The following is a 57671-nucleotide window of genomic DNA, read 5'->3' as shown; positions in this document are numbered from 1 at the left end:
TTTAAAAATAGAACCTCAAAATGCTGGTAAATTAACTGAACTAGCTATGAAACTTAGAGATATAATAAATGAAAAAATAGAAATACAACATCCAACTTTAGCTCATATAAAAACTGTAGATTTAGTTGAAATATATGATGAGCCAACTCATCCAGAAGCTACTTACAAAAACGTAGTTATATTTGGTCAAGGTCAAGTTGACAGATCTCCATGTGGAACTGGAACAAGTGCTAAATTAGCTACTTTACATGCTAAAGGTGAATTAAAAGTAGGAGAAAAATTCGTATATGAAAGTATATTAGGAACTTTATTCAAAGGTGAAATAGTTGAAGAAACTAAAGTTGCAGATTTCAATGCTGTAGTACCTAAGATAAGTGGTTCTGCTTATATAACTGGATTTAATCATTTTGTAATAGATGAAGAAGATCCACTTAAACATGGATTTATTCTTAAATAGAAACAAATAAATTGGGAAATTAAAATAGAATAGTAACCTCTTGTTGGTTACTATTCTATAGATTTTAGGCTATAAGATTCAGAATATATAAAAAAATAAAAAAATAGGAGGATGGATTATGGTAGCAATCTTAAAGGCATTATACGTAGTATTCGCAGCAATCTTTGCAGTTGTATTTGGTAAAGACGTAGCTAAAGCAAACAAAGAGGGGAAACTAGAAGAACAAAGTACTCCAAAAGTTGCTGTAACAGGATTTATAACAGATTTCTTTGATACATTAGGAATAGGCTCATTTGCTCCAACAATAGCAATGTCAAAAGCTTTAAAATTAAACATACCAGATAAGAAAATGCCTGGTACGTTAAACGTAGCACATACTATCCCAGTTGTTACTGAAGCATTTATATTCACATCAATCATACCAGTTGATGGTGTAACTCTAGTATCTATGGTTGTAGCAGCAGCAGTTGGTTCATACATAGGTGCAGGAATAATAGCTAAAATGGACGAAAGAAAGATACAAATGGTTATGGGTGTGACTCTAGCATTAACAGCAATATTAATGTTATTAGGTCATCCTTGGGTTAATGTATTACCAGGTGGAGGAAATGAATTAGGTCTTACTGGTGTTAAATTAGTAATAGGTGTATTAGGTAACTTTATATTAGGTGCTTTAATGACAGCTGGTATAGGTCTATATGCTCCAGGTATGGCAATGGTTTACTTCTTAGGAATGTCTGCAAAAGTTGCGTTCCCAATAGTTATGGGTTCTTGTGCATTATTAATGCCAGTTGCAAGTATGAAGTTCATAAAAGAAGATGCATATACTAAAAAAGCATCAGTTATAATAGCTATCTGTGGTTTAATAGGAGTTTTCGTAGCGGCATATATAGTAAAAACTTTACCAATGGATATATTAAAAGCATTAGTAATAATAGTTATAGCTTACACTTCTGCTACAATGATAATGGCTGCAAATAAAAATAAAAAGACTGCTTAGTATTTATTAAATATTACAGCTAACAATAAAAATTATAAACTGCTTTGGAACGTTAATATTAATGTTCTAAGGCAGTTTTTTATTTATTAGATATAATTATATAAAGCAACTAGTGTGCCAATTATGCAATATATATATAAATTTAGTATAAATGTAGCTATATTTTCTAAAGTTAGGCTGTAAACTGAAATTAAATATTTAAATTTAATGCTAGATGAAATAAAAAAGTTAATATATTGATGTATATTAGCAAAAATATTAGTATAATAAGTCGAATATAACTTATAACTGAAGAAAATTGAGTTTATAATGACTTGATAATTATCTGAATCGTTTGAATTAATTTAAAATATTGATATTGCTTATGTGTATAAATTAGTGTTGAGTTATATATGACTTAAAAAGTGGATAAGAAGCAATTTAATAATCAATTTTGGTTAAAACAAATAATATATTATATAAATAATAGGACAATTTTATAGGCTTAAATCAAAAGATTAAATGAAATTTATAAATAAATAAAAAGTTTTAAACAGCAATCAAAGATTTGTAATAAAATACATCACTCACAAATATATTTATTATATAAGCTGATACCAGAAATATAAGAATTAACAATTGTGGAGGGATAAAATATGATAGCTGTTAAAGATGAGAATAACGTAGTAAACTTAAGAGGGGAGTTAGACAATAAGCTAGAATTTAGCCATGAGATATTTGGAGAGAAATTTTATAACGTGAAAATAAAGATAAACAGATTAAGTGATTCCTTTGATACACTTCCTATGACTGTGTCAGAAAGACTTCTTCAAGATATTGATATTAATAAACAAAATTTAGTCAATGTTGTAGGTCAATTGAGATCATATAATAAAACCTTAAATAATAAAAATAGATTAGTGCTTACAGTATTTGTTAGAGAAATAAAGGCTATAGAGGAGGAAAATAAGGACCCAAACAGCATATTTCTAGATGGGTATGTATGTAAAGAACCTGTGTATAGGAAAACTCCTTTAGGAAGGGAAATAACTGATTTATTAGTGGCTATAAACAGACCTTATAATAAATCTGATTATATACCATCAATAGTTTGGGGAAGAAATGCAAAGTTTGCAAAAAACTTAAAAGTTGGTGATAGAATACAGCTTTGGGGTAGAGTTCAAAGTAGAGAGTATGAGAAAAAAATAGATGAGGATAACGTAGTGAAAAAAATGGCATATGAAGTATCTATATCAAAAATAAAAAAATTAGATGAAAATAATAATGACTAAATATTAAAAATATATTGTTTTTTCATCAAAAAAACTAATAAATTTGCTATAATAATACATTAAAAATAAATAAAGATTGTTTAAAAAAATACTAATGAAATATCTCTTGAATAGTTGCTCGCCATTTATTATAATGTAATCTGTACATAATTTATAATTGAGAAAATGAAGAGGTGAAGCATTGTGAAAAGCATATTATATCAGATAAATAAACAGCCAGTTAAAGCTAAATATACATCTGATGAATTAGAATGTTTTTTAGATACAATTGAGTATAATGTAGGGGATAAAATATTGCTTGTTGGTCATATAGGAAACCTAGGCAAGAGACTGAGAGGTCTTGGTACTTCTGTAACGATATTAGAGAATAGTAACTATGAAGATGTATGTTATTCTTTAGTATATAATGAAAATTGCAATGTAGTTAAAGGTAAGTTAGAGTTTTTGCCATTTGATGATAATCAGTTCAACAAGATAATAATAGTAGACCAATTTAATGTTATTACAGATTGTGAAAAAGCTTCATCTGAAATACAAAGAGTTTTAAAAGGTAATGGAGAGGTTATATTAGAAGATTTAAACTTAAAAAATTTAAAAGTTAAACTAAACTATCTTAAGCATAAATTTTGTGGTTCTGTAGCAAAGATTCACTATCCACATGAAGTATTTAATATATTTTCAAGATTAAATTTTGATGGTATGATTAAAGAGTCAAATAAATTAAAATATATTTATGTGGGAAAAAGAAGATAAATGAGTTAAAATATAAATATGGATATAATATAAAAGACTAGGTTAAGCCTAGTCTTTTGTTATAAGGAGATGTAGATATGGAAATAAATTATGAGTTAATAATAATTGTTATGCTCTTTGTAATCCTAATGTCAATTCAATTTACTTTAAATAAGATATATTTAATCCTTAAGGAAATAAGACAAATACTCATGTTAAGAAAAAATAAGGAATGATAACTATGATAGATTTAGAATATATAAAATCTGATATTCAGAACATAGCTGAAGCTATAGTTTCAGTGCTCAATATAGATGTAACTATAGTAAATAGAAACTTATTTAGGATTGCAGGGACAGGTATATATGTGGACAAAATAGGTGAAAAAGTAGATAAATATACAGCTTTTAAAAAGTCACTTACAGAACAAATTACAATACTAATTGATGACCCAAAGAGCAGTGATATATGTAGAGAATGTTATAAAAATAATGTCTGTGTGGAGTTTGCAGAAGTATGTTGCCCAATTATATGTGATGGAGAGTCTTATGGTGTTATAGGTCTTATAGCCTTTACAAAAGAACAAGCACAGATTATAGAAAATAACAAAAGTGGACTTATAAACTTTTTATGTAAGATGGCAGACTTGATATCCAATAAACTAAAAGCTCAAATTAAAACGTACGAGTTAGAGTTAGAAAAGAAAAAATTAGAGACTTTATTAAACAATATGGATAAAGCTGTTGTGTCCATTGATGTAGATGGTAAGATTGATAAATATAATTCAAAGTTTAAAGAGCTTTTTAATCTAAAGGACAATATAACTGGGAAAGATATATTCACTGAGCTAGATTTTATAAAGAAACCTTCTATAAATAACTTTAAGAAGGACAAATCATGTAGCTTTTTTTATAGAAGATACGGATATGATTCAAAGGGGATATATAACATAAATAAAATAGTATTAAAAAATGAACTAAAAGGATATGTTATTGACTTTATAGATAAAAGAGATGCTATAAAAAACTACAATAAGATGAACAAAGATTATAAGATAAAACTGGAAAATATAATTGGAGAGAGTATAGCTATAAGAAATTCAAAAAAAGAAGCCCTAATGGCTTCTAAATCCACTTCAACAGTACTTATTACTGGTGAAAGTGGAACAGGTAAAGAGCTATTTGCAAGAGCTATACACAACCATAGTAATAGGGTAGATAATCCTTTTATAGCTGTAAACTGTGCAGCAATACCGGATAATTTATTAGAGAGTGAATTATTTGGATATGAAGAAGGTGCTTTTACAGGGGCTAAAAAAGGTGGAAAACTTGGTATGTTTGAAATAGCCCATAAAGGAAGCATATTTTTGGATGAAATAGGAGATATGAGCTTGCATTTACAGTCAAAGTTGTTGAGGGTATTACAAGAAAAAGAGCTCAATAAGATTGGAAGTAAATCAAATGTTCTGATAGATGTAAGAATTATTGCTGCGACAAATAAAGATTTAGAAAAAATGGTTCAAAATGAAACTTTTAGAGAAGATTTATATTATAGATTAAATGTTATACCAATAAAGCTCCCAAGTTTAAGAGAAAGAAAAGATGATATACCACTTATAATAAAGCATATGATTAAGGAATACTCAAAAAAACTAGATAAAAATGTTATTGATATAGACACTAGGGTTGTTGATGCTATGATTGAATATAAGTGGCCAGGCAATATAAGAGAATTGCAGAATATTATTGAATACAGTGTAAATATGTCTTCATCTCCAATAATTACGATGAATGTAATTCCTCAAAAGATTAAAAATACATCTATAGAAGAATTAGAAGTTAGAAGTGATAAGATAATTCCACTAGATGAACTTGAGAAAATTGAGATAATAAAAGCTTTAAATAAATACAAAGATTATAAAAGAGATAAAGAATTAACAGCTAAGGCACTTGGAATATCAAGAGCTACATTATATAGAAAAATTGAAAAATACAATATAATTTCTTAGTGATATAAAGTGATATAAGAATATAATAAAAAGTGATATAAAATTTAAATATAAACAAAAAGTAGTAGTATATAAAAGGTAGTAGTATATAAAAAGTAGTGGTTGTTTAAGCCTTCAGAATCTAAAAAATAGTAATTATTAAAATAGTAATCGTCTCAAAATGATATAGAATCTCATTTTGAGATTTTTTTTTGTCTTTTTGCGAAATTGTCATCCATTTACCAAGTGAAAAAAATATAAAACCTTCATATAAATAAAAAAAATATATAATTAAAGCTAGTTATTTCAATGTATACACAATATTGAAATGAAAAAATGGACTAAAATAAAAAATATGGCATGTATTTTGCTATAAATATAGATAAGAAATTATTTAAGTACTAAAATTAAACTTAATTGGGAGGTTTATATATAATGAGAGATATAAGAAAAGAATTAGTGGAAATGTTAAAAGCAGAGGTTAAACCAGCAGTAGGATGTACTGAACCAGTAGCTTTAGCTCTAGCATGTGCAAAGGCAAAAGAATTACTAGGAGAAGAAATAGTAGAAAATCATATGTTAGTTAGCCCTAGTATCTATAAAAATGGTATGTGTGTAGGTATACCAGGAACTGAAAGATTAGGATTAAAAATAGCAGCAGCTCTAGGGATAATAGGAGGACATTCTGAAAACGGATTAAGTGTATTAGAAACTTTAACAAAGGAAGAAGTTAAAATAGCAGAAGATTATATGGATAATACTCCTTTATCAATAACACCTGCTGATACGAAAGAGAAAGTTTTTATAGAAGTTGCATTAAAAGGAGCAAATCATAATGCTAAAGTTAGAATAAGAACTAAACATGATAACTTTACATTCTTAGAAAAAGATGGAGAAGTATTATTGGATAATGAACCAAAAGTATCAGTTTCAAATGCTTCAGCAGAAAAAGTTGAGAGCTTGATGGATACTGTAACTATACAAGAATTAATAAAGAATGTAGAAGGTATTGATTTTAAAGATATAGAGTTTTTACTAGATGGAGTAAAAATGAATGAAGAAATGGCTGAATATGGATTGAAACAAAAGACTGGAATTGGTGTTGGATACGGAATTAAAAAGTCTATGGAAGAAGGTCTTTTAGGTAATGATGTTATAAACTATGCAATGATGTTAACTGCTGGAGCTTCAGATGCAAGAATGGCAGGAGTAAAAATGCCTGTTATGAGTTCAAATGGTAGTGGAAATCATGGATTAACAGCAATTCTTCCAATAGTTGCTTACAATAAAAAATTCCCACAATCTGATGAAAGACTAGCAAAAGCTTTGGCTATATCTCATTTAGTAACTGGTTATATTAAGAATTATACAGGTAGATTATCTGCTGTATGTGGATGTGGAGTTGCAGCATCTACTGGAGCAACTGCTGGTATATCTTGGCTTATGGATGGAAGCGAAAAACAAATAGAAGGTGCAATAGAAAATATGATAGCTGACTTAAGTGGAATGATATGTGATGGAGCAAAAGCTGGCTGTGCATTAAAATTATCATCTGCTGCATCTGCTGCAATACAAAGTGCTATAATAGCTAAGCAAGACTGTTTTGTACCACCATTAAATGGTATAGTTGGTTCAAGTGTTGAGCAAAGTATACAAAACTTAGGAAGAGTAAGTGATAAAGGTATGTCTATAACAGATGAGATAATATTAAATGTAATGAATGATATGAATAAAGTTGATTAATATATTACAATATTTCTTATATTGCAATATATAGTGAAGGTGATATAAATAAATTTAATTAGTACCCTCTAATAAATTATGATTATATATAAATGGGAAAAACTTGCTAGTGCAAGTTTTTTCTTTTTTGTCTAAAATATATAGTATATGATTTAGTAGGGATATATGATTTACTTAAAATAGATAATATCTTGTTAATAATTGTTGAATATGCTTAAAAACTCAATAATATTGGCTAATATTGAATAAGAGTATTGAAAAAGTGAGCAATCTCTTATAAAATTAAGAAGGATTATTACAATTGGAGGTCTTTTTATGGATATAGAAACAAAAAAATGGGAAGTATTGTATTCAGAAGAAAAAATTAATGATAAATTAAAAGAATTAGGAGCGATTATAGAGAAGGACTACAAAGATAAAAATCTTATGATTGTGTCTCTATTAAAAGGAAGTTTTATATTCTGTGCAGATTTAGTTAGAAATATAAATTTACCTCTTAGAGTTAACTTTATGACTACTTCTAGTTATGGAAACAGTGAAGAGAGTACTGGAACGGTTAAAGTTGTTTCAGATGTAAGTACTGATATAAAAGGATATGATGTATTGGTTGTAGATGATATTACTGACTCTGCATTGACTATGGATTTTGTTTTAAAGCATCTAAAAGCTAAGAATCCTGCTAGTTTAAAATGTTGTGTACTTTTAGACAAGCCAAGCAGAAGAAAGATTGATTTAGTACCAGATTATTGTGGGTTTGAGATAGAAGACAAATTCGTAGTAGGATATGGATTTGACTTTGAAGATTACTATAGAAATGTTCCTTATATATTTAATGTAACTGATGAAGATAGATAAGCAATTTTTTAATTTTATAGATACCTCAATATAATTTTGATAAATTATATTGAGGTATCTTTTTATTTTGGGGTTTGATTTGGAGTTATCTTGTATTCGTATCAAGCTATAAGTTCAACATAGTAAAATTGTTTTGATAGTTTTATCCAAGCTTTGATTCTGTGTTTAGAAATATAAAAAAATTTTTAAAATTTGATAGGAAATACGATTTTTAATTGTATTAGTAGTTGTAGAAGCTTTTACAAAGGAGGAATTAACTTGGAGGATAAATTGATAATTAAAAACATAATAAAGAAAAAAGAAAAGGGTATGGAAATGCTTATAGATGAGTATGGGAATTTTATAGCATCTATAGTTAGAAGGACTCTTATGGATGCTAGAATTTATGAGGAAGAATGTGTTGATGATGTGCTTTTGTCAATCTGGAATAACATAGAAAAATTTGATAATGAAAAAAACTCTTTTAAAAACTGGATAGGTTCTATTTCTAAATACAGAGCAATTAATTATAGGAAAAAGTATATAAATAGTAATACTTATTTAAATATAGAACATGAAGAAATACCATATATAGATAAAGAGTTGGATATGAGAGAAATTGAAGAGGAAATAAATGACCTTATAAGCACATTAAATGATAAAGATGCAGAAATTTTTAGAAGGTATTATTTAGAAGATATATCACTAAAGGATATAGCTATACAAAATGAAACCACTGTTGAAAACTTACATAATAGATTATCAAGAGGAAGAAAGAAGTTGAGACTGCATTTAAATAAAAAGAAAGCTTAGAGATAATAGATAAGATAATTAAGGATTTAAATATAGAAAATATAGAATAAAAGGAGAGTTTTTATGAAAGATAAATTTGATTTATTTAATGAAACAAATATAGATATAGAAAAATACGATGATATTGTATTAAGTAATGAAGAAAAGGATGAAATGAAGAAGAGAATGAAATCTAAGATTCAATATAGTAAAAAGAATAATTTTAAGAGATATGCTTTAGTAGGAGGATTATCAGTAGTTATTTTAGGTTCAACTGCATTTACTAATGAAACTACCTTGGCATATATGCAACATCTTGGAAAGCAGATAGAATATTTCTTTAATAAGGATACTGAAGAACTTAAACCTTATAAAAATATTGTAGATGATGTTGCTACAGATAAAGGAATAGATATAAAGTTAAATGAGATTATGCTTGGTGATGGAGAATTATTTTTAAATATAAGTGTTGATGATAGCAAACTTGATAAAGATGCTTTGGGATTAAAGAAACAAGGAGGATTCTTAGGAATTGATGATATCAAAATAAAGGTTGGAGATATGAGCTTTGTTTCAATAACAGGGCCTTCTACATCAGAAAAAAATAAAGATGGTACTACTAATATGGTTATGACTTGTAAGCTTGATAATCTAGATAAAGATGGAGATGGAAAAGGGGATGTCGAAAATTTTGATTTACTAAAAAATGTGGATTTAAATAAAGACTATGATATAAATATAAGTATAAATAAAGTTGAATATGAGTTAAATAAGGATATAAAAACATCAAAAGAGATAGAGGTAGGAAATATGGGAGGAGTAGAGGGTGAACACCTAAATGGATATCTTAGTGGACAATGGGAATTTAATACAAGTATAAATGGTTCAAATATAGTTAAAGATACAAAAATTTATAATGTAGATAAAAATGTAAAATTAAAAAATAAAAATATTGATGTTGATTTAGTATTAAAAGAAGTAAGGGTTTCTCCTACCAAAATCAGAGTGATTTACGGATTTAAAACTAACAAATATAATTTCAATAAAGGTGATGATATACCAAAGATACTTGAGTTTGCACTTAAAGATGGAAGAGGAAAAGATTTAGAATTACTTAGTGGTGCAGGAGGTTATGACTTAAGTTACTCTAAAGGTAATTATATTGAATCTTCTTTAGAGTATGAAATTAAGAAAGATGTTAAAAAACTAAAAATAACTCCAATAATAGAAGATTGGAGTAAAGAAATTAATAATATAACAGAATTTAAAAAACAAGGTATAGATGTTGATATAAGTAAATAGATGTATTATCACATAATAAATTGTCTATTCATATAATTATATAGAGCAATATTAGATACTTGTCTAATATTGCTCTAATTTTAAAATAGGGAGAATTTATTATATGGATGATTACAAAGATAATTCAGGTCCAAGTTTATATCAAGATGTAGGACCAATAGGTCCGACAGGTCCTAAAGGAGCAACAGGGGCAACAGGAGCCAATGGAATAACAGGTCCAACAGGAAACACAGGAGCAACAGGAGCAAACGGAATAACAGGTCCAACAGGAAATACAGGAGCAACAGGAGCAAATGGAGCAACTGGAGAAACAGGGCCTAGAGGGGCAACAGGGGCAACAGGAGCCAATGGAATAACAGGTCCAACAGGAAATACAGGAGCAACAGGAGCCAATGGAATAACAGGTCCAACAGGGAACAAAGGAGCAACCGGAGCAAATGGAGTAACAGGAGCAACTGGTCCAGCAGGAGCAACCGGAGCGACAGGGACAACAGGAATAACAGGAGCAACAGGAGCAACAGGGGCAAATGGAATAACGGGCCCAACAGGGGTAACAGGAGCAACAGGAGCAACAGGGGCAAATGGAATAACAGGTCCAACAGGAAATACAGGAGCAACAGGAGCCAATGGAGTAACAGGAGCAACAGGAGCAGATGGAGCAACAGGAGTAACAGGCCCAACAGGAAATACAGGAGCAACAGGAGCAGATGGAGTAACAGGAGCAACAGGGGCAATAGGGGCAACAGGTCCAACAGGAGCAGATGGAGAGGCAGGTCCAACAGGAGCAGTAGGAGCAACAGGTCCAGATGGAGAGGTAGGCCCAACAGGAGCAGATGGAGTAACAGGCCCAACAGGAGCAGATGGAGCAGTAGGTTCAACAGGAAATACAGGAGCAACAGGAGCAGATGGAGCAGTAGGTCCAACAGGAAATACAGGAGCAACAGGAGCAGATGGAGCAGTAGGTCCAACAGGAGCAGTAGGAGCAACAGGTCCAACAGGAGCAGATGGAGAGGTAGGTCCAACAGGAAATACAGGAGCAACAGGAGCAGATGGAGCAGTAGGCCCAACAGGAGCGACAGGAGCGACAGGACAGACAGGAGCAACAGGAGCAGTGGGAGCAACAGGCCCAACAGGAGCAGATGGAGTAGCTGGAGCAACAGGGGCAACAGGGGCAACTGGAGTAGGTGGAGCAGTAGGTCCAACAGGGGCAGTAGGAGCGACAGGTCCAACAGGAGCAGCAGGTTCAATAGGTCCAACAGGAGCAACTGGAGCCAATGGAGCAACAGGTCCAACAGGGAATACAGGAGCAACTGGAGCCAATGGAGCAACAGGTCCAACAGGAAATACAGGAGCAACTGGAGTATTGGCATCGAACAATGCACAATTTATAGTTTCATCTCCAAGTTTAACAAATAACTCACTAGTGACGTTTAACTCATCATTTATAAATGGAACAAATATAACTTTACCAACAAGTAGCACTATAAACCTTGCAGTTGGAGGTATATATAATGTATCCTTTGGTATACGTGCTACACTTTCACTTGCAGGATTTATGGCAATTACTACTAATTTTAATGGCGCAGCTCAAAATAATTTTATTGCAAAAGCAGTAAATACTCTTACTTCATCAGATGTAAGTGTAGGATTGGATTTTTTAGTTGATGCTAGAGCAGCAGCTGTTACTTTAAGTTTTACATTTAATTCAGGCACAACAGGAACTTCACCATTTGGATTTGTTTCAGTCTATAGAATACAATAATTAGTTTTATAGGTGAAGAAAAAAGATAAATAAAATCTCAATCTATTAGATATTCAAATTGATAAATCTGAATATCTAAGTAGATTGAGATTCATTATGTATAAAAACTATCCTAATATATCTGACATTTTATAAAGCCCAGACTTTCTACCAACTAAAAATTTAGCTGCAACAATAGAACCATCTGCAAAGACTTCATCAGATTGAGAATGGTGACTTAATGTAAGAACTTCATTATCTCCTGCAAATATAACATCATGGTCACTGATTATATTTCCACCTCTTATAGAATGGATTCCAATTTCATTTGCTTTTCTTTTGCAATCTCTACCATATCTTCCATATTTATTTTCACTTTCAGGTAAGACCTCTTTAATTGCATTGGCTATCATAGTAGCAGTACCACTAGGAGCATCTTCTTTTCTATTATGATGCTTTTCTATGATTTCTATATCAAAACCTTCTAACATTTTTGATGCATCTTTAACTAATTTTATTAAAATATTTACACCTAGAGATGTATTTGAGGATAATAATATAGGAATATTTTTTGATGCTTTTTCTATTTTATTTAATTCATCCTCATCATATCCAGTAGTAGCTAATACTACAGGTGTATTGTTTTTTAGTGCATATGACAAGATTGGGTCTAAAGTTTCATGATGTGAGAAATCTATTATAACATCAGCTTTTTCAGTTACATCAGTCATTGTTTTATAAAGCTTCGTATCTCCATGATAAGCATTTTCATCAGCAGACCTAGCTACACCACAAACTAACTCTAATTCACTATCTTTTTTTACACATTCTGCTAACACTCTTCCCATTGTTCCATTATAACCACTAATTATAACTTTTAACATAAAATCCTCCTATGAAATTAATAAAAATTTGTTATATTTCTATAGGTTTATTTTATCACTAATATAATTTATATAAAATAATATTAGTGATAATAAACTTATAATTTATTGGATATTAAAAAAATTGTATTTAGATTTAATATGTATTAAATATAATTTCATATATCATAAAATTTACTTAAAAATCAATACTAATATATTAAAATTACTAAAGATGTGTCTTTAAAAATATATAAATCTAGAGTATTAATTTTAAACTCAACAATTTGAGCATTAAAAGTGATATTATTAAATTAGAAGTATCTTAACTTAATATAATAAGATGGGAGAGATGGCTATGTTAAAGGAAGAAAAAACTTATCAAGAAAAGGATGCTAAAGCATTTAATGGAGTAGTAGCTTTGATAATGATTATCTTATTTTTAGTAGTTTCGATAGGTGTTATGGTTTTTGGAATAATAAAACTTGACAATGGATTCACTGGAATAGGTTCATTTATGTTAGTTTTAAGTATTTTATTTATTGTGATAGATTTTATACTGTGTTTTGGACTAAAAATGATTAATCCAAAAGAGGCTATTGTTCTAGTTTTATTTGGGAACTACTATGGAACTATAAAAAAAGAAGGATACTATTGGGTAAATCCATTTTGTTCAGCAGTAAATCCAACATCATCAGGAATTAATGTATCAAAATCTTCATCTACTGAAAAAGTAGATATATCCTCTAATCCAAGAGGAAAGAAAGTATCTTTAAAAACAATGACTCTTAATAATGAAAAACAAAAAGTTAATGATTTATTAGGAAATCCTATTATAATAGGTGTTGTTGTAATTTGGAAAGTTATAGATGCAACTAAAGCTGTATTTAATGTTGATAATTATAATACTTTTTTATCAATTCAATGTGATTCAACTATTCGTAATGTTTCAAGACTTTACCCATATGATGTGTCTGAAGATGGTGATGAAAAATCTCTTCGTGGTAGTAGTCAAGAAATAGCAGATAAATTACAAAAAGAGTTACAATCTAGAGTAGATATTGCAGGAATTGAAGTATGTGAAGTAAGAATTACTCACCTTTCTTATGCACCAGAGATTGCAGCAGCTATGTTACAACGTCAACAAGCAGAAGCTATAATAGCAGCACGTAAAAAGATTGTTGAAGGGGCTGTAAGTATGGTAGAGATGGCATTAACTAATTTAAGTGAGAATAATGTTGTGACTTTAGATGAGGAACATAAAGCTGCTATGGTAAGCAATTTATTGGTTGTTCTTTGTGGTAATAAAGATGCACAACCAGTAGTAAACAGTGGTTCAATTTATTAGTATAGAAGTAAATACCAATTAAGAGCATTTAACTATTGTGTAAGTAAATCAAGAGTGTTTAACTTGTATATATGTAAATCAGTAAATTAAGGATATTATAATTAGTTTGTAAGGAAACCAATAAATTAAGGATATTTAAATTGCATGCAAGTAAACTAGTAAATTAAGGGTATTTAACAAAGATAAATTAAAAGGCTATAAAAAGAGGAGGGTGTCTCAAAATGAACTTTTTAGTTCATGAGGCACTCTTTTTTGTATGAAATCAAATATATTTTCATCATTTCAACAATGAAAAAGAGGCTTATCTCTCTATTTTGAGACAGCCCCTTTTAATTAATAATGTTATTTCTAATTAGTCTAAATTTCTAAGGTCTTCCATAAGTTTAGTCTTGTCAGCCGTTTTTTCGTCTTTCATTTTTATAACTTTAGCAGGAGAACCAGCAACAACAGCACCAGCTTCTACGTCAGTAGTTACAACAGCACCAGCTGCAACAACAGCACCTTTACCGATTCTAACACCTTCAAGAACAACTGCATTAGCTCCTATTAAAACATCATCTTCAACTATAACAGGAGTAGCAGAAGGTGGCTCTAAAACACCAGCAACAACAGCACCAGCACCTAAATGAACATTTTTACCAAGAGTACCTCTAGCACCAATAACAGCGTTCATATCTACCATAGAACCTTCACCAACAACAGCTCCTATATTTATAACAGCTCCCATCATTACAACAGCATTTTTTTCTATAGTAACCATGTCTCTTATTATTGCACCTGGTTCGATTCTTGCATGTTCACTTAAAGTATTTTTTAGAGGGATAGCAGAATTTCTTCTATCATATTCTACATGAGTATCTATTATATCATTACCATGTTTATCTAATACTTCCATTATATCTTCATAGTCACCTACAAATACATAAGAACCATTGTTTCCAAATACTTTAAATTTATCAGTTGATTGGAAATGTAAAGAGTTAGTATTTACATATACTTTAACAGGTGTTTTCTTTTTAACTTCTTTTATATATCTTGCTATTTCATAAGCATCGTTTAAATTTACCATTTGTTAATTCTCCTTGTATCTCATTATATTTCTTTTATTATATACTCATATATACTAATTTATCAACTTTAGTATATACTTACTATTATTTATTTTTTAATAGCATTATTATTTTAGCATAATATTGAGTAAATTTATTTATTATATCATATATCTTTTACTTGTGTATATTTTTTATTTGTGATATAGATTTTTACTATCCTAACATACTATCCATGTTATAAAATCCTGGTTTTTGTTTAACTAAGTATTTAGCAGCAGCTATAGAACCACTTGCAAAAATACCACGAGATTGAGCTTGATGACTTATTGTAAGGACTTCGTTATCTCCAGCAAATAGAGCATCATGTTCACCAACAATATTTCCACCTCTTATAGCATGGATACCAACCTCATTTGGTTGTCTTTTTGCACTACGCCCATACCTACCATAATTATTTTCAACGTTTGGTAAAACCTCTTTTATAGCGTTAGCAATCATAACAGCTGTGCCACTTGGGGCATCTACTTTTCTGTTGTGATGTTTTTCTATTATTTCTATATCGAATCCTTCTAATAATTTAGCTGCATCTTTAACCAATTTCACTAATACATTTACACCAAGAGACATATTATATGATTGGAATACAGGAATAACTTTAGCCGCTTCATGTATTCTATTAATTTCTTCATCATTATATCCAGTAGTAGCAATTACTAAAGGAGTTTTAGTTTTTAAAACATAAGATAAAATATTATCTAGATTAGAGTGATGAGAAAAATCTATAACTACATCAGCTTCTTCAACTATAGTATTCATATCTTCATAAATTTTAAGATTGCCTTCACAGCTATCCATACCTCTAGCTGCAACACAAACTAATTCTAGTTCACTATCATCTCTTATAGTATCGGCTAAAATCTTGCCCATTTTTCCATCATAACCAGTTGCTATAACTTTTAACATAATTTCCTCCTATGATTAAGGGCTAACTTTTGACCAAACTTAGTTTTTTATCATGCATTAATTTGTACTATGCATTAACTTTTAGTCCAAAGTTAACTAATTCTTTCTTTAATACCTCTAAGTTTACTGGGTCCATTTCTGCTAGAGGAAGTCTTAAATCTCCAACATTGAATCCTAATAAATTCATTGCAGTCTTAACTGGTATAGGATTTACCTCTATAAATAAAGCTGCGATTAGAGCATCCATACCAAGTTGTAATTTTCTAGAACCTTCTATATCGCCTTCAAAGAATTTAGCCACTAAATCGTGTGTTTCTTGAGGGCAAACATTAGCAAGTACTGATATAACTCCTTGACCTCCTAAAGACAATAAAGGAAGTATAGTATCATCATTACCAGAGTAGATAGCAAAGTCATCTGGAACTAAGCTAGCTATCTCTGCAACTTGTCCTAAGTCCCCACTAGCTTCTTTCACAGCAACTATATTATCTATCTTAGCAAGTTCAACTATAAGACTAGGGCTTATATTAACACAAGTTCTTCCAGGTACATTGTAAAGTATAATTGGAAGTTTAACACTATTAGCGATTGTTTCAAAATGACGTTTAAGTCCAGCTTTATTGGCTTTATTGTAATAAGGAGTTATTATTAATAGAGCATCTACTCCTAGTTTTTCAGCTTCTTGACTTAAATTAACTGAGTGCATAGTATCATTAGAACCACTTCCTGCTATAACAGGAACTCTTTTATTAACTTTTTCAACAACATACTTAATAGTAGCAAGTTGTTCTTCATCAGTCATAGTATTAGCTTCACCAGTAGTACCACAAGCCACTATAGCATCAGTACCGTTAGCGATTTGGTACTCAACTAATTCACCTAATTTGTCGAAATCAACTTTGCTATCCTTTGTAAATGGAGTAACTAGAGCAACAGCAGAACCTTTAAATATCATAAAAAATCAATCCCCTCTTTTTTAGTTTTGTGTTTTATATTACAGTTACTTCTAATGCTTATTTTTACTTATTATTAATATTTTACAAAATCATATATTTATACAAATTTGTATACTATACTAAATCATATGATATAGCCATTTCAGCTATTTGGATTGCATTAGTTGCAGCACCTTTTCTTATATTGTCAGCAACAACCCAAAGGTTTACACCATTATCAACACTAAAGTCTCTTCTAATTCTTCCAACAAACACTTCATCTCTATCATCAAATTCTACAGCAGTTGGATATTCATTTTTAGCAGGATTATCAACTACTACAACTCCTGGAGCTTCTTCAAGTGTTTTTACTAAATCTTCTAATTCAAATGGATTATTAAACTCAATGTTTATAGATTCGCTATGACCATTTTTTACTGGAACTCTTACAGTAGTTGCAGTTATTTTTAAGTCGTAGTTATCAAGTATTTTCATAGTTTCGTTTACCATTTTCATTTCTTCCTTAGTATATCCATTTTCAGTAAATGAATCTATATGAGGAAGACAGTTATAAGAAATTTGATGTGGATAGAATCCAGTAGGATTACCAGTCATTCCTTTTTCTAAATCTTCAACCCCTTTAACACCAGAACCAGATACAGCTTGATAAGTAGAGTAAACAACTCTCTTAATTTTGTATTTGTCATCAAGAGGTTTAAGAGGAACCATAGCTTGTATAGTAGAGCAGTTTGGATTAGCTATTATACCTTTATGTTTTTTTATAGCTTCTGGATTTACCTCAGGAACAACCAAAGGAACATCTGGATTCATTCTCCATTGACTAGAGTTATCTACTACTAAGATTCCATTTGATGCAGCTATTGGAGCATATTTTTCACTAATGCTTCCTCCAGCAGAGAATAATGCTATTTGTATCCCTCTATCAGTAAATGAAGTTTCTTTTAATTCTTCTACTATATATTCTTTACCACAAAACATTACTTTAGAACCAGCAGATTTAGAAGAAGAGAATAAAAATAGATTTTCTATTGGAAAATTTCTTTCTTCTAATACTTTTAAAAATGTTCTACCTACCATTCCAGTAGCACCAACTATTGCCACATTTACTTTTTTCATATTAAATTCACCCCAATTTTTAATTATTAAAACATTATTTGATTTTAGTTATACAAGTAAGATATGTTAATATTTTTATATATCTAAATACTTTAATATTATATTAACAACTTTAATTATATACAAAAAACGTACAAAGGTATACTTTGTACGTCTAGTTTATCACTCAAAGTAAACCTTGTAGCTCACCACCTACACAAATAAGTGACAGTATTACACATCTTATGTGTAATCCCAGAAAATATTATTGCGAGAAATATTTTCTTCGGCTATAAATCCTTTTTCCAATCATTAACGCTTGCCAGCTCCTATTGGATACTCTTATTTACAGCTACCTCTACCCTAGGTTAATAGGATATTAAAATTTGATTATTCTAATAATAATACATATTTTAGAAAAAATCAACTTATTTATAGAAATATTGCTAAAATTTAAATCCAAAACTTGTCAATTCTTGTTTTAAGATATTAAGATTAGCTTCTTCCATTTCAGCTAAAGGAAGTCTTAAATCTCCAACATTAAAACCTAAAATATTCATAGCAGTTTTAACTGGAACTGGATTTACTTCTATAAATAAGGCAGCAATTAAAGCATCCATATCAAGTTGTAATTTTTTAGAGCCTTCAATGTCACCTTCAAAGAATTTAGTTACTAAATCATGAGTTTCTTTAGGACAGATGTTAGCAAGTACAGAGATAACACCACTTCCACCTAATGATAATAGAGGTAATATAGTATCATCATTACCGGAGTATATAGCGAAGTCTTTAGGCACTAATTTAGCTATTTCTGCAACTTGAGCTAAATCTCCACTAGCTTCTTTCACAGCAACTATATTATCTATTTTAGCAAGCTCAGCCACAACAGATGGCTTTATATTTACCTTAGTTCTTCCTGGTACATTATATAAAATAATTGGTAATTTAACGCTTTTTGCTATTGTTTCAAAGTGAAGTTTAAGACCTTTTTCATTAGTCTTATTATAGTAAGGAGTTATGATTAAAAGACCATCCACTCCCAATTTTTCAGCTTCTTGGCTCATATGAACAGACAGCATAGTATTGTTTGAACCAGTACCCGCTATAACTGGTATTCTCTTATTGACTTTTTCAACTGTATATTTTATTACAGCAAAAATCTCAGATTCACTCATAGTAGTAGCTTCACCTGTTGTTCCACAAACAACTAATGCATCTGTGTCATTTTCAATATGGTATTCGATTAATTCACCTAACTTTTCAAAGTTGATATTGTTATCCTCCGTAAATGGAGTAACTAAAGCAACAGCAGAACCTTTAAATAACATATAATCAAATCTCCTTTTTTATTTAAATTTAATTTTTTAAGTACAATAATAATTATAGTACAAATTAATTAATTTTAATAGGCATAGTTAATATCTTAACTGTATAAAGTAAGATATTTATATTATATTAATATTAAAAAAATTTTAAATAAATGTTTTATTCTCAAAATATGCATATTAATTTAATAAAATATACCAAAATGGAAATAAAAAATAAATTTTATGCGAATTTAATAACTAATAATTAATATATTTAGGTTATAATAAATATGTGCGTAAAAATAAATAATAAGCATTAACATAGAAAATTTAGGAGGAATAATATGGATACTTTAAAGGAACTTTTTAAAATAGGAAGTGGACCTTCAAGTTCTCATACTATGGGGCCGCAAAGAGCAGCGGAAAGATTTAAAAATGAAAATCCAGATGCAGAAAGTTTTAGAGCAATATTATATGGTAGTTTAGCTGCTACAGGAAAAGGTCACTTAACAGATTATATAATTGAAAAAACTATAGCACCAAAGAAAGTTGAAATCGTTTGGGAAGAAGACATAATAAAAGATTTTCATCCAAATGGAATGAAGTTTGAAGCTTTAGATAAAGATGGAAATGTGACAGCTGAATGGACTGTATATTCTGTTGGTGGAGGAACTATAGCAGAAGAAGGTCAAAGAAACAGTAAAAGCAATAGTATATATCATCTAGACACTATGGATGAAATAGTGAAGTGGTGTAAGGAAAATAATAAAACTTTAGTTGATTTTGTATTAGAATGTGAACCATCTGATATAAAAGACTATATAAAAACTATAAAAGATGCTATGAGAAAATCTATTGATGATGGACTAAGCACAGATGAAGTAATACCAGGTAAATTATTATTAAAAAGAAGAGCAAATAATTTTTATAAAGCGTATCAAGAAGATAAAAGTTTTTCGACACTTGTATATGCATATGCACTGGCAGCTTCAGAGCAAAATGCTTCTGGTAATATAATAGTTACAGCACCAACTTGTGGTTCTGCTGGAGTAATACCAGGAATATTCTTTGCAATGCAAGATTTCTATAAATACGATGATGAAAAAATAATTGAAGCATTACTTGTGGCTGGAATAATCGGAAATATAATAAAAACTAATGCATCAATATCTGGTGCGGAAGTAGGATGTCAAGGTGAGGTTGGAGCAGCTTGTTCGATGGCAGCAGCGGCAGTAGCGTATTTAAAGGGTGGTACTATAGACCATATTGAATATGCAGCAGAAATAGCGCTTGAACATCATCTAGGAATGACTTGTGACCCTGTATATGGATATGTTCAAATTCCATGTATAGAAAGAAATGCAATGGCAGCTCAAAGAGCTTATGATGCAGCTAAGTATGCATTATTAACTGATGGCTCACATTCTGTCTCCTTGGACCAAGTCGTTGAAACAATGAAAGAAACGGGTATTGATATGATGGATAAATACAAAGAAACTGCAAAAGGTGGACTTGCTAAACACTTCTTCTCTTGCTAAAATTAAAAATTTTTTAATAATAATTCCCCTGTTTTGATTTATGAAACAGGGGAATTATTATTAATGGTGAATTATTTAATAATGCAAAATATTTTTATATTCAATTTAGCTTTTTATTTTTAAATATGAAAGTATGTTATATAATATTTTAATTATAAGAGATATAGAAATATTTTTATAATAAATTATAATTTGGAGGAGATTACATGAGAGAGGCATCGTATTTACAAGAACAACTTTATAAGCATAGGAATGCATTAAATCCTATTGCAGAAATTGGAAGAAAAGAGTATAAGACTTCAAAATATATAAGGGATTATCTTGATAAAATAGGAGTTGAATATGAAGTTTACTTAGAAACAGGAATAGTAGGTGTGATAGAAGGTAAAAGACCAAGAAAAGATATAGCTTTCAGAGCTGATATAGACGGTCTTCGTAGTGAAGAAGGTGTAAAACACTTATGTGGTCATGATGGACATGCTACTATATTGCTTGGATTAATTGAGTATTTAAATGATAATAAAGAAGATTTAAATGATAATGTTGTATTTATATTCCAACCAGCAGAAGAAGGGCCAGGGGGAGCAAAAGCATTGATAGATGCAGGTGTGCTTAGAAAATACAATGTGGATGAGATATATGGGCTTCATATATACCCAGAATTACCAGAAGGTTATGTAGGTACAAGAGAAGGATACTTCATGGCTCAAATAGGAGATATTGATATAGAAATAGTGTCTAAAAGTGGACATGGAGCTATGCCACAAAATGGAATTGATGGTATAGTCATAGCTTCAAACTTTATAAGTTCACTTCAAACTATAGTATCAAGAAATATAAGCCCAATAGACAATGCAGTGTTGACTATAGGTAGAATTGAAGGAGGGGCTAGAAGAAATATAATAGCTGAAAATATAAAGATGGAAGGGACTATTAGATGCTTTAGTCCAGAAGTGTATGAGAGAATGAAACTTAGAGTTAAAGAACTTGCTAGAGGCTTTGAATTGTCTTATAACTGTAAGGTAAATATAAATATTATGGATGATTATATAGCTGTTAAAAACGATAAAGACTTGTATAAAGAGTTTGTAGAAGCTGTTGGAAAGGATACGGCTATAGAATTAGACCCACTTATGATATCAGAAGATTTTTCTTACTATCAAAAAGAAGTTCCAGGGCTGTTCTTTATGTTGGGCTCAAGAAATGAGAAAAAAGGATTTGTAAATGGACTTCATAATATAAACTTCAACTTTGATGAAAAGATATGTGTGGATGCACTAAATGTCTATGCAAAATTATTAAAATATAAAAAAGCAATAGATTAAAATATGTTAAGCTTTGTAATGAATAAGTTGTAGATAGCTTGGATAAAAAGGTCAATTTTTTTGATAAGATTGTAAATAACATATTATGATAAGACTATAAATAACATATATTAAAATTATAAATAACACATACTTAGAAAGAATAATTTTAAAAAGTCATAAATTTAAAATACTTAAATTTGAAAACATATGAATTGATAAATACCCCTTACTTATTTGTATAAATTTCTTTTAATTGACAAAAATACAAATAAGAAGGGGTGATTTTTTTGAAAGAAAATATGAAAAGAGAAAAGAAGATAACTAATGGCAAGAATACTAAAATATTGACAAATGATGATATAATGAAATATGAGATAGCCTCAGAACTAGGTCTTATGGACAAAGTTGGAGAACGTGGATGGGCAGGGCTTACAGCTAAAGAAGCTGGAAGAATCGGAGGTATGCTTACATCACGTAAAAAGAGGCTAAGAAAGATTGTGGAGGGGCAGAATAAAAAGGATGAGTCAATATAGTGATTTTGCGTTTGTATATGATGAACTTATGAATGAAGTTGATTATGATGGATGGGTTAAATATATAGAAGATATAATAGATAATGAAGGTGTAAAAGTAAAAAATATATTGGAATTAGCATGTGGTACAGGTAATCTCACAATTCCATTAACTAAAAAGAGCTATGATATAGCTGGGATTGATATATCTGATGAAATGCTTAGTGTAGCAAGAGAAAAGGCAGAAAAAGAAGGCGTAGAGTTAGTTTTACTTCAACAAGACATATCAGAGCTGGACTTTGATATATCCGATTTGGATTGTGTGCTTTGTGCCTGTGATGGATTTAATTATATAACTTATGATGATGATTTAGAAAATGTATTTTCAAAAACGTATGAATTATTAAAGAAAGATGGAATCTTTATATTTGATATAAGTTCATTTTATAAATTAGCCAATATATTAGGAAATAATATGTATGGAGAAAATAGAGAAGATATAGCTTATATGTGGCAAAATTACTTTGATGATGAAGAAAATTTGATTGAAATGGAACTGACATTTTTTATTAAAGATGAAGATGGAAAGTTTGAAAGATTTGAAGAAGTACATCAACAAAGGGCATATACTGAGGATGAAATAGTTGATATGCTTAAAGAATCTGGATTTAGTGATATAAAATCTTATGGAGATTTTACATTTGAAAAACCTAATGAAGAAAGTCAAAGGATATTCTTTGTATGTAAAAAATAAAGATATTCTTGTTATGTACAAAAAGAAGTGTTATTAATATAAAATATTATTGATAGAGATATAAAATATTATTGGTAAAAATAGAAGAGGCAAAGTTTTCTGTATTAAAAATTAAAGTAATTTAAAGTAGTAATATAGAAAAAAGTAATAATATAGAAAAATAGTATGATTAACAAAGTGTGGAGGAATACAAATGAAAGATTATGTACTAAGAGCGACATCAGGAAATGGTCAAGTTAGAGCATTTGTTGCAACTACTAGAAATACAGTAGAAGAAGCTAGAAGATTACATGAAACTACAAAAGTAGCAACAGCAGCACTTGGCAGGACATTAACAGCAACATCTATAATGGGATTGATGATGAAAAATGACAGTGATAAATTGACTGTAATAATAAAAGGTGGTGGACCAATTGGAACTATCATCGCAACAGCAAATTCTAAGGGAATAGTAAAAGGCTATGTAGGAAATCCTCATGTAGAAGTTGAAGATTATCCAAATGGAAAGTTGAATGTTGCAGCAGCCGTGGGGACAGAAGGTGTTGTAAAAGTTATTAAAGACTTAGGTCTTAGAGAGCCATACAATGGAACTTATCCATTAGTAAGTGGAGAAATTGCAGAAGACTTTACTTACTACTTTGCAGTGTCAGAACAAACTCCATCAGTGGTAGCTTTAGGTGTTCTTACAAAAGAGGATGAAGTTGAGTTTGCTGGAGGATTTATAGTTCAATTAATGCCAGATGCAGAAGAAGAAACTATCGCAAAATTAGAAGAAAATGTAGCTAAATTACCTTCAATAACTAATATGTTAAAGGAAGGAAACTTACCAGAAGATATATTAAATAGAGTTTTAGATGGTTTGGAGCCTAAAGTACTTGATACTTGTGAAATTGGATTTGAGTGTGAATGTTCAAAGGAAAGAGTAAAAACTGCGTTAGTGGCAATAGGTAAAAAATCTTTGGCTCAAATAATAGAAGAAGATAAACAGGCAGAAGTTGGATGTCAGTTCTGTAATGAGAAATATATGTATAGTGAAGAAGAGTTGCTTGAAATTTTAAAGGAAATGTAGACTATGAAAATAGTCGTATTTATATAGCAATTAAAGTATAATTTATCAAAAATAGATATATTTATATTAAAAATAAGCTTAATAAATTTTAAGAATTTAAGAAGCTTTCTGGCTGTAATGTTTGTAACATTGCAGTTAGAAAGCTTTTTTATTTTATTATAGTTCGTATCAAAGATTGTATAAAACAATAAAATATTGTAAAATAATTTGTATATTTCAACCTATTTGCCACAAAGGTTTATAAGATATTTGAATTGATAAGAAGGAGAAAATTTTAAATATGGAAAATAAAACGAAGCACATAGGAATAAGTATATTAATATTATTAATGATATTTTTAATTGCAAAGAATTTTAATGGAAAACTTGAAATACCTATTCCTGAAAGTAATAGTAGAAAATTTAAATCGGCAGCAGTATTTTATCCTCAACATCAAGATGATGAGGTTCTATGGGGAGGAAGTGCCATTATTGATGCTATAAAACAGTGTGGTGTTGATAATGTATATGTGGTACTAGTATCAGATGGTTCTGGGGTTAACGTTTTTAGGGCTAATACAAAGTTTAGAAATCTGACCAGAAAGCAAAAAGAAGAGCTTAGGAACAATGAATTTAAGTCAGCATTAAAAGAGCTTGGAGTAAAACCACAAAATATAATTATACTTGCTGATATAGACAAAAAAGAGGGGACACATTATAAGTTAATGGAAAAGACAATATTAGATTTTGAAAATAAATTTAAGGGTGATGTAACTCATATAGCTCATCATTATAAGTACGATGACCATATAATGCATAGAAAAAATGGGGAAGTTTTAAAGAAGCTTAAACGTGAACGTAAGATAAAAGATGACTTGTATTTTATAAAACCAAAATATGTAAAGTACATACCAAGAAATGAAAGAGCCATCTATAAAGCAATGAATTTTAATGACTATAGTAAGGTCAAAAGTGCGTGTTATGAATATAAGGTTGTAAATTTAAAACGAAAAATGTATGGTATAGGGTATATCTCAGCACATAGCTATTTTGAACATCTTTTGGATGACCCTGAACTTACATCTGTGTTAAGTGAAGATTAATTTTTAGTGATTATGAACTTTGTTTAGTTTTTTGTATTAATTCATATTAAATATAAGAATTGCTTGTAAAATAATTAAATATTAGAGTAATTAAATATTAAAACAATTAAACATAAAGTAATCAAACATAAAATAACTAAACATTAAAGCAATTTAATATTAAAGTAATTTAATATTAAATTAATTGAACATAAAGCTATCTTAAAAATATTATTTACTAATGATAAAAAAGTATTTGAGAATAATAAAAATATATTATTATTAAACAAGGTTTAGTATCTCAGTTGTGATTTTAAAAATCATTTTGAGGTACTTTTTTTATCCTCTTAATAAATTTATATGGACTTTTTATATGAAATTTTAAACCCTACAGTATACAACCATGGGATAAGTTACGTGCTATAATTTGCTATAAAAACAATTTAGGAGGATACAGTATGAGTAATGAATTTATAGTTTTAAAAGGATGTAAGGAAAATAATCTAGATAATATTTCATTAAAAATACCAAAAAGAAAAATAACCATATTCACAGGTGTATCTGGTTCTGGAAAATCATCTATTGTTTTTGAAACAATTGCAAAAGAATCACAACGTCAATTAAACGAGAGATTTAGTACTTTTGTAAGAAGTTTTTTACCTAAATATGGAGAAGTTAAAGCTGATTGTATAGAAAATTTATCAACACCAATTATTATAGACCAAAGTAGACTTGGAGGTAATTCAAGGTCAACTTTAGGTACTATCAGGTTATTAAAGATATAAATGAGCCAGAAGCACAACCTCTAATTAAAGGGATACTAGAAAAACTAAATAACATCATAGATATAGGTCTAGGGTATTTAACTTTAGATAGGGAGACATCATCACTATCAGGTGGAGAATCTCAGCGTATAAAGATGGTAAAATATTTAAATAGTAACCTTGTAGATTTGATGTATATTTTTGATGAACCAAGTATAGGTCTTCATCCAAGAGATGTTTATAAATTAAATAATCTTCTAAGAAAATTACGTGATAAAGGAAATACAATTATAGTTGTTGAGCATGACCCAGACGTGATTAAAATTGCAGACCACATTGTAGATGTAGGTCCGAAAGCTGGGAGGTATGGTGGTAAAGTTGTATATGAAGGAAGTTATGAAAAGTTGCTTTCAAGTGGGACATTAACAGGAAATGCCTTAAATAAAGCTCTTTCTATTAAGGAAAATGTAAGAGAACATAGAGGATATTTAGAGGTTAAAAATTGTAATCAAAACAATTTAAAAAATATATCTATAAAGATACCTAAAGGTGTATTAACTTTAGTGACAGGAGTAGCAGGAGCTGGTAAGAGTACATTAATTAAACATGAATTTTTAAAGCAAAATACAAATGCTGTATTAATAGACCAAAGCTCTGTATCAGCTAATTCTAGGTCAAGCTTAGCAACATATAGTGGAATTATGAACGATATAAGAAACATTTTTGCAAAAGCAAATGGTGTTAAAGCGTCTTTGTTTAGCTCAAACTCAGAAGGAGCTTGTGATAATTGTAAAGGGTCTGGAATAGTACAAACAAATCTTGCATTTATGGAAAGTATAAAAAGTACTTGCAATATTTGTGAAGGGAAAAAATTTAAAAAAGAAGTTTTAGAATATAGATTTCAAGGGCAAAATATAATAGAACTTCTTGAAATGTCGGTTTCAGATGCGATTGAATTTTTTAGTTTAAAACAGATTAAAAAGAAATTACAGTGCATTGAAAAAATGGGAATCGGATACCTTACTTTAGGGCAAACTCTAGATACATTATCTGGAGGAGAGTGTCAAAGATTAAAACTTGCTAATGAATTAAATAAGGAAAGTTCAGTGTATATATTAGATGAGCCGACAACTGGGCTTCATATGGCTGACATTGAAAATTTTATAAATATAATTGAAGAGATTGTAGATAATGGAAATACAGTTATCATAATTGAACATAATATAGATGTAATTAAAAGAGCGGATTGGATTATCGATATGGGTCTTGAAGGAGGGACAAAAGGTGGCAAAGTAATCTTTGAAGGAACCCCAAAAGAATTGTCTAACGATAAAATATCACTAACAGCAAAATATATAGTATAATAAATAAAATACAATAAATATAGATGATATATGAGTAAATATAATGGGTATATAATATGATAGTTAAGTTTAACAATAATAAATAATATGATAAATATTCAAATTTAATTAAATATAGTGTCAGAAATCCGTTTAAATAGTAAGTTTTTAACGGTTCTGACATTTTTTATTATTTTTATGAAGATTGACAAAGTAGGATTTTCTATTAGTTACTTTTTAGTGCCTACTTGAAAGTTTGATATTATGACCTTAATATGTAATTTATGGAATAATTTATTTAGTGTGGTACGATGAGAGCTATCACTAAACTATAATTTTATAATTTGAATCTTATTAAGTAAAACTCATAAAAAGGAGTGGAAGTAATGCTAAACGATATGCTAACACTATTATCTGAAAGAAGTGATTTTTTTATAAAACTATCCATCGAACATTTGACAATTTCTATTATTTCTATAGTAATTGCAATTGTTTTAGGTGGTATAATTGGTATCGTTGTAAGTGAATTTCATAAGTCGTCTAAGCCAATATTGGGGACTATTAATTTTCTATACACCATACCATCTATTTCTATGTTGGGTTTTTTGATACCATTCTCTGGAATTGGAAATACTACAGCTGTTATTGCTCTTACTATATATGCATTATTACCTATGGTTAGAAATACATATACTGGAATTACTAATGTAGATAAAAATATCCTTGAAGCAGCGAAAGGTATAGGAAGTACAGACTTTCAGATACTATATAAAATAAAACTTCCGCTAGCCTTACCTGTTATTATGTCTGGTATTAGAAATATGGTTATTATGACAATTGCATTGACTGGTATTGCTTCATTTATAGGTGCTGGTGGTCTGGGTGTAGCTATATATAGAGGAATCACAACAAACAACACAGTAATGACAGTCACTGGAAGTATTCTTATTGCTCTATTGGCTTTGTTATTTGATTTCATTCTAGGATTAGTAGAAAGATTTTTACAAAGAAAAAGAAAAAAGAAAAATAGGAAAAAAGTATTTGCCATTCTAGGAAGTCTTATCCTTATAATAACTATCTTTACATCTTACTTCTTTAATTCTGCAAAGGCTCAAACTATTCATATCGCTACAAAACCAATGACTGAACAATATATTCTTGGTGAAATATTGGATATTTTAATTGAAAAAAATACAGATTTGAAAGTAGAAATTACACAAGGTGTAGGCGGAGGAACATCCAATATTCAGCCAGCTATGGGCAATGGAGAATTTGATATTTATCCAGAGTATACAGGTACAGGCTGGAATATGGTACTGAAGAAAAATGAACTATATACTGAAAATATGTTTGAGAAGTTACAATCTGAATATAAAACTAAACTTAAAATGCAGTGGACTGGTATGTATGGTTTTTCTAATAGTTATGCGTTGGCAGTTAGAAAAGAAATTGCAGATAAATATAAACTAAAGAATATTTCAGATTTAAGAGATATATCTTCTAAATTGACATTTGGTGCAGAGTATGATTTTTATGAAAGAGAAGATGGCTATACTCCACTATGTAATACCTATGACTTACACTTTAAAAACACAGTTGATTTAGATATTGGACTTAAATATCAGGCAATCAATGAGGGGAAAATTGATGTAATGCCTATATTTACAACTGATGGACAGTATAGTGTTTCAGATGTTGTAGTCTTAAATGATGATAAAAGCTTTTATCCATCTTATCAATGTGGAAATGTTATTCGTTCAGAGGTGTTAGAGGAACATCCAGAACTTTCAGCAGTATTCCAGATGGTTAAAAATATTTTAACTGATAAAGAAATGGCTAAATTGAATTATGATGTAGAAAATAATAATTTAGAGCCTAGAGAAGTTGCACGCGAGTTTTTGAATAAAAAGGGACTTTTATAATTGGAGGAAATATAATGACACCTATTATACAATTTAAAAATATTGAAAAACGATATAATGATAAAACAATCATAAATAATCTCAATTTAGATATAGAAAAAGGAGAATTTTTAACTGTTATTGGGTCATCTGGAAGTGGAAAAACAACACTTCTAAAAATGATTAATGGTCTGATTTTGCCAGATGGAGGAGATATTTTAATTAACAAAACAGACATTAAAAATGAGGACTTAATTAAATTAAGAAGAAAAATAGGCTATTGTGTTCAGGGAAGTGTTCTTTTTCCTCATATGACTGTTGAAGAAAACATTTCATATGTGCCAAATCTCCTTAATCGAAAAAATAAGTCAGAAATAAAAAATGCTGTAGATAAATGGATGCAAATCGTGGGATTAGCAAATGATATGAAAACAAGATACCCATCTGAATTATCAGGTGGTCAGCAACAGCGTGTAGGGATTGCACGTGCTTTAGCCTCTTCACCAGAAATCTTATTGATGGATGAACCTTTTGGTGCTGTTGATGAAATTACACGAAAACAGCTACAAAAAGAGATAAAAGAAATTCATAAAAAAACAGGAATTACAATTATCTTTATTACACATGATATTTATGAAGCCTTGATTTTAGGTACAAAAACTTTGGTATTGAATCATGGAGTCATTCAACAATATGATACTCCTGAAAATATCTCAAATGCCCCTGCTAATCAATTTGTAGACCAATTACTGAATGTAAAAAAATCTATAACAAGTTATGATGATTTAAAAGAATAAAGTTAATCTAAAAATTAAATTATGATAATACTAAAAAGCTATTGACCTTGAGTTAACTTTAAGTCGTATACTAAAAATGTAAGAATAGTTAAGCAAGGCATAGGAGGTATTAAATATGGATAGAGAAAAAGATTTAGGTACAGGAGCAGTTTTCCCTATTGGGGAAGAAAACAAAGCATTTGCACAGTATTTTACAGGAGAATGTTATTTAAATATGCTTACTACTACTGGTGTGGGAATCGGGAACGTGACTTTTGCTCCTTCTACAATTAATTCATGGCACATACATCATAAGGGTGGACAGATTTTACTTGTAACTGGAGGTAGAGGATATTATCAAGAGTTTGGCAAACCAGCACAGGAATTGCATGCAGGTGATGTAGTTAATATACCACCAGATGTAAAGCACTGGCATGGAGCTGCACCAGATAGTTGGTTTCAGCATCTAGCTGTAGAAGTCCCAGCAGAGGGAGCTTTTAATGAATGGTTGGAGCCTGTATCTGATGAAGACTATGGCAAACTAAAATAAAACATTTATAAACTTATAAACAATAATGAGTGTATATTAGTTAAAATTACTAAATATACACTTTTTTTATTTTGAATTAATAAAAACTTAAGATAATAATAGTTTTTTAGAAAATAAAATTAGTATAATAAAATGGGGAACCCAATGATTTAATGTGTATAAAAAATATGGAGGAAATAAAATGGAAACTATAATGGTTGTAGAAGATGATATTATGCTTAATAATGGTATATGTTTTAACTTACAAAGTGATGGATTTCGAGTTGTACCAGCATATAGTCTAAAAGAAGCTAAAGAAAAATTTGAGAAAGAAAAAATAGATTTAATGATATTAGATGTAAATCTTCCTGATGGAAATGGATTTGACCTGTGCAAAGAAATAAGAACTAGTTCAAAAGTAGGTATTCTATTTTTGACAGCCTGTGATATGGAATCTGATATTGTAAATGGATTTAAGATAGGAGCAGATGATTACATAACAAAGCCATTTAGTATAAATATATTACTACAAAGAATAAAAGCATTGCTTAGAAGATGTAATATTGAAATGCAAGAAGAGGTCTTATTTGAGGGCGAATTTGAATTTAATTTTGCTAATCTGACTGTAAGTAGGAATGGGGAAAATATAATTCTTTCACCCATAGAATATAGAATCGTAAAGAAATTGGTACAACATAAAAATGAAATAGTCACAAGACAAGCATTAATAGATGCCATATGGGACAATGATAGTGAATATATGGAAGAACATGCATTGACTGTAAATATAAATAGATTGAGAAAGAGAATAGACCAGAAGACATCTAAACATAAGTACATAAGGACTATTTATGGAATCGGGTATATGTGGGTTGGTGAACAAGATGGAAAATAATAAAAATTTAAGTAAGAACTATTACAAAAACATTTCTATTATATATTTCATAGTATCATGCCTATCCTTAATAATAATAAGAATGCAAACTAACAAAATTTTATATATGCATCCTGATTTAGCTGAATTTATTGTAAATATTAATTGTATAATTTTAATTTTTATATTTACTATGTTTTTCTTATCACTATTTTTTGTATATAAAATAAGAAAAGACATAGTTGAATTTAGTAGCAATATTATATATAACATAGATGAATTTATATTGGGTAATAAAAATATGCTCTTTGATTTAAATAAAGATACTTTAACTGCCAAAGTTCAAAATAAAATTAAATATATGATAGAGGTTATGGAAGTTAAAAATAGTAAGTATTCAGCGGAAAAAGAAAATATAAAAACTTTGATATCAGATATATCGCATCAAATAAAAATACCAATAGCTAATATATCTATGTATAATGAAACTCTAATGCATAAAGAATTAGATAGAAAGAATCAAGTATTGTTTTTAGAAAACATGCAAAGTCAGGTAAATAAATTGGACTGGTTAGGAAAAGCCCTTATAAAAATTTCTAGATTAGAAACTGGTATTATATCTTTGAATACGACTAAAAGTAGAATAAGTGATACTATTGCAAGCGCATTAAGTGGAGTGTTTTTAAAATTAGAAGAAAAAAATATAGTACTAGAAATTGATTTAGATGATAAAATTGAAGTTTGCCATGATAAAAAATGGACTAGTGAAGCTTTATTTAATATTATAGAAAATGCAGTAAAATATACCCATGAGGGAGGAAAAATAAGTATAAAGGTTGATAAAATGGATATATTCACTAAAATTATCATAAGTGATAATGGAATGGGTGTAGATGAAAGTGAAATAAACAATATATTTAAAAGGTTCTATAGGAGTATAGAAGTTGGAAATATAGAAGGTATTGGAGTGGGATTGTACTTAGCAAGAGAAATTATAAATAAACAGAATGGATATATAAAAGTAGATTCTCAAAAGAATATTGGAACTACGTTTAATGTTTATATGAAAAATTAGACTCAGCATTTATTTAAAATTGAGGATTATAATATATAACTTGAAAATAAAATCAAAAATTCTTAGAAGTAGTGTATATAGTGTTTGTTAGATAACATCATATGCACTATTTTTAGTTTCACTTCAATAAATATCACAAAATATCTCAAAATTGTTATAATTCATATCTAAAATATAACAGTACTGTGAGGATTAGAGAGGTACTTACATGATAATATCTAAGTAAGGAATCAATAAGCATGAAATTTTAATATACAATTAGAAAATATATAAAATAAAGTAAGAGGGAGATATGATTATGAAAATACTGGAGACTAATAATTTAAAAAAATATTATGGTAAGGGTGAAAATATAGTAAAAGCTTTAGATGGAATAAATATAAGTATAAATAGAGGAGAGTTTATAGCTATAGTAGGGACATCAGGAAGTGGAAAGAGTACCTTGTTACATATGATAGGGGGACTTGATAGAGCAAGTGATGGAAAAGTAATTGTTGATAATAATGATATATTTGTTATGGATGATGAAGAACTTACAATATTTAGAAGACGTAATGTAGGATTTATATTTCAAAATTATAACTTAGTTCCAATACTAAATGTTTATGAAAATATAGTATTACCTATAGAACTTGATGGGTGCAAAATAGACACTAAATATATAGATGAAATAATAGACGTTTTAGGACTAAGTCAAAAAGTGGATGACCTTCCAAATAATCTATCAGGAGGACAGCAACAGAGAGTAGCTATTGCAAGAGCTTTAGCAACAAAACCATCAATAATACTAGCTGATGAACCAACAGGGAACCTAGATAGCAAAACAGAACAAGATGTGTTAGGGCTTCTAAAAGTTACTAGTAGTAAATTTAGCCAAACTATAATTATGATAACTCATAATGAACAAATTGCTCAAATGGCTGACAGAATTATAAGGATTGAGGATGGAAAAGTTGTAAATAGAGGTGAGAACAATGTTACAAAATAACAATAAGGAAATTATAAAAAAATTAAGTGATAGAAGTTTTAAAACGAATAAAATGAGAAATATAATTTCAGTGCTTGCAATAGTATTAACTACAGTTTTGTTTACCTCATTGTTTACAGTAGGATATAGTATGTTGGAAGCTTTTAATAATTATCAAGCTATGGAATATGGGACAAAGAGCCATGTTCAATTTCAAGATTTAAGTAATAGACAGATTGACATTATAAGAAAAGATAGTTCAGTAGATAAAAACAGTATTGGAATAGTAAAAAACATAGCAAGTTTAAAAAATCCAGAGTTTTCAACGCAGGCAGTGAATTTAACTGTTTATGATAAAAAAAGCCTTGAAAGTGCTGTAAATGTAGAGATGATTGAAGGGAGTTTACCAAAAAATAATGATGAAATAGTCATGCCTACAAAGATATTAGATATGATAGATGTACCTCATAGAATAGGTGCTGAAGTAAAATTAATAATTCCAAAAACTGAAGATGGAGTACTAACTAATGAAAAAGAAACATTCAAATTTAAACTAGTTGGATATTTTGAATACAAAACAGCTATAGCAATACCTCTTCATGATGTATTCACAAGTGAAGCCTTCTATGATAATTACAAGAAAACACATGAGGTAGCTCCTACAAGTGTATCCTTCAATTTTTTTAATGATAAAGATTTGCAGTCTAAATTTGATAAATTAATTGAGAAAATCCAACCTTATTCAGGAAAAGCAACTATAAATCCCATATACTTAAGTAAACAAGCAACTACTTTCAAAGAAGTTGTTAAAAATGTATTGCCAATAATCTTAATTGTAATACTTATACTTTTAAGTGGATATTTATTAATATATAATATTTTTTATATTTCAGTTGTTAAAGATATAAAATATTATGGCTTATTAAAAACAATAGGGACATCACCGTATCAATTAAAAAAATTGATTATTAAACAAGCTAATAGATTATGTATAGTAGCTATACCAATAGGTTTAGTATTGGGATTTTTACTAGGGATGGTATTTGTTCCTCTGGTTGGTAAGTTTATGGAGGGATTAAATAAAACTGCATTTGAATATTTCAATCCGTTAATATTTGTATTTGCTGTTATATTTTCATATGTAACTGTTAGATTGTCATGCAGAAAACCTGCTAAGATTGTAAGTTCTGTATCTCCTATAGACGCTGTAAGATATAGTGATAAAAGTAATAGGATTAAACGTAAGTCTAAAAGTGGGAAACATGGTTCTAAAATCCATAAGATGGCATTTTCAAATATATTTAGAAATAGACGCAAAGCTATTCTAGTTTTAGTTTCTATGTCACTAAGTTGTATAATATTTTTGACTGTATCTGCAATTATAAGTAGTTCTAACCCAGAAAGAGCAGCTGAAGGTATGATGTTAGGGGATATAGAAATACGTCATGGGCTTGCAGATACTGCGAAATTTGAAGATAACGAAGTTGCTCCAATTGATGAAAATCTTATAAAAGATATTAAGAATCTTGATGGAGTGAGTAATGTAAGTAAGGTGTATAAGGATTTAAGTTATATAGTTTATGAAGGGGATTTAAAAGATGAAGTATTGACTCAAAAAGTAGATGAAGAATATAAAAAGCAATTTCTTCAAGGCAGAGACCCAGAAGAAATTGCAGAAAATAATGGTTTTTTAGCTTCAGATACAGTTGGATTATCTTCAGGTAGATTATTAAGTAAACTATCAAAAAACAATAATATATATTCTCAAAAGAATTCTAAAATACTGTCAGGTTCTATAGATGAGAAAAAATTTGATGAAGGCGGATATGTAGTAATTAATGGACATGAAGGAAGTAAAATAAAAGCAGGAGATAAAATTAAGTTTAGATATTTAAAAGGAGATACTATAGGGGAAGGATATATAGATAAAGAGTTTAAAGTCATGGCAGTTTTTGATGGTGCACAAAATTTTAATATGGGAATGTACATTAATGAAAATGACTTTAAAAATATGGTTATAAAGCCATATGTAGAAAGTCTGGTAATTGATACAAATGGTGATGTGAAGTCTGTTGAAAATAAAATAAATAATTTGAATAAGAAATACAATAATCCATATACAAAAGTTTATTCAAAAAATATCTATATAGAAGAGGCAAGAGAGAGTCAAAAGGTTATAAAGATTGTAGGTATGAGTGCAGTCTTTATAATAGGATTGATTGGAGTACTAAACTTTATAAATACTATGATAACAAATATAATGTCTCGTAAACAAGAGTTTGCAATGATTGAGGCAGTAGGAATGACAAGAAAACAGCTTCAAAAAATGATAATACTTGAAGGTTTTTATTATGGGGTGATAATAACTATTGTAAATCTTACTTTTGGAAGTATGGCAACATTTTTAGGATTTAATATTATGAAATTAAGATATTCTGTGTATGCTTATCCAGTAGGAGCACTTATAATAAGTATATTAATAGTATTTTTGATAACATCTATAGTACCTTTAATAGTTTATCATAATGTTTCTAAGGATAGTATTGTTGAAAGAATTAGAGAAGCTGAATAAAGTTTATATGTATAGAAAAAAGGGTTCTTATAGGTAAGAGCCTTTTTTAAATGTCAGTTTTGTTATAATGTTTTATTTTTTTAGTATATCACTTTTGCTTAATCCATTTGATTTACCTAGAGGAGTCCATTGGTGGTTAGCCATAAATTTATATGCAAATCTAGGAAAGTTAGGTGAGATAAAAATAGTATCTTTACTAGAAGTGTTACTATCTATGTTGTTACTAAGTATATTCTTTGATAGTTCTCCTAATAAAGTTTCTAAGCTTTTTTTTGGACCTTTACCTAAAGGAACAGATTTTAATGAACCTATCATTTCTCCAGCACCAATTCCGATTCCTTGAACCCATGTAAAGTTAGCCTTTTTACACCAATTTTCTATCATTTGAATTGCTAAGTGAGTTTGTTGTCCCTCATAGAATCCACAGTTAACTATTGCATATACTGGAATAGATTTTTTATTTTGTTTCTTTGCAAGTTCTTCACATTCCTCTAAAAAACTAATTAAATGAGAAGGAATACCATCTACATAAAGAGGAAATGCAATTATTAACCTATCACAATTAAGTATGGAATCAATAGCTTTAGGATACTTAGATACATTGTCTATTTTAAATGTGAAAATCTCATTATCTTTTTGTATAAGTTTTTCTACCTCAGATAAAAAGTATTGTGAATTATTTTCTTTTACTTTTGGGCTTCCATTTATCATTACTATATTCATAAAGATTCACCTCTTACATCTTGTGGATTTTTAAAAAATGAAACAGAATGTTCCTTCATATTAAGATTTACAGCATTTGCACGTATTAGATTAGTAGCAGTATCTTTTTCAGCATCTGTAATATAATCTCCATAGAATAGAACCTTTAAATTTATCTGTTTTTCATATCTATTCTTATGATGCATTTCATTATTCTTCATTACAAAGTATGGAAGTACATAGCTTATACTTCTATCAAGTATATTTTTAATAAATGGGCTAAAGCCACCATAACAACATCTACTTAGTATAATAAGTTCATCAGAATCAGCTATCAATTTACTCATGTTCCTGTAATAGTCTTTTATGACGCATGTAGTAGGTGTTTTAATCCAACAACCAAAGCAACCAATACACTTATGGATTTCTTCATTGTTTGAAAGTATTTTTATATTGTTATCAAGTTTAGGTAATAAATTATCTAAATCTTTTTCAGTTAAATCATGTATTAAAAGTCTCATAAGTTTTACCCCCTTTATATTATGTAGGTTGACTTTTGTAATTCTATCCTACAATTTTTTTAATAAATCATTACACCAATTAATTACAAAACTATAATAGTCAACTCCATAAATCATTGTGAAATACATATATGTATATTGGTCAATACAACAATTTTGTTCCACCTCAGTTTTCTGTGTATCTAATTTATTTAAAAGTAATTCAACTTCAGCTATTAACATTTTTAAGTTTGTTTCAATTATTTCTTTAGGTAAGTACTCATAAAAAAATATGTTAACAAGGTGGTCATGCTTTGTCTTAGAAAATTTAATTGGTTTTTCTAACCATTCGAGAAAGTATGATTTTCCTATATTAGTTATAGAGTATAGTTTTTTTAATTTACCACCATCTATAACTTCACGATAGCAGATATAACCTTTTTCTTCTAATCTTTTGAGTGCAGGATAAATACTACCAAAACTAGCATCAAAAAAGTATGAAGTACTTTGTGACATTTTTTGTTTTAAATCGTATCCACTTAATTCTTTTTCCATCAGAAATCCTAAAATAATGTATTCTAACATAGTGCCTCCTAGTATCGTTTAGGTATATATTGTTTAGGTATATATCGATTTGATATATTAATTATTACAAATAATATATAGACTGTCAACATGTTTTTAAATTAAACTTAAAATAGATATACAGATTATCGCTTAAACACTAGGTTTATTATCAATATCTTAAGTTTTAAGAGTTGAATTTACTACTAATTTACCGATTGTGTAAGAGATTTGATATGACAATATGATTAAAAGTATATAAATTATTTGAGTAATGCACAAAACCGCAGATTATATATAATTCACTAATTAGTGATATATAACCTACGGTTTTTCTTCGTTGAATTTATAGCGAACACCTCAGACAGTCAATATATATTGCGAATTATCTGGGTCCAGCTCTATTTTTTTCTTAGATTTGTACGAATGACGATGTTAGATTGCTTTCAAATTTTCTAGTCAGTTAATCATAAAGATAAACTGAAATTTGTGAACTCCATGTTATGCCAATAATAAATTTACTCATTTGATAGCAAAAATAATTTTTTTGTAGTGCTGGCATTTCTAATTGTTACTTTGTTATTAACTGAAGAACTCGCAATTTTATACCACCTTGTTTTTGATAATGTAGCTCTTGGTGCAGACCAAAAAATCACATTCTTATAATAATCAACCTGTTCATATTCTGGTTTGGCTTCTCCAACAGCCTTATATACTTCTTCAATAGTGACAGGTGGAATAGGGAAGATAGCTTGATGTATCACTTCTTCATCAGAATTTATATCCCACCATTTGGGAGTGTTATCCAAAGCTTCCGATAATTCTTTTAGTGAAATGATTACTATGGGGACATCTAACATAAATCTTTCTTCTATCATGGCTTTACATCGGCTACTTATTTCACTTTTATCGTTGTTTTCACTGGAAAAAAGAACATTTCCACTATTGATATAGGTGCTAACATTCAAAAATCCCATATCTTCAAATGCCACCTTTAATAATGGCATTGACACTTTGTTTTTACCGCTAATGTTTATGCCACGCAAAAGAGCAATATATTTTTCCAACCTAAAGAACCTCCATCTGTTATAAATAATCTTCGCTTCAACTTCTAATCTGCGTTTACCTCCAATGCTTAAATACCACAATCTCAGCATCAGAACCATAACCGCTATACTCAGATACCATGAGATATTTTTCGTCAGCAATAATTCCATAATATCTGTCACTGTCTTTTTTGCAAAGCTGATTTCCAAAATAAATTTTATTATCGTCCCAAAACTTTACAATCTGACCTTTTGGTAAGGTATATTCAATATTAATGAAAGAGCCTTTCAGTGCATTAAGTTCTGTGACTTCTTCCATATCTTGTATATTAAGTGCATTAAATGCTGTAATCAAATTCTTTTTGAATTTGTATAGAGCATTTTCCCCATCTTTCAAACATAATGCAACCATGCACTCTGAACCAAAAGGATGACCTTTTGTTTCAGCACATCCGTTACAAGTGTTACTCAATTCGCATTTCCTACAATCAACTCCACAAATAGACTTAGTCATTTTTAATTTGCCTCCGTAAATTTTATTTTATCGAGTACGTCTTATCCACTTAGTGAGTATTTTACAGTGGATAGGCTTACATCTTTTTCACAGGTCTAATGTACTTAAAATACTGTTCTGGGTCATAATAAAAGTACATGATTCTTCCAGGGGTAATATCAGGACAGTAACCCTTACCAGTGTAATCAAAAGTTGCCATAGCCGTTTCAATCTTTTCTTCCACACTGCAATTTTCCTGTTCATAATTAAACGGACCATGTTCAAAGATAATATACTCGGCTTCGGGAATATCAATCATAAGCATTTGTGGTGGCAGTTCCCCTTTATAATCAAAAGGAAGTCGTACGCCCCAACACTCTGTACGAAGAATACCCCAATCGCAGAGCCTGCCGTCCGAATCGTTCATGTAAGCCATAATCTGACCGCTTCCGCAGTTAGCTTCACTTCCACCGTCATCGTCCAATTTACCCTTGATACTGTCGAGCAAACCGCAAATTGTTTCGTGGTCCTGTCCTGGAATAAGGCTTTGCTTTCGCCAAAAATCCCAATACCCGTTACTCTCATTGTTTTTAATGTACAAAAATTTGTGAGCAGGTATGGTTGCGAAATAAATCTTGACACCATCTGTTGATTTAATCATACCTATTTCTCCCAATCCTAAAAAGTAGCGGTCAAAAGGGGTTATTTTTGTACGAAGAACGACTGGCTTAGGATTTTTTCGATATTCACTCGGAGTTACACCATAAGTTCCTTTGAAAGCTCTGGTAAAAGCTTCATGCGATGAAAACCCATAATCAAAAGCAATATCCAATAGACTTTTATCACTGTCCCGAACCTCTTTTAATGCAAAGGCTAATTTTCTATTCCGCAAGTAATCTCTAAACTGTATACCCGATATTTCTTTGAATTTTTTCGTTGTATAAAACTCAGAATATCCCAATTTGCGAGAAAGAAAGCGTAGCGTTAAGACTTCGCCATTGTAATTTTTAATACATTTGTCAATCTCGTCAATGATTATCTGAATTTGTTGTTGCCACTCATACATTTAACTATTCACCTCGTTTCAATCACTCTATATTCATTATAACGAAATAAAGAAGTTATAGCTTGATTTTACTTGCTGTCACTTGATTTTAATTCTATTCATTTATGTATTGTCTAATTTACGATATTATGTTACATCGATATGACAGCTTAAAAGCAGGCTTTAATTTGCCTTGGTGTTAATTTCAACTTTTAATAGTGAAAATGACCGAATAGCTGATAAAATGAAGCTATTTAGATATATAAGAAGATTTAAAGAAATAATCAAAAATTTAGATAAAGTTTACAAAAACTCAACAGGAATTAGGAATTATGGACTATTGACAAAGTATAAATTTAGCAGTAAAATAATTGCATGAGCAAATAGATTATTGCGCTCGCAATTAAAATATAAATAACAATATAAGGAGAAAAGATGAGAGAGCTATTAAAATGGGTTTCCATTATAAATAGATATAACACAAACTATATTGACAGAAAATTGGCTGATATTGGAATTAACAATAGCCAATATTTTTATGTATTACACATATGTAGTAATCCAGGTATTACACAGGATACTATATTTAAAAGAATTCTTGTAAATCCTAGTAACATAACAAGAGCTTTGGCAAACCTAGAAAAAGAAGGATTTATCACTAGAGAGCCAAGTGTTAAAGATAAAAGAACGTGGCATTTGTATCCTACAGAAAAATCTTTGGCATGTTACGATGAAATAATAAAAATAACGAATGGGTATGTAGAAGAATTGTTAAGTTCATTTGAAAAAGAAGAGCAAGAGTTGTTCATGTCAATGTTAAAAAAGACTGCTTTTATAGCCATTGATATGAATGAAGAAGCAAAATTGGAGGCGAAGGAAGATGGAAGAAAAATATAAAGAGCCATTGGAGTATGAGAAAGTTTCAAAATTATTGACTAAGTATGCAATACCCAGTATTATAGCGATGTTAGTAAGTGCCTTATATAACATTGTTGACCAAATCTTTATCGGGCAAGGTGTTGGGGTATTAGGTAATGCTGCTACAAATGTTACCTTTCCACTAACAACAATATGTACTGCAATTGCTTTATTGTTAGGTATTGGAGGAGCATCTAAGTGTTCATTAGAATTAGGAGCTAAAAATTCAGAAAAAGCTACAAAAGCAGCAGGAAATTCTATTTGCTTGATGGCTATATTTGGAATAAGTTTATTTATAATAGTATCAATATTTTTAACACCACTGTTAAAATTCTTTGGTTCCACATCAGAAATATTACCTTATGCACACACATATACAAAGATTACATCAATTGGATTGCCATTTCTTATAATGTCTACTGGAATGAGTAAGTTGATACTTGCTGATGGAAAACCAAAAGCTTCTATGTTTTGTATGTTGGTAGGAGCAGTTATCAACACCATTTTAAATCCACTATTCATATTTGTGCTTGATATGGGAATTGCTGGGTCTGCTTTAGCTACTGTTATTGGGCAACTTATATCTTTTGGAATTAGTGTTTATTATGTAATGAATTTTCAACATATTAAACTACATAAGAAGAGTTTTAAATTAGAGAGTATGATTTATAAACATATATTTGCACTAGGTTCAAGTTCATGTTTTAACCAATTAGCAATGACTGTAACACAAATAGTTATGAATAATACACTAGCATATTATGGAGCAATGTCAGTTTATGGAAGTGAGATTCCACTTGCTTGTGTTGGTATCATTATTAAAGTAAATATGATTTTTATATCTATAATTATTGGTATATCACAAGGAATGCAACCAATCATAGGATACAATTATGGGGCTGAAAAATATACTCGTGTAAAAGAAGCTTATAAGATGGCAGTAGGAAGTGCAACTGTTATATCTGTTATTGCATTCTTATGCTTCCAATTCTTCCCACGACAAATTACATCTATATTTGGTAATGGGAATGAAACTTACTTTATATTTGCAGAACATTACTTTAGAACTTTCTTGTTATTAACATTTATAAATGGTGTTCAAATAGTATCATCAACTTTCTTTACATCAATTGGGAAATCAGTACTGGGACTTTTTACTTCTTTGACTCGTCAGATTCTGTTTTTAATTCCATTAATAGTGATTTTACCGATGTTTATGGGTATTGATGGAGTAATGTATGCAGGGCCAATAGCGGATGCCGCTGCTGCAATGGTATGTATATATTTTGCAGTCCATGAAATGAAAGCATTGACTATAAAGCAAAATAAAGTGGTGAGTAATCATAAGGAGATTGTAGAGGTATAAGATAATCTTCAATAGTTCTAGTAGTATAGTAAGCAAATTATTTTTTATGGTAAGTAAATTGTTTTTATTGAATTTACTTACCATATTTTGGTTATAAATAGTTATTTATCTCCATTCAGTTACATCATTTAATTTTAATCTAGGTCTTTTTGATGGTTGTTCATCAGGATAACCTAAGGATATTGCTGCAACCAATTGACTATCTGTATCTAACCACTCACATAATTCATGATATGCAAAGTACACATCACAAATCCAAAGACTACCTAGGCCTAACTCTACAGCTGTAAGAGACATATTTTGAATTGCAGCTCCAATTGATTGTATATTTGCCATTTCATAAAAACGTTCTTCAGCAGATAAGTTTTCTAAAGGTGACTTTCCTAACTTGTTTAAAATAAAAATTGTTATGGGAGCTTGTTTCATAATTTCAACAGTATAATTTGCTCCTGCAATATGTTGGCGACTTTCTGGAAGAAGTCCATTGTTATCAATTTCATTTTGAATACCTTTGCTCATAGCTCTAAGCATAGATTCTTTTTCTTTTTCAGTGACAACAATAAATTTCCATGGTTGTCTATTTTTAGATGAAGGTGCATTTATTCCAGCTTCAATTATTTTCTCTATAGTTTCATGTGAAATACTTTGATTTTTATATTTTCTAATGCTACGTCTTTTCGATATAGAATCGCTTATCATTGTAGTAACCTCCATTTAGTTTTGTTAATTTTTTCAAGTATGGTTTTTTATTTTAAAGATTATATTAGTTTTAAACATATATTTACGTTATGTTTACATAAAACATATTTGCATATAGAAAAATTGTTTTAATTATTTTATCATTAATTTAGAAAAAAGTCATTGTCTTTAGAAGTAGAGCATAAGAATTCTGGTAAAAATAACACTAAAAATTTAATATAGTTTTATCAAGGTATTAGTACTTGTATATTTACATTAAGTGATTAATATACTATAATTATCTAAACATAAACATAAACATAAACATAGACATAGACATAAACATAGACATAGACATAAACATAGACATAGACATAAAAACAAATATAAATACTGATGAGGTGATGTAATGAGATTGGATATGGATAATCTGTTGTATATACTAGTTTATATGACATTATTAGTATCTATCCTTGTATGCATAATTTACTTTTGTAAAGACCTCTTATATCATAGAGTTAAATATGTTTTGATAAGAAATATATTTATAAATAGATTTACATATTCTGAAAAAAGATTGCCTAAGCATTATATTGTTTTTCAAAAATATGATATTTGGAGGTATTATAGTATATTTTAATTTGAAATGATTCTATTACAGTTCAAGAATTTAAAATAAAAGGAGAGAATAGAATGGATTTCATTTCAAATATACTACAAGAGGTATTAAATATATTATTTAGTTTTACAGGAGATTTTGGGATTGCAATAGTACTTATAACTTTAATAGTAAAGTTGGTACTAATGCCATTGTCATTAAAACAAAGATTTTCTATGAAAAAACAACAAGAATTGGCAGAAAAAATGGAACATATAAAAGAAAAATATAAGGATAATGCTAAAGAACTTGAAAAGCAACTACAGATACACTCTGTAGAAAGTATGAAGAGTATGATTGGGTGTTCCACGATTTTACTACAAATGCCAGTAATATATGCACTGTATCATGTATGTTTAAACATGCCAAAGGGATTTACAACAGTTATAATTCCTTGGATTGCTAATTTAAATACAGCTGATAATTTATTTATACTACCTTGTATATACACATTAACTATGCTAGCTCCAAATTTGATAAATTATATACCATATTTTAAGGTGAATTCTCAAAGAACATTTAATAAACAAACGGTTATAATGACTACTATAATGAGTCTTATATTAACTGTTAGAACTCCAGTAGCCTTAGGTCTATATTTTATAACAAGTGCAATTTATACATTAATTGAAGAAATTTGTTTTAGAATATATTTTAATCAAAAAAATAAACTAGCATTAAAATAATATAATAAGTATTTTTAAAATTTTTAGCCTGCCAACATGAAGCAAAGTTGGCAGGCTATTTTTATAAATTGGTAGATTATTTTTATAAACATGTTATTTTCTAAAAAACAGTTACAAAATAAATAAATTAATATAAACTAAAATAAAGTTAAAAAGCTGAGGTGATAAAATAATAATGGCTAAAATACTAGTTGTAGAAGATGAAAAAAGAATGCAAGATATTATTGTAGAATATATGCAAAAAGGAGGGTATACTTGCATAACTGCTGATGATGGAGTAGAAGCACTTACAATACTAAAGAATACTGATATAGATTTAATGATATTAGATATTATGATGCCGTATTTAGATGGATTCTCAGTATGTAGAGTTTCACGTGAAATTACTAATATACCTATTATTATGTTGACAGCTAAAGGTGAAGAAGAAGATAAATTAAAAGGCTATGAGTATGGAGCTGATGATTATATAACAAAGCCATTTAGTCCAAAGGTACTATTAGCAAAGGTGACAGCCTTACTTCGTAGGTATACTGTCGATATTCCAAAAAGTTCATTAAGTGTAGGGAAGATATTTATTATACTGAAGTCAAGGCAAGTATATGTAGAAGATAAACTTATTGATTTAACATATAAGGAATTTGAATTATTACGTTTATTTGTGGAAAATCCTAATCAAGTTTTTTCTAGAGATAAACTATTGAATTGTATATGGGGATATGATTTTGAAGGAAATACGCGAACTGTAGATACACACATAAAAACTCTGCGTAAAAAACTTGGTAATGAAGGTCATCATATAGTTACATTAATTCGTTCAGGATATAAGTTTGAGGTTAAATAATGGATAATTTAAGAAAGTTTATAAATAAATTAAAGAATGTAAATATGTCAAATTGGCTTAAGACAAATTTTGGATTATACTCAGTGAGAAAGAAAGTATTTTTTCTTTCTAAATTAGCAGGAGCAACTATTATATTGTTTTATCTTATTGTTGAAGAACTTCCAATAAATAGTAAGTTTGGATTTTGGATTTGGTTTATAGTAATGATTATATTTATTTTAGGTATTGATTTTTTATTGGGAAGGTTTATTTCAGAGCCGATTACTTCTATAAATAAATCTGCAAAGAGTATGTCACAACTAGATTTTTCTAATCCGTGTACTGTTAATACGAATGATGAATTTGGAGAGCTTTCTAGGAGTCTAAATACAATGTCTACAAATTTACAACAGGCTTTGTTAGAACTGGAAGATGCAAATATCAAACTTGAAAAAGATGTAAATAAAGAAAGAATGTTATTAGAGCAAAGAAAGGAATTGGTGGACACAATTTCACATGAAATGAAAACACCACTTGGTATTATTCGTGCCTATACAGAGGGTCTTATGGATGAAGTTGATGAAGAGAAGAAGAAGCTTTATATGAACATCATTATAGAAGAAACTGATAGAATGAACAATATGATTGTATCTTTATTGGATTTATCTGCTTTAGAAGCAGGAGTCTCTAAACTCAATCCAGAGCGTTTTGATTTTATAGAATTTGTTGAAACTGTAGCAGGGCGTCTATTAATTGATGTTCCAGATATTGATTTTTATTTTACTTATGATTTGCCAGAAAATAAAGTTTTTGTTGTTGTAGATAAAATGAGAATGGAACAAGTAGTAGAAAATTTAATTATCAATGCAAAAAAGCATGTTAAATATAATGGCAATTTAGACTTATCTGTTACATGCCGTAATGGTTTACTTGTTTTTAAGATTTATAATGATGGTAAGACTATAGATTTAGATGAGATTCCAAAGATTTGGTCTAAATTTTATCGTAGTACTGAATCTCAAAGAAAAGGTGGTTCTGGTCTAGGGCTTGCTATTGTTTCACAAATACTTACAATGCAGGGTTTAAAATATGGAGTTAAAAATCGTGATAAAGGAGTAGAGTTTTATTTTATGATTCCAGTTGATGATGAGTGAAGAATAGCTTATAAATCATAAAAGATAAAAAATAAAAATACCTAATAAAAAAATTAATAAAAAGTTTTGATGTAAAGTATTTAATAAAAAGTATTTAATAAAAAGTCCTGTTTTCTTGGTGAAAACAGGACTTTTTATTATTTCACTTCAATTTCACAAGAGAGACACTTTGATTTCACTTGATGGCAATAAAATAAGCTAAAGAAATAAATAAGATAATGGTTAAGTAAAACAGGAGGGTGGGGTATTTGTGAAATGGTATACATGGTTAATTATTGTATTAATAGTTTTAATTTCTATTCCATTTAAAGTTAAATTTATAAAATGGTGGGATAGGCGACAAAAAGAAAAAAAGGACAAGGAGGATTATGATATATGATAAAAGTCAAAGAACTGACATTCTCTTATGGAAAAGATAAACAGATATTACATGGGCTTGATTTTGATGTAAAAGAAGGTGAGATATTTGGATTTCTTGGACCTAATGGTTCAGGAAAATCCACAACACAAAAAATTTTAAATGGAGTTTTAAAAGGGTATGGCGGTCAAGTGTCTCTTTTTGGCAAAGAAGTTGAAGAATATACAGAATCTTTATATCAAAAGATTGGTGTTCTATTTGAGTTTCCATATTTATATACAAATTTAAGTGCAATTGACAACCTTGAATATTTTTCATCTTTTTATCCTAAGAGACAGAGAAGAGATATAGGTGAGATTTTAGATTTGTTAGAGTTTAAGAAAGAGTTCATAAACAAGCCTGTATCATCTTATTCAAAAGGAATGAAACAACGTATCAGCATGGCAAGGGCATTGATAAGTAATCCAAAACTGTTGTTTTTAGATGAGCCTACTAGTGGGCTTGACCCATCTGGAGCTGTATTGTTCCGTAAAATTATTGAAGAGGAACGAAAAAAAGGAACAACTATATTTTTAACTACTCATAATATGTTGGATGCTGATTTAATGTGTAATAGAGTAGCTTTCATTGCAGATGGCAAAGTCATAGCAATAGATAGCCCTAAAAATCTAAAGGTGAAAAACAGTAATAATAAGGTTGAAGTTGAGTTTATACATCATGGTAAACGAGAGGTTAAGAGTTTAGATATAGAGGAATTGGAATCTGGTATGACTTTTGAGTATGATGAAATAGTGAGTGTGCATTCAAAAGAACCTACCTTAGAAGAAATTTTTATTAAATATACAGGAAGGATGTTATATTGATGTATTCTAAATTTTTTACTTTAATGAAAAAAGATTTATGGATGATTATTTATGGCAAATTCTTTATATTAGCATTTTCATCTCTTATACTTTATTCATGCTATATTAATTTTGGCTATATAAAATTTATGGATGAAGATTCCTATCACAATAGTGTTTATATGTACGAACTAGAGAATACAAGTGTGTATGAATCTCCATTAATTCATCCTGTTTCTTCTATTGATGAATTAAAATCAAAACTATCTGAAGATACAAATGCAGTTGGGATTGATGCTAATGGGAATAGAGCAAAAGTAATTTTGCATGAAAGTCTTGAAAGAGTTGATAATTATAGAGCTGATTATGCATTGTCCTTGTTACTATCAGAAAAAGATAATGATGTAAAAACATCAGGAAAAGATGAAGTAATTCAAATCGATGATAAAGAGACATCTGAGATGAAACTACGAAAAGAAATGACTTGTGAGATTTTGTTTTTTGAAATTGTAGCAATTGGATTTTTAGGTATTGCTTCTTTACTATTTAAAGAAAAGCAAATGGGTGTAATGCGCATAACAGGTATTTTGCCTGTAAAAAGAAGTCTTTTTATATTATCAAAAGTATCTATATTTCTGATATGTGACCTATGTTTTACAGTGCTTTTGTTAATAATTAATGTTGGATTGTTTGAAGGAATAAAAATACTCCCTCAGGTACTAGTTCAAACTGGAATTTTATCCATAATTATGTCTTTAGTTGGATTTGGATGTTCAATGTTATTAAAGGATTTTAAACAATTTTCTCTTGCATATCTTTTAGTTGCAGTGTTTATAACTACACCTGTGTTTTTATCTGCAAATACATCTTTTGAAATAAGTTGGATTAAATATCACCCTTTTTATCATGTTTATAATGAGTTAAAAAATGCTTTTTTTATAAGTTTCTCAAGTGAAATTAGTTATTTTATTGCATGCTTTCTGACAATAATAGTTCTTTTTTTACTTGTTAAATATGTTTTTGATAAAGAATTGATTAGGGAGGGGTAGTGTTGATGGGATTACGATATCAGTTGAAGAGTATAAGAAAAGATAAAATGTGCATAATTTCCTTCTTTTTACCAATTGTTATGGCTATTTTAATAAATCTTGTTGGAACTATTGATATATCCTCAATAGGAGAGTTGCAATTTGGGACAATAAAAAACAACCTTTCTACACAAACAGAGCAATGGCTAAGTAGATATGGGTCAGTGAAACAATATAAAACTAAGAATCATTTAATAAGTGAAGTTAAAAACATTAAAACAAATACAATTGGGGTTATTAGTAATGGTGAGGGGATTCAAACTATACTTTATGGAAATGAGATTAATGCTATAAAAAATGTAGCAAAGATGTTACCTAAAATTTTTATACTAAAGGGAAATTTAGAAAATATTGAGGTTACAATACTACCTAAAGATAATGTGTTAAAAGAATTTCAAAATATTTTTATTGCTATGATTCTAATTACAGCTATGTTTATGGGATGTACTTTTAATGCAATGAATATCATATCTGAAAAAGAAGATGGAATTTCATTTATCAATGAAATCTTACCACAAACTAGGAGTCAATATATTATTCAGAAAATATTTATAGGTTTTCTATGTGGGTGTCTATCTTCAATTGTAACTGTATTTATATGTCTAAGGATTTCAATGTTAGATATGGTAATGATGTTGTTACTTATCATATTTTCGACATTTATATCATCACTAATAGGTTTATTTATTGGTAAACTATCAGAAGGTCTTATGGTAGGGATTATTTATATTAAGTTAATAATGATTTTATTTATAGGGACTCCATTACTGGTATACATTTTAGGCGTTGATATTAGAGGAATAGGCAATTTATGTTATATAATGCCATCGATAGCAACATTTAAAGGAATTATGGAAATTATTGATGGAAATATTACTGTTATAAAAGAAGTTGTAGTTTTAGTGGGACATTGTATTGTATGGTTTTTGCTGTATATGACTTTAGATAAGAAAAAAATCTATTTTTTAGTAGATAATTAAATCTAATTGCTTGATATACTTATATTATATGTTTATTATATGATTAAGATGGATAGATAATTTGATTATAAAGACTTATGATAAGTGAAAGTATCTTATTAAAATGATTTTTTATAATGATACTGTTCAAAAACTTCATGATTCCAATAATTAGAGTTGTTCAAGAATTAAGAATACTATAGAAAGGGATAATATATTATGAAAATGCCCAATAAGATTGAAAATATTATGCTCGCCCCTTGTGGTATGAATTGTAAAGTCTGTTATAAACATTGTTATTCAAAGAAACCTTGTCAGGGATGTTATGTAAGTGATTTGGGGAAACCAGAACATTGCAGAACGTGTAAGATAAAAGAGTGTGCAAAGATAGAAAAGATTACATATTGTTTTGAGTGTGAAAAATTTCCATGCAAATTGGTCAAAAACTTGGAAAAAAGCTACAATAAAAGATACGAAGAGAGCCTTATAAAAAATAGTCTTTTAGCGAAAGAGTCTGGAATAAGTACTTTTATGGAAGAAGAATTAAAAAAATGGACTTGTGTTTATTGTGGTGGAATTATTTCTTTACATGACTCTGAATGTTCTGAGTGTCATGCTAAAAAGGAATCAAAATAATAATAAACTTATTGGCATATTACTTTTCTCCGTTTCATTTAATCTTTGATGTAAATGAAACGGAGATTATAAAATTTGAACTAGGCTAATTAAAACTATCTTAGTGTATTACTATCTTAGTGTATTATGTATAAAAAACAAAATAGAAGAATTAAAATTATCCTAGGATATTATTTAGTTTCTTTAGTGCATTACTTAATTTCTATAGTATATTACTTAGTTTCCTTTGATTTAAAGATACCTTGTGCATAAAATTGCCTTGAGTAAGGAATAGATAAAGCAAAAAATGCAATTATTACGCCTGAAACAATAATCAAACTGTTAATAGATAATATATCAGCGAGTGGTCCAAAAAGTACCATCCCAAGAGGTATAAGACCAGTATATATAATAGTAGGTAAGCCCAATACACGACCTTGCATTTCTGGTACTACATGTTCTTGCAACATGGTCATAGCTGTTGCTTGAATAATTGGAATTGAAAAACTGGTAAAAAACATAAATATAAAAAATTGCCAAGCTTGTGTAACAGACCCCAAAATAATGGAAAAGATGGCGTAAGATAACATTGACAAGAAAAATGTCTTATTTCGATTTTTAAAGCCACCAAATATTCCTATAACTAATCCGCCTAAAACCATACCTGCAAAGCCAATCATTTCAATAATAGATAGATAAACATAGCCTTTACCAAATGTACGCTCAATCAATAATCCTATAAGAAAGCCTGATGGTACACAAAGAAAAATGAAAGCTCCATAAGTAAAAACTACTTTTCTAATAAATTTATCCGAAAAAGAGTATTTTATTCCAGATATCATGTCTGTTAAAAATGATACTTTTTCAGTCTGTTTTACTATATTATGTTTAGGGATTTTAATGAAGCAAAGTAATACAATAGCTATAATTGCAGTAATGATATCAATTAAAAGTACCTGAGATATTTTATTGCCTAGACCAAGAATCGCTGCAGCTACAACAGGAACTATAAATTGTACTATAGATTGAAGACTGCCATTTATACCATTAAAACGCATTAAGTGTTCTTCTGGTACAAGTTGAGGAATCATTGCATTTACAGCAGGTGTCTGTACACCACTTCCTAAAGAACGAATAATGGATACGACTGCAATTGCGATTAATTCATTTTCTCCTTTAATTCCTGACATCATAAGCAGAAGTAGTATCAGTGTAGAAGCAGCGATTATGGCATCAGATATAATGATGAGTATTTTTCGATTGTAGTAATCTGCCCATACTCCTGCAAAAAAAGATATTAGCATTTGTGGTATGAAGGAGCATACGGTTAAAATTGTTACCCATAGGCCTGATGATGTTTGAAGTGTGATATACCATATCATTGCCATCTGTACAAGTGATGAACCAAATAGGGAAATATATTGGCTCACTAAAAAGGTAATGATTTTTTTCTTCCATGTAAAATGAGTATTTTTGTTTTCCATTCTATTCCTCCTTTGATTTGTGTGTTTAATTTTTCTCGCTCTTAAGAATAACACACAAATCAAAGTATGGAGTTAGAGTGGAGGGTTAAGAAAATTGTTCTTTCATGCTTTGAAGATGAGATTTCATTGCTTTTGCGTTATATTCTGCCTCTTTCAATGAGGTTATCAATTTGTCACATACTGAGATGATTTCATCGTCATCTTTTGGAGTGTCAATAACAGTTTTAATATTAGCATTGGGATTACAAGACAAAGCATTTAACATTCTTAAAATAGCTGAAAGAGAATAGCTTGCACAACGTAATGAATTAATAATTTTAAGTCGTTTTATATCTTCATCAGTATATACACGATAACCATTTTGTTTTCTTTTTACTTTTAACAACCCGTTCATTTCCCAATTTCTTAAAGTGTCTATTGTGACATTTAGGTGTTCTGCGGTTTCTTTTCTAGTTAAAAATAACTTGTCTGTTTCATGTGTGTTTCCTTTTAAAATCTCTGTAACAATAGTGATTGCTTCTTCAGCATTTGATTTTTCTATTTCTAATTGTTGTAAGTAATGACTCACAAGACAAATAGCTTTGTCAAAATCTTTATTTGCTGATGTTCTGACAATCTCAACTGCATTTTTTCTCAATCCTCTTTGTGTAACTTCAATTTTTAAGGCTGTACGAGCAAATTTAAACTGCTCTATATGAAAATCGTTAAAGATACGGTAGCCATTAGGATTACGTTTAGGTTTAGGTATTAGTTCAAGTTCTTCATATAAACGTACTGTATTAGGATGTATACCAATTAAATCTGCTATTTCTGATGTCGTGTAGGTATTCATTTATATTCAACTCCTCTTGTATATATAGCATCAACAATAATATCACTAAACTAAAGTCTGGTGTTATAGTGGAGGGTTGTTATAATCATTCTATATACAACTATTCTATTATAGAAGTAAGTATATGTTTTTTAATAAACTGCCATCTATCACGAGGTTTAAAAACTATCTTAGATGGTATTGCTATCACCAAGTCATAATGTGGTATACAACAGATAGCATTTCCTCCAGCTCCCATTGCTGAGTACCAAAGAACTCCATCTTCTTCACATAGCCACCATAGATAACCATACTCATTGGAATTCATTTTAGTTGATTCTTCAATCCATGATTTAGATATAATACGTTTATTATTCCAAATACCATCATTTAAATACAGAGAACCAAATCGTAACATATCTCTGGCACTCAATGTAAGTCCCCAGCCACCTGTAGTATTACCTTGTCTATCTTTTGCCCAACCTTTAAGGTTTTTTCCAAACAAATCTTCAAAGCCAAAATCTTTTATATCATAATCTGGTATTTCTCTCATACCAATAGGTTTGAATAGATGTTCATTAGCAAATTCACGAGCACACTTTCCTGTGGTATTTGTAATAATAGCTGAAAGTAGATGAACTCCAGCTGAAGAATATTTGAAAGTTCCAATATTTTTGTTTTGACCAAGTTGATTTAGGGTGTATTTTACCCAATCTCGTTGCTTAGAAAGCCTCTCCAATGACTCAGTTGTATTTTTAAAAGGGTATGGTGCAGTCATTGTAAGCAAATGGCGTATAGTTACTGCTTTTTTGTATATATCAGCAGGGCTACAATTATATTCAGGGAAAAAATCAACAACTTTTTGCTCAACATCCTTTATATAACCCTTGTCTATTGCGATACCAATTAGGGCTGATATGATACTTTTTGTGACAGATGCAACATGAAAAGTATCGTCAGCATTATAACCATTATAATATTTTTCAAAGACGATATTTCCTCTTCTTGCTATGATTATTGCGTTTATATTGCTATATTGTGAGATTATTAAAGGTTCAAGTTGTGAAAGTTTTTTTGAATCCATTCCAACACTTAAAGGGTCTATATTTTCAAATTTCAAATCTAAGCAGTAGTCTTTATCCATTATAAATACCTCCCTGTTATAGACTTTGAGTTTTCTTTTAGTTGTTGAGGAGAACCCTCTGCAATGATATATCCGCCTTTGTCTCCACCTTCTGGACCAAGTTCAATAATCCAATCACAAGTATTTAGAACTTCTATATCATGTTCAACAACAATTACAGAATTTCCATTTTCGACTAGTTCATCCAACAATTGAATTAGTTTAGCAGTATCATATAAACTTAAACCAGTAGTGGGTTCATCCAATACATAGAGAATATTGCCTTTTCGCTTTTTGCCAATCTCTTTTGCAAGCTTGATTCTTTGAGATTCGCCACCACTTAAAGTAGGGGTAGGTTGACCTAGCTTTATATAACCCATACCGATTTGTTCTAGTACTTTTAAGTGTGAAACAATATTTGGAGTATCTTCGAAAAAACTAACAGCTTCGGATACACTCATATTTAGGACATCATAGATATTTTTATTCTTATATTTAATGGATAGGGATTCATCATTAAATCTTTTTCCATGACACTCATTACATATACTGTCCATACTTACATTATTTCCCAACCGGATTTTTTCATATCCGCTACCACTACATTTAGAACAAGCACCCTTTGAATTGAATGAAAAATGTCCAGCAGTGAAATTTTGTTTTATTGATTCTGGTTGACCTGCAAATAAAACACGTATCTTATCCCATATACCAATATAAGATGCAGGTGTTGAGTTCATATTTCTACCAATAGGAGTTTGAGATATTTCTGAATATCCAGAAATATATTGTGTACCACTTAATTTATCTGCAATAGTTTCTACAATTGCATAATCATCCTCATCACTTACTTCATTTTCCTTAATAGTCGCTTTATTATTATTTGGTTGATTATTGAAGTAACTTCTAAGAAGAGGTAGCAATGTATCTGATATAAGGGAACTTTTTCCACTGCCAGATTTTCCAGCTATTCCAATCATAGCACCTAAAGGTAATGATGCAGTAACGTTTTTAAGATTATTCGTACTTGCATTTTGAACAACTATACAAGGCATTTTTTCAATATCCGTAATATTTTTAGATGCTGTTCTAGTAGGCATGGAGTATTTTCCTGATATATATTGTCCAGTAATTGACTCATTTGATTTAAGCAGACCTTCTAAATCGCCTTGATATATTAACTGTCCACCTTCAACACCAGCTTTTGGCCCTATATCAATAATATGTTCTGCCATATTAATTGTATTTTTATCGTGTTCAACTACAATGACAGTGTTACCTAAATCTTTTAAATCTTTAATGGATTTTAGAATATCGATTTTTTCAGATTCATGTAATCCCGCAGTTGGTTCGTCAAGTACGTAAATTAATGAATCCATCTCTGAATCAAGGTGAGAATTTAAAAATAGTCTTTGTATTTCTCCACCACTTAAAGTTGACATCTCTCTGTACAAGGACAGATGACCTAGTCTTGATTTTATTAGATTGTTTGTCTTAATCAAAATATCATTTATTAATTTTTTGCCTAGAGTAGTTAGTTTGTTTTGATTTAATAAGGATTTTAGGAATTCATGAACTTCTAAAATGCTCATTTTTCCAAGTTCGCCAATATGCTTTCCATTTAATAAAACTTGGCGTGCTTCTTCACCAATTTTAAAACCATTGCACTCAGAACAAGTAGTCATGCTATAAATACCATTTAAGTCTTCACCTCTTTGGTGACGACCATGAAGTACTTTTGCTAAACAAGAACTTCGTTTTCCATTTTCATAATGGCCATAGAGTACCTCGTTTTGTACTTCCTCAGGCAATTGTAAGAATGGTATCTCTAAATAATCTTTGAACTTTTTAGATAGAACTCTCAAATATCCTGGTGTAATTTGGGCTCTATCTAAAACTTTTTTTAGGGTAGTGTGCTTATCCAAGATAAGTTTTTCAATATTAATTTCAAAGTATGCTCCACGTCCAGAACACTTTACACACATTCCATCTGAAGATGTATATGAAAAATAACTTGGTCTTAATCGTTCTTCTTTATTACCACAATTATTACAAATAAGATTATTGTCTACAGGAGTGTTACACGCAGAACATAGTACTTGTCCTTCTCCTGCATATAATAGTGTAAGCATACTAATAATATTGGTTCTAGTACCTACTGTTGAACGAGGATTACTCTGACGAATGATATTTTGTTTAACAGCTATAGTAGGAGCTAATCCTTGAATGTTATCGAATTTATTCTCATTATCAATGCCTGAAAGTATGCCTAAGGACTGTAAGTACTGTTTACGCCCTTCCTCAAATACAATATCAAACATAAGACTGGACTTACCTGAACCACTGACACCTGTTGCAACTACAAGCTTATTTTTGGAGATAGAGATATCTATATTTTTTAGGTTATGAATTTTTGCTCCTTTAATTTTTATTTCTTTCATTAATTCACCTCATTTTATTAATTTTATCAAACTATAAAATTGGGATGTTTTAATCCTTAATATAAGAAGAGGTTAAGCGAAATCATAGTATTAAAAAGGCTCTATAGGTAAATATATATCAACTATATGTTTATTTTGTGGGTGAGTATTTGGGTCATTAAGGTATACTTCAAAAGGGAAAGAATTACGTAATTTATGCTCATCATTTGATAGCCATTCATTATACATAAAATCCCAAGCATCACTATATTCATTTTGAAAAATACTAAAATGCCCCACAAGATATTTACCAGAAGGTATTGTCATATTACCAAGGTCGCTATTTTCTTTGACAACAATATTATTTGGAATTGTCATACAAATACTAGTCCTCAAATGATGTTCTTGTGTAAATTGAGGATTATCATGATAAATAGCTAATATATTTGTCTTTTCAAGTTCAACTAGATTCTGCTCATTTGCATATTCAAAGAGTTTTTCTACAATCTTTGGAAAATGACTAGCTAAATTTCCATATGACCCAGTGTATCTAATATAAGCTGTATTTACATTATCAAGTTCTAAGATTTCAATTTCTCCTTTAACCTCTCTATTATTTTTAGATTTAAGTTTTGATATGTATCTATTATACTGAGAAATTTTATATGGTTCTTTGCAATTCTTGCTATAATTATTTCTATATTTTATAGGGCTTATCTTATAGTAATTTTTGAATGCTCGTGAAAAAACCGCGGAATCAGTAAAACCAAAATAATGTGCAATATCAGTAATTGTCATGTCAGTACGATGAATAAGAAAAGACGTGGCTCCTTCTAGTTTTAACCTACTTACAT

At 29.4% G+C, this 57671-nt stretch carries 53 protein-coding genes, 1 pseudogene and 1 riboswitch (2 of these 55 cut by a window edge); of the genes and pseudogenes, 36 read left to right on the top strand and 18 right to left on the bottom strand.

Features of this window, described 5'->3' with window-relative positions:
- The 10 genes from KGF41_RS15170 to KGF41_RS15125 form a co-directional block, all read left to right on the top strand.
- On the top strand, positions 1-457 hold the final stretch of the coding sequence (locus tag KGF41_RS15170; protein ID WP_227828325.1) for a proline racemase. Its footprint begins 551 nt before the window's first position; 457 of the gene's 1008 nt are visible here — the last part of the coding sequence; its start codon lies off the left edge, out of view; the stop codon is at positions 455-457.
- A 118-nt stretch (positions 458-575) separates the two neighbouring features.
- On the top strand, positions 576-1457 hold the full coding sequence (locus KGF41_RS15165; RefSeq protein WP_227828326.1) for a TSUP family transporter: 882 nt from the start codon (positions 576-578) through the stop codon (positions 1455-1457).
- Positions 1458-2092: 635 nt separating this feature from the next.
- Positions 2093-2728 carry a single-stranded DNA-binding protein gene (locus KGF41_RS15160; RefSeq protein WP_227433712.1) on the top strand — a complete coding sequence of 212 codons (636 nt, stop codon included), beginning with the start codon at positions 2093-2095 and terminating at the stop codon, positions 2726-2728.
- A gap of 183 nt (positions 2729-2911) precedes the next feature.
- On the top strand, positions 2912-3481 hold the full coding sequence (locus tag KGF41_RS15155; RefSeq protein ID WP_227828327.1) for a class I SAM-dependent methyltransferase: 570 nt from the start codon (positions 2912-2914) through the stop codon (positions 3479-3481).
- Positions 3482-3692: 211 nt separating this feature from the next.
- Complete coding sequence (locus KGF41_RS15150; protein WP_227828328.1) at positions 3693-5468, top strand: sigma 54-interacting transcriptional regulator; 1776 nt, start codon at positions 3693-3695, stop codon at positions 5466-5468.
- Positions 5469-5882: 414 nt separating this feature from the next.
- Positions 5883-7190, top strand: coding sequence for a serine dehydratase subunit alpha family protein (locus KGF41_RS15145; RefSeq protein ID WP_227828329.1), 1308 nt, complete (start codon positions 5883-5885; stop codon positions 7188-7190).
- A gap of 315 nt (positions 7191-7505) precedes the next feature.
- Complete coding sequence (gene hpt / locus KGF41_RS15140) at positions 7506-8045, top strand: hypoxanthine phosphoribosyltransferase (RefSeq protein WP_227842420.1); 540 nt, start codon at positions 7506-7508, stop codon at positions 8043-8045.
- A gap of 258 nt (positions 8046-8303) precedes the next feature.
- Positions 8304-8837: a sigma-70 family RNA polymerase sigma factor gene (locus KGF41_RS15135; protein WP_227842419.1), complete on the top strand. Its 534-nt coding sequence runs from the start codon at positions 8304-8306 to the stop codon at positions 8835-8837.
- A gap of 63 nt (positions 8838-8900) precedes the next feature.
- A complete protein-coding gene (locus tag KGF41_RS15130; protein WP_227842418.1) occupies positions 8901-10118 on the top strand; it encodes a DUF4179 domain-containing protein in 1218 nt (405 codons plus the stop codon).
- A 103-nt stretch (positions 10119-10221) separates the two neighbouring features.
- A complete protein-coding gene (locus KGF41_RS15125) occupies positions 10222-11880 on the top strand; it encodes an exosporium protein (RefSeq protein WP_227856934.1) in 1659 nt (552 codons plus the stop codon).
- Between the two features lie 107 nt (positions 11881-11987).
- On the opposite strand, the gene dapB (KGF41_RS15120) is transcribed toward KGF41_RS15125, so the two are convergent.
- On the bottom strand, positions 11988-12743 hold the full coding sequence (gene dapB, locus KGF41_RS15120; protein WP_227839741.1) for a 4-hydroxy-tetrahydrodipicolinate reductase: 756 nt from the start codon (positions 12741-12743) through the stop codon (positions 11988-11990).
- Between the two features lie 337 nt (positions 12744-13080).
- On the opposite strand from dapB (KGF41_RS15120), the gene KGF41_RS15115 reads away from it, so the two are divergent.
- Positions 13081-14070, top strand: a complete 990-nt coding sequence (locus tag KGF41_RS15115) for an SPFH domain-containing protein (protein ID WP_227824473.1) — start codon at positions 13081-13083, stop codon at positions 14068-14070.
- 352 nt (positions 14071-14422) lie between these two features.
- Here the strand turns inward: KGF41_RS15115 and dapD are convergent, their stop codons facing one another.
- From dapD to dapA (KGF41_RS15090), 5 genes are all read right to left on the bottom strand, one after another.
- Entirely contained in the window at positions 14423-15139 is a 717-nt protein-coding gene (gene dapD, locus KGF41_RS15110) for a 2,3,4,5-tetrahydropyridine-2,6-dicarboxylate N-acetyltransferase (protein WP_227828335.1), read from the bottom strand.
- A 196-nt stretch (positions 15140-15335) separates the two neighbouring features.
- Positions 15336-16085, bottom strand: coding sequence for a 4-hydroxy-tetrahydrodipicolinate reductase (gene dapB, locus KGF41_RS15105; RefSeq protein WP_227433723.1), 750 nt, complete (start codon positions 16083-16085; stop codon positions 15336-15338).
- A 67-nt stretch (positions 16086-16152) separates the two neighbouring features.
- A complete protein-coding gene (gene dapA / locus KGF41_RS15100) occupies positions 16153-17040 on the bottom strand; it encodes a 4-hydroxy-tetrahydrodipicolinate synthase (protein WP_227828336.1) in 888 nt (295 codons plus the stop codon).
- 115 nt (positions 17041-17155) lie between these two features.
- Entirely contained in the window at positions 17156-18157 is a 1002-nt protein-coding gene (locus KGF41_RS15095; RefSeq protein ID WP_227433725.1) for an aspartate-semialdehyde dehydrogenase, read from the bottom strand.
- 173 nt (positions 18158-18330) lie between these two features.
- Positions 18331-18505, bottom strand: a riboswitch (Lysine riboswitch).
- Between the two features lie 77 nt (positions 18506-18582).
- The gene (gene dapA / locus KGF41_RS15090; RefSeq protein ID WP_227856933.1) at positions 18583-19464 is read right to left on the bottom strand and encodes a 4-hydroxy-tetrahydrodipicolinate synthase; all 882 of its coding nucleotides are present in this window, start codon (positions 19462-19464) and stop codon (positions 18583-18585) included.
- 323 nt (positions 19465-19787) lie between these two features.
- On the opposite strand from dapA (KGF41_RS15090), the gene KGF41_RS15085 reads away from it, so the two are divergent.
- The 14 genes and pseudogenes from KGF41_RS15085 (at position 19788) to KGF41_RS15020 (ending at position 36484) form a co-directional block, all read left to right on the top strand.
- On the top strand, positions 19788-20981 hold the full coding sequence (locus tag KGF41_RS15085) for an L-serine ammonia-lyase (protein WP_227433727.1): 1194 nt from the start codon (positions 19788-19790) through the stop codon (positions 20979-20981).
- Between the two features lie 206 nt (positions 20982-21187).
- Positions 21188-22306 (top strand): N-acetyldiaminopimelate deacetylase, encoded by a 1119-nt coding sequence (locus KGF41_RS15080; protein WP_227828338.1) that lies wholly within the window; start codon positions 21188-21190, stop codon positions 22304-22306.
- Between the two features lie 281 nt (positions 22307-22587).
- Complete coding sequence (locus tag KGF41_RS15075; protein WP_227433989.1) at positions 22588-22821, top strand: small, acid-soluble spore protein, alpha/beta type; 234 nt, start codon at positions 22588-22590, stop codon at positions 22819-22821.
- On the top strand, positions 22808-23554 hold the full coding sequence (locus KGF41_RS15070) for a class I SAM-dependent methyltransferase (protein WP_227828339.1): 747 nt from the start codon (positions 22808-22810) through the stop codon (positions 23552-23554). Before KGF41_RS15075 ends, KGF41_RS15070 begins: the two co-directional genes overlap by 14 nt.
- 193 nt (positions 23555-23747) lie before the next feature.
- Positions 23748-24623, top strand: a complete 876-nt coding sequence (gene hslO, locus KGF41_RS15065; RefSeq protein ID WP_227842408.1) for an Hsp33 family molecular chaperone HslO — start codon at positions 23748-23750, stop codon at positions 24621-24623.
- A gap of 280 nt (positions 24624-24903) precedes the next feature.
- Positions 24904-25704 carry a PIG-L family deacetylase gene (locus tag KGF41_RS15060; protein WP_227856932.1) on the top strand — a complete coding sequence of 267 codons (801 nt, stop codon included), beginning with the start codon at positions 24904-24906 and terminating at the stop codon, positions 25702-25704.
- Between the two features lie 437 nt (positions 25705-26141).
- Positions 26142-27811, top strand: a pseudogene (locus tag KGF41_RS15055) (ATP-binding cassette domain-containing protein).
- A 365-nt stretch (positions 27812-28176) separates the two neighbouring features.
- A complete protein-coding gene (locus tag KGF41_RS15050) occupies positions 28177-29712 on the top strand; it encodes a glycine betaine ABC transporter substrate-binding protein (RefSeq protein ID WP_227856931.1) in 1536 nt (511 codons plus the stop codon).
- A gap of 14 nt (positions 29713-29726) precedes the next feature.
- Positions 29727-30488 carry an ABC transporter ATP-binding protein gene (locus KGF41_RS15045; RefSeq protein ID WP_227828342.1) on the top strand — a complete coding sequence of 254 codons (762 nt, stop codon included), beginning with the start codon at positions 29727-29729 and terminating at the stop codon, positions 30486-30488.
- A 115-nt stretch (positions 30489-30603) separates the two neighbouring features.
- A complete protein-coding gene (locus KGF41_RS15040) occupies positions 30604-31017 on the top strand; it encodes a cupin domain-containing protein (RefSeq protein ID WP_227828343.1) in 414 nt (137 codons plus the stop codon).
- A gap of 181 nt (positions 31018-31198) precedes the next feature.
- Positions 31199-31891 (top strand): response regulator transcription factor, encoded by a 693-nt coding sequence (locus KGF41_RS15035; protein WP_227828344.1) that lies wholly within the window; start codon positions 31199-31201, stop codon positions 31889-31891.
- The gene (locus tag KGF41_RS15030) at positions 31881-32945 is read left to right on the top strand and encodes a sensor histidine kinase (RefSeq protein ID WP_227854838.1); all 1065 of its coding nucleotides are present in this window, start codon (positions 31881-31883) and stop codon (positions 32943-32945) included. The genes KGF41_RS15035 and KGF41_RS15030 overlap by 11 nt, the downstream gene beginning before the upstream one ends.
- 298 nt (positions 32946-33243) lie before the next feature.
- Positions 33244-33933 carry an ABC transporter ATP-binding protein gene (locus KGF41_RS15025; RefSeq protein WP_227842404.1) on the top strand — a complete coding sequence of 230 codons (690 nt, stop codon included), beginning with the start codon at positions 33244-33246 and terminating at the stop codon, positions 33931-33933.
- Positions 33920-36484: an ABC transporter permease gene (locus tag KGF41_RS15020; protein WP_227856930.1), complete on the top strand. Its 2565-nt coding sequence runs from the start codon at positions 33920-33922 to the stop codon at positions 36482-36484. The genes KGF41_RS15025 and KGF41_RS15020 overlap by 14 nt, the downstream gene beginning before the upstream one ends.
- A gap of 72 nt (positions 36485-36556) precedes the next feature.
- Here the strand turns inward: KGF41_RS15020 and KGF41_RS15015 are convergent, their stop codons facing one another.
- From KGF41_RS15015 to KGF41_RS14990, 6 genes are all read right to left on the bottom strand, one after another.
- Positions 36557-37207, bottom strand: coding sequence for a hypothetical protein (locus tag KGF41_RS15015; RefSeq protein WP_227828348.1), 651 nt, complete (start codon positions 37205-37207; stop codon positions 36557-36559).
- The gene (locus KGF41_RS15010; protein ID WP_227828349.1) at positions 37204-37707 is read right to left on the bottom strand and encodes a flavodoxin family protein; all 504 of its coding nucleotides are present in this window, start codon (positions 37705-37707) and stop codon (positions 37204-37206) included. The genes KGF41_RS15015 and KGF41_RS15010 overlap by 4 nt, the downstream gene beginning before the upstream one ends.
- 48 nt (positions 37708-37755) lie before the next feature.
- Positions 37756-38271, bottom strand: coding sequence for a PadR family transcriptional regulator (locus KGF41_RS15005; RefSeq protein WP_227856929.1), 516 nt, complete (start codon positions 38269-38271; stop codon positions 37756-37758).
- A 497-nt stretch (positions 38272-38768) separates the two neighbouring features.
- Positions 38769-39317 (bottom strand): DUF1697 domain-containing protein, encoded by a 549-nt coding sequence (locus KGF41_RS15000; protein ID WP_227842399.1) that lies wholly within the window; start codon positions 39315-39317, stop codon positions 38769-38771.
- A gap of 55 nt (positions 39318-39372) precedes the next feature.
- Complete coding sequence (locus KGF41_RS14995; protein ID WP_227842397.1) at positions 39373-39810, bottom strand: DUF3795 domain-containing protein; 438 nt, start codon at positions 39808-39810, stop codon at positions 39373-39375.
- A 76-nt stretch (positions 39811-39886) separates the two neighbouring features.
- Positions 39887-40855 (bottom strand): helix-turn-helix transcriptional regulator, encoded by a 969-nt coding sequence (locus KGF41_RS14990; protein ID WP_227828352.1) that lies wholly within the window; start codon positions 40853-40855, stop codon positions 39887-39889.
- Positions 40856-41078: 223 nt separating this feature from the next.
- Here KGF41_RS14990 and KGF41_RS20945 point away from each other — a divergent pair, with 223 nt between their 5' ends.
- Genes KGF41_RS20945 through KGF41_RS14980 form a run of 3 tightly spaced genes read left to right on the top strand, consistent with a single transcriptional unit; the run spans position 41079 to position 43118 of the window.
- Entirely contained in the window at positions 41079-41213 is a 135-nt protein-coding gene (locus KGF41_RS20945) for a hypothetical protein (RefSeq protein WP_255611440.1), read from the top strand.
- Between the two features lie 56 nt (positions 41214-41269).
- Positions 41270-41731, top strand: coding sequence for a MarR family winged helix-turn-helix transcriptional regulator (locus tag KGF41_RS14985; RefSeq protein WP_227828354.1), 462 nt, complete (start codon positions 41270-41272; stop codon positions 41729-41731).
- A complete protein-coding gene (locus KGF41_RS14980; RefSeq protein ID WP_227856928.1) occupies positions 41715-43118 on the top strand; it encodes an MATE family efflux transporter in 1404 nt (467 codons plus the stop codon). The genes KGF41_RS14985 and KGF41_RS14980 overlap by 17 nt, the downstream gene beginning before the upstream one ends.
- A gap of 105 nt (positions 43119-43223) precedes the next feature.
- Here KGF41_RS14980 and KGF41_RS14975 read toward each other — a convergent pair whose 3' ends face one another.
- Entirely contained in the window at positions 43224-43817 is a 594-nt protein-coding gene (locus tag KGF41_RS14975; RefSeq protein ID WP_227856927.1) for a nitroreductase family protein, read from the bottom strand.
- 672 nt (positions 43818-44489) lie between these two features.
- On the opposite strand from KGF41_RS14975, the gene KGF41_RS14970 reads away from it, so the two are divergent.
- The 8 genes from KGF41_RS14970 to KGF41_RS14940 all read left to right on the top strand — a co-directional run bounded on the left by KGF41_RS14970 (position 44490) and on the right by KGF41_RS14940 (position 51000).
- Positions 44490-45140, top strand: coding sequence for a membrane protein insertase YidC (locus tag KGF41_RS14970; RefSeq protein WP_227854834.1), 651 nt, complete (start codon positions 44490-44492; stop codon positions 45138-45140).
- A gap of 175 nt (positions 45141-45315) precedes the next feature.
- Entirely contained in the window at positions 45316-45984 is a 669-nt protein-coding gene (locus KGF41_RS14965) for a response regulator transcription factor (protein ID WP_227828358.1), read from the top strand.
- Positions 45984-47117: a sensor histidine kinase gene (locus KGF41_RS14960; RefSeq protein ID WP_227856926.1), complete on the top strand. Its 1134-nt coding sequence runs from the start codon at positions 45984-45986 to the stop codon at positions 47115-47117. The genes KGF41_RS14965 and KGF41_RS14960 overlap by 1 nt, the downstream gene beginning before the upstream one ends.
- Positions 47118-47367: 250 nt before the next feature.
- Entirely contained in the window at positions 47368-47496 is a 129-nt protein-coding gene (locus tag KGF41_RS20940) for a hypothetical protein (RefSeq protein ID WP_304521268.1), read from the top strand.
- Positions 47493-48338, top strand: coding sequence for an ABC transporter ATP-binding protein (locus tag KGF41_RS14955; protein WP_227842393.1), 846 nt, complete (start codon positions 47493-47495; stop codon positions 48336-48338). The genes KGF41_RS20940 and KGF41_RS14955 overlap by 4 nt, the downstream gene beginning before the upstream one ends.
- Complete coding sequence (locus KGF41_RS14950) at positions 48338-49366, top strand: ABC transporter permease (protein WP_227856925.1); 1029 nt, start codon at positions 48338-48340, stop codon at positions 49364-49366. The genes KGF41_RS14955 and KGF41_RS14950 overlap by 1 nt, the downstream gene beginning before the upstream one ends.
- Positions 49367-49371: 5 nt before the next feature.
- A complete protein-coding gene (locus KGF41_RS14945) occupies positions 49372-50385 on the top strand; it encodes an ABC transporter permease (RefSeq protein WP_413840859.1) in 1014 nt (337 codons plus the stop codon).
- Positions 50386-50583: 198 nt separating this feature from the next.
- Positions 50584-51000: a DUF3795 domain-containing protein gene (locus tag KGF41_RS14940; RefSeq protein ID WP_227828363.1), complete on the top strand. Its 417-nt coding sequence runs from the start codon at positions 50584-50586 to the stop codon at positions 50998-51000.
- Between the two features lie 212 nt (positions 51001-51212).
- Here the strand turns inward: KGF41_RS14940 and KGF41_RS14935 are convergent, their stop codons facing one another.
- The 5 genes from KGF41_RS14935 to KGF41_RS14915 all read right to left on the bottom strand — a co-directional run.
- Positions 51213-52463 carry an MFS transporter gene (locus tag KGF41_RS14935; protein WP_227828364.1) on the bottom strand — a complete coding sequence of 417 codons (1251 nt, stop codon included), beginning with the start codon at positions 52461-52463 and terminating at the stop codon, positions 51213-51215.
- 85 nt (positions 52464-52548) lie between these two features.
- Positions 52549-53295 carry a MerR family transcriptional regulator gene (locus KGF41_RS14930; protein WP_227828365.1) on the bottom strand — a complete coding sequence of 249 codons (747 nt, stop codon included), beginning with the start codon at positions 53293-53295 and terminating at the stop codon, positions 52549-52551.
- Between the two features lie 100 nt (positions 53296-53395).
- Positions 53396-54418 carry a serine hydrolase domain-containing protein gene (locus KGF41_RS14925; RefSeq protein ID WP_227828366.1) on the bottom strand — a complete coding sequence of 341 codons (1023 nt, stop codon included), beginning with the start codon at positions 54416-54418 and terminating at the stop codon, positions 53396-53398.
- On the bottom strand, positions 54418-56838 hold the full coding sequence (locus tag KGF41_RS14920) for an excinuclease ABC subunit UvrA (protein ID WP_227856923.1): 2421 nt from the start codon (positions 56836-56838) through the stop codon (positions 54418-54420). The genes KGF41_RS14925 and KGF41_RS14920 overlap by 1 nt, the downstream gene beginning before the upstream one ends.
- A 90-nt stretch (positions 56839-56928) precedes the next feature.
- Positions 56929-57671 carry the 3' portion of a GyrI-like domain-containing protein gene (locus KGF41_RS14915; protein ID WP_227828368.1) on the bottom strand. The gene runs 178 nt beyond the window's last position, so 743 of the gene's 921 nt are visible here — the last part of the coding sequence; its start codon lies beyond the right edge, outside the window; its stop codon occupies positions 56929-56931.

The organism is Clostridioides sp. ZZV14-6150 (assembly GCF_020657875.1).
Classification (GTDB): domain Bacteria; phylum Bacillota; class Clostridia; order Peptostreptococcales; family Peptostreptococcaceae; genus Clostridioides.
Note: the sequence above shows the minus strand (reverse complement) of the source record. Positions and strands in the feature narration are given on the sequence as shown.

Bases quoted from the DNA above. Each gene is read 5' to 3' on its own strand.
- KGF41_RS15165 (WP_227828326.1), top strand. From the start codon at position 576: ATGGTAGCAATCTTAAAGGCATTATACGTAGTATTCGCAGCAATCTTT.
- KGF41_RS15160 (WP_227433712.1), top strand. From the start codon at position 2,093: ATGATAGCTGTTAAAGATGAGAATAACGTAGTAAACTTAAGAGGGGAG.
- KGF41_RS15150 (WP_227828328.1), top strand. From the start codon at position 3,693: ATGATAACTATGATAGATTTAGAATATATAAAATCTGATATTCAGAAC.
- KGF41_RS15145 (WP_227828329.1), top strand. From the start codon at position 5,883: ATGAGAGATATAAGAAAAGAATTAGTGGAAATGTTAAAAGCAGAGGTT.
- hpt (WP_227842420.1), top strand. From the start codon at position 7,506: ATGGATATAGAAACAAAAAAATGGGAAGTATTGTATTCAGAAGAAAAA.
- KGF41_RS15130 (WP_227842418.1), top strand. From the start codon at position 8,901: ATGAAAGATAAATTTGATTTATTTAATGAAACAAATATAGATATAGAA.
- KGF41_RS15125 (WP_227856934.1), top strand. From the start codon at position 10,222: ATGGATGATTACAAAGATAATTCAGGTCCAAGTTTATATCAAGATGTA.
- dapB (WP_227839741.1), bottom strand. From the start codon at position 12,743: ATGTTAAAAGTTATAATTAGTGGTTATAATGGAACAATGGGAAGAGTG.
- KGF41_RS15115 (WP_227824473.1), top strand. From the start codon at position 13,081: ATGTTAAAGGAAGAAAAAACTTATCAAGAAAAGGATGCTAAAGCATTT.
- dapD (WP_227828335.1), bottom strand. From the start codon at position 15,139: ATGGTAAATTTAAACGATGCTTATGAAATAGCAAGATATATAAAAGAA.
- dapB (WP_227433723.1), bottom strand. From the start codon at position 16,085: ATGTTAAAAGTTATAGCAACTGGTTATGATGGAAAAATGGGCAAGATT.
- dapA (WP_227828336.1), bottom strand. From the start codon at position 17,040: ATGATATTTAAAGGTTCTGCTGTTGCTCTAGTTACTCCATTTACAAAG.
- KGF41_RS15095 (WP_227433725.1), bottom strand. From the start codon at position 18,157: ATGAAAAAAGTAAATGTGGCAATAGTTGGTGCTACTGGAATGGTAGGT.
- dapA (WP_227856933.1), bottom strand. From the start codon at position 19,464: ATGTTATTTAAAGGTTCTGCTGTTGCTTTAGTTACTCCATTTACGGAG.
- KGF41_RS15085 (WP_227433727.1), top strand. From the start codon at position 19,788: ATGGATACTTTAAAGGAACTTTTTAAAATAGGAAGTGGACCTTCAAGT.
- KGF41_RS15080 (WP_227828338.1), top strand. From the start codon at position 21,188: ATGAGAGAGGCATCGTATTTACAAGAACAACTTTATAAGCATAGGAAT.
- KGF41_RS15075 (WP_227433989.1), top strand. From the start codon at position 22,588: ATGAAAAGAGAAAAGAAGATAACTAATGGCAAGAATACTAAAATATTG.
- KGF41_RS15070 (WP_227828339.1), top strand. From the start codon at position 22,808: ATGAGTCAATATAGTGATTTTGCGTTTGTATATGATGAACTTATGAAT.
- hslO (WP_227842408.1), top strand. From the start codon at position 23,748: ATGAAAGATTATGTACTAAGAGCGACATCAGGAAATGGTCAAGTTAGA.
- KGF41_RS15060 (WP_227856932.1), top strand. From the start codon at position 24,904: ATGGAAAATAAAACGAAGCACATAGGAATAAGTATATTAATATTATTA.
- KGF41_RS15050 (WP_227856931.1), top strand. From the start codon at position 28,177: ATGCTAAACGATATGCTAACACTATTATCTGAAAGAAGTGATTTTTTT.
- KGF41_RS15045 (WP_227828342.1), top strand. From the start codon at position 29,727: ATGACACCTATTATACAATTTAAAAATATTGAAAAACGATATAATGAT.
- KGF41_RS15040 (WP_227828343.1), top strand. From the start codon at position 30,604: ATGGATAGAGAAAAAGATTTAGGTACAGGAGCAGTTTTCCCTATTGGG.
- KGF41_RS15035 (WP_227828344.1), top strand. From the start codon at position 31,199: ATGGAAACTATAATGGTTGTAGAAGATGATATTATGCTTAATAATGGT.
- KGF41_RS15030 (WP_227854838.1), top strand. From the start codon at position 31,881: ATGGAAAATAATAAAAATTTAAGTAAGAACTATTACAAAAACATTTCT.
- KGF41_RS15025 (WP_227842404.1), top strand. From the start codon at position 33,244: ATGAAAATACTGGAGACTAATAATTTAAAAAAATATTATGGTAAGGGT.
- KGF41_RS15020 (WP_227856930.1), top strand. From the start codon at position 33,920: ATGTTACAAAATAACAATAAGGAAATTATAAAAAAATTAAGTGATAGA.
- KGF41_RS15015 (WP_227828348.1), bottom strand. From the start codon at position 37,207: ATGAATATAGTAATGATAAATGGAAGCCCAAAAGTAAAAGAAAATAAT.
- KGF41_RS15010 (WP_227828349.1), bottom strand. From the start codon at position 37,707: ATGAGACTTTTAATACATGATTTAACTGAAAAAGATTTAGATAATTTA.
- KGF41_RS15005 (WP_227856929.1), bottom strand. From the start codon at position 38,271: ATGTTAGAATACATTATTTTAGGATTTCTGATGGAAAAAGAATTAAGT.
- KGF41_RS14995 (WP_227842397.1), bottom strand. From the start codon at position 39,810: ATGACTAAGTCTATTTGTGGAGTTGATTGTAGGAAATGCGAATTGAGT.
- KGF41_RS14990 (WP_227828352.1), bottom strand. From the start codon at position 40,855: ATGTATGAGTGGCAACAACAAATTCAGATAATCATTGACGAGATTGAC.
- KGF41_RS20945 (WP_255611440.1), top strand. From the start codon at position 41,079: ATGAAGCTATTTAGATATATAAGAAGATTTAAAGAAATAATCAAAAAT.
- KGF41_RS14985 (WP_227828354.1), top strand. From the start codon at position 41,270: ATGAGAGAGCTATTAAAATGGGTTTCCATTATAAATAGATATAACACA.
- KGF41_RS14980 (WP_227856928.1), top strand. From the start codon at position 41,715: ATGGAAGAAAAATATAAAGAGCCATTGGAGTATGAGAAAGTTTCAAAA.
- KGF41_RS14975 (WP_227856927.1), bottom strand. From the start codon at position 43,817: ATGATAAGCGATTCTATATCGAAAAGACGTAGCATTAGAAAATATAAA.
- KGF41_RS14970 (WP_227854834.1), top strand. From the start codon at position 44,490: ATGGATTTCATTTCAAATATACTACAAGAGGTATTAAATATATTATTT.
- KGF41_RS14965 (WP_227828358.1), top strand. From the start codon at position 45,316: ATGGCTAAAATACTAGTTGTAGAAGATGAAAAAAGAATGCAAGATATT.
- KGF41_RS14960 (WP_227856926.1), top strand. From the start codon at position 45,984: ATGGATAATTTAAGAAAGTTTATAAATAAATTAAAGAATGTAAATATG.
- KGF41_RS14955 (WP_227842393.1), top strand. From the start codon at position 47,493: ATGATAAAAGTCAAAGAACTGACATTCTCTTATGGAAAAGATAAACAG.
- KGF41_RS14950 (WP_227856925.1), top strand. From the start codon at position 48,338: ATGTATTCTAAATTTTTTACTTTAATGAAAAAAGATTTATGGATGATT.
- KGF41_RS14945 (WP_413840859.1), top strand. From the start codon at position 49,372: ATGGGATTACGATATCAGTTGAAGAGTATAAGAAAAGATAAAATGTGC.
- KGF41_RS14940 (WP_227828363.1), top strand. From the start codon at position 50,584: ATGAAAATGCCCAATAAGATTGAAAATATTATGCTCGCCCCTTGTGGT.
- KGF41_RS14935 (WP_227828364.1), bottom strand. From the start codon at position 52,463: ATGGAAAACAAAAATACTCATTTTACATGGAAGAAAAAAATCATTACC.
- KGF41_RS14930 (WP_227828365.1), bottom strand. From the start codon at position 53,295: ATGAATACCTACACGACATCAGAAATAGCAGATTTAATTGGTATACAT.
- KGF41_RS14925 (WP_227828366.1), bottom strand. From the start codon at position 54,418: ATGGATAAAGACTACTGCTTAGATTTGAAATTTGAAAATATAGACCCT.
- KGF41_RS14920 (WP_227856923.1), bottom strand. From the start codon at position 56,838: ATGAAAGAAATAAAAATTAAAGGAGCAAAAATTCATAACCTAAAAAAT.